Source organism: Actinomadura oligospora ATCC 43269 (assembly GCF_000518265.1).
GTDB classification, from domain to species: domain Bacteria; phylum Actinomycetota; class Actinomycetes; order Streptosporangiales; family Streptosporangiaceae; genus Spirillospora; species Spirillospora oligospora.
Genome location: NZ_JADG01000011.1, coordinates 226,138 through 283,397, shown reverse-complemented (window position 1 = coordinate 283,397; position 57,260 = coordinate 226,138). Strand labels below are relative to the sequence as shown.

Below are 57,260 nucleotides of genomic sequence, written 5' to 3'. Positions count from 1 at the left end.
CTTGTGGACGGTCACCGACGCGTTCGCGGAACCGTCGGCCGCGGACGTGGTGCTTCCAAGGGAGACGCACGCCGCCTCGTTCGCCGGCGTCAGCGTGCACTCGCCCAGGTTCTGGACGGAGTTGGGGGTGAGACCGGTCGCCGACACGGCGACGGACTGGCCGTCCGTCAGGCCCGTCGAAGGCGTGGCGGTCGCCGCGGGAGCCGCGGCCAGGGTCGTGGTCGCGCTCGCGGGAGCGCTCCCGTAAGCGGCCGCAAGACCGAGGGTCAGCGCGCCGACCAGGCCCAGCTTGGTGGCGATCCTCTTGCCGGCGGCGACTCGGTTCTGCTCGGACATGGGGTCCTCCTTCAACACGTGGGCGACGCCCTTGCGCGAAGCCTCGGTAGTTGAGACGGGCCCTGTCGGGGAAAGTCATCGAAACGGTCCAAAATATTTTCCGGGGACGGCCGCGACGGCCAGTCGAATTGCCGTACAAGCAGGGGAAACGCGCGCGAAGGTGGCCGGAGATCTCCGCAGAAACCTCCGGCCACCCTCGCGCGCGTGTGTGCCCGCGCGCGTATCGGCCGCCTGTCAGCCGGCCTGCTGGCGCACTGCCCGGAACGCCATCATGAGCGCGCCCAGGGCGAGCAGCGTCAGAACGGCGCGGCGCCGCCGCCTGGTCCTCTTGGGGCCGACCGCTTCAGCGTCAGAAGCCATGTCCGGTTTCCTTTCCTTGGCGAACGACCGCGTCGGGCCGCTCTTTGTGAATGGTTTTTCAGGCCCCGGACGGGGCGGCTTGGGCACTGGTCTCGGCGGCGGCCCTGCGGTTGCGCATCAGGTGCGCGACCCACCAGCCGAGGCCGCGGATCCCGCACACGATGGTGGTCGCGTAGAACAGCGTGTAGACCACGTTCCCGACCATCAGCAGGGCGTAGACCAGGGCGATCGAGCTGCCGAACATGAACTGGGCGCGGCCCTTGGACGGCGTGGTCCCGGGGTCGGTCACCATGTAGTTCGTGTAGAGCACGAACGCCACTCCGCTCATCGCGCCGAAGGCGGTGAAAAGCGCCACGTCCCAGATCCAGTGCCGGATGAGGGCCTGGATCGCGAAACCGCCGACCCAGCCCATGATGAGCAGGACCCGCTTGGTCAGGACGGCGTTGATGACGGTTCCCGCCATGAGGATGAGCATCGGCACGGTGATGCGGAAGAAGCTGTTGGCGTATTCGGTGAACTGGTAGGGCGGCGCGATGCTGACCCAGGTCCCGAACACGAGCAGGGTCACCGTGATGCCGAAGTTCGAGGGGTTCATGAAGTGCCGCCAGCGGCCGTTGACCGGCGCCTTGAGAAAGTGCTTCTGCGAGACGGCCACGATGACCCCGAACATGATGGGCCACCATTGGTTGTTCGCGTAGAGCAGCATGTTGACGGCCAGCGCGGTGATGTGCGACGGGAGCATGAACTCCATGAACCCGCGCGGTCCCCGCCCGCGGAAGCGCGGCGTGGTGCGGTGCGCCCAGGCGCTGACGATCTCGAAGACGATCTCCGTCGTGTAGCCGGTGGCGAGGGCCAGGAACGGCCACAGCCAGGGCTGCTCGAACCCGAGCACGGTGTACCCGAGGATGTTGAAGACCGACAGGGAGATCGCGAAGTTGCGCAGCGCCAGGTAACGGACGTCCGGCGCCTTCTTGGCGGGTTTCGCGGGGTCCGCCGGGACCGGCGCGTTGACTTGCTCGACGACTGTGGTCATTGGCCCGCCGCCTCCGTTGCGGTGCTGGTCAGGATGAGGTCGTGGTCCCCCGGCGTGAGCTGGAGGTCCTGCTTGTGGAGCTGGCCCTGCGTGTCGGACCACTGGACGGTGGCGGCCACGGGGCCGCTGTAGGAGCCGAGGCCGAAGTGGAGCCCGAAGCCGCGCTTGCCGCTGTGGCCACCGCCCCCGTCCAGCTGCTGGATCTGGGTGTGGCCGTCCGGCAGGCGGATCTGCACGGTCGCGCCGTAGGCCGGGACGCCGGGACCGGCGAGGCCGGTGCCGGGCTTGCCGCCGCCGTCCGCCGGACGGTAGAGCCGCAGGCTCAGGTGCTTGCCGAGGCCGGGCGAGTTGTTGGCGTAGAAGTTGGGGGCGCCCCACTGCCGGGCGATGGCGAAGTCCAGGGTGCCGGTGCCGCGCGTGTCGCCGATGGCGATGCCGCGCGAGGGGACCGGCTCGTCCAGGCCGAGCTCCTTGCTGAGGTTCGCGTAGCGGTCGCCGTTCTTCTTCCGGCCGTAGAACGCGATCGGCTGGCTGCCGTCGATGTCGTCACCCGGCTGCATGTGCGGCCACATGGCGGGGTTGGTGTAGATCATGTCGTTGGTCATGGCCATCTCCTGCAGCCACGGCCAGCGGTTGATCTTCCCCTTGACGAACCCCTCGGCCTGGACGATGTCCTGGCGGCCGCTGTTCAGGAAGTCGCCGGTCTTGACGTCCCAGCCCCAGCCGCGGAAGGCGATGCCGAGCTGGTGGGCCTCCTGCTCGAACGGCGCCTTGCCGTCGTCCATCTGTTTGGCCATGTCGGCGGTGTTCTTCGCCTTGTTCATGAAGGCGAAGTTGCTCTCCTCCAGGCCCCACGCGACGGTGATGTTGCTGACCAGGATGTCGAACCGGCCCTTGTTCTCCAGGTCGGTGAAGTCCACGCCCATGCCCTTGAAGGAGTCGTGGCCGAGGACGAACGACTTGGGCGTGGTGGAGTGGCGCTCACCGGTCGCCTCGGTGAAGCGGATCCGGTCGGCCGTGGACCGGTTGTAGAACAGGTGGTCCTTGCCGAAGTCGTTGGCGACGTAGGCCTCCGGCTTGCCGTCGCCGGTGAGGTCGGCGCTGGACATGGCCAGCGTCCAGCCGCTGCCGGAGTGGAACGGCACCGCGGCGCCGTCCTCGGTGTACCGGACGGTCGGCTGCGCCCCCGAGGACGCCCCGACCCACCGCAGCGCGTGCGTCCCGCCGGCGTTCCTGGCGTCGGACATCGAGGAGTTCATGACCACGTTCGGCTGCCCGTTCGGGTCCAGGACGTCGGAGTCCGGGAAGTAGTTCGCGAGCAGGATGTCCGGGTGCCCGGTGCCGCGCAGGTCCGCGATGTTCACGGCGTTGGTGTTCCAGCGCGGCCCGTGGTAGCGGCCGTCGTTGGCCGTCTGCGGGACGACCTCGACCGGCTGGTAGGCGGAGGCCGAGAGCGCCGTCGCCGTGGGCTTGGCGAGGAACGCGACCGGCGTGCGACCCCAGTAGTAGACGAGCAGGTCCATGCGCCCGTCACTGTTGAGGTCGCCCGGCACGCAGCCCATCGGCGCCATCTGCGCGTCCATGGGCAGCGGCGCCGCGTTCAGCGTGAACGGCGTGAACCTGTCGGACGCCGGGGCGGTCGGCGCGTAGGTGACCACGACCTGGTCGGACCGCGGGTCGACGATGCACAGCCCGTCGTCCCGGCCCTTGCCGGTCAGGTCGTTGAGCGCGATCCCCGCGCCGACCGAGGAGATCCACGAGCGGATGTGGTGGTACTTCGGATTGACCTTCCGCACGGTCTGCGTGGGCTGGTAGCCCGGCGGCATGGCGATCGGCATCTCGGTGAACCGGTAGCGGTCGGCGAGTTGCGTCCCCGAGGCCTCCGGGATTCTGGCGACGAAGAACATCACCAGGATCAGCGCGAGCGCCGCGACTCCCGGGATCGATCTTCTCTGCCAACTGGTGGAGGATGGCATGATCTCCGCTTCCCTGTGAGCTGGGTGGAACCCGTATCTGACGGCCGGAACCCGACCGGTGAAAACCGTCGTTCCGCCATGCCGGACCCGCGTTTCGAAACGTCGTCCGCCGGCATGTCCGCAGTTGTTCGGCAATCATTGTTGAAACTAGACAGGTGTTATGCCTCGGACTACTCCGATTGTGCGGAGGGGCGGCGGGGCGCCCCTTTCCCGCGCGATCAGGAGTTCGGGCGCAGCACGCGGTCCAGCGTCTCGGCGAACTCGTGGGGGTGGGTCACGTAGCCCAGGTGGCCGCCGGGGAAGTCGACGACCTCCAGGCCGAGCCGTTCGGCGAGGGCGAGGTTGGGCCGGTAGTTCACGTCGTCGCGGGACGCGGTCCCGCCCGCGAGGACGAGCCGGTCGGCGGCGGCCTTCAGCGCGTCCACGTCCAGCTCGTGGTTGGTGAACACGCGCAGCTCGTGCTCGAACCAGAACACCTGGTTCACCCTGAGCCGCTCCAGCATCGCGGCGAGCCGCTCGGGCGGCAGCTCGGCGCCCTTCGGCGGCCGTGTCTCGCCGAGGCCCATCGTGTCCTTGAAGATCTCCTTCGCGGGGTCGACGCCCTCGGTGCGGTAGACGTCGTACAGCCGGTCGTAGAAGGCGGCCCACTCGTCCGCGTCGGGAAGCAGGGAGGTCAGCGGCGGCTCGTGGGTGACGAGCGTGCGGATCCGCTCGGGCGACGCGGCGAGCAGCGCGAGCGCCGTGACGCCTCCCGAGCAGGTGCCCAGCACGTGCGCGGGACCGACCGTGAGGTGGTCGAGGAGGGCCACGGCGTCCGCCACGTCGGTGTCGACCCGCCGCTCGTCCGGCACCGCCTCGTGCTGCGGGCTGCGGGAGAAGCCGCGCCGGTCGTAGGTGATGACGGTGTAGCGGTCGGCGAGGAGGTCGGCCATGAAGCCGAACGGGTCGGCGTCGCCGTTGCCCGTGGCGATGACGAGCAGCGCCGGTCCGCTGCCGCGGACCTCGTAGTAGAGGTGGGCGCCGGGGACGCCCAGGATTCCGTTCGCAGGTGTGTGCCCAGGCACGTGGTCACCCTTTCCGTCGGCTCCTGCCGCCGGAGGGGACGGCAGTCGGATGATGCGACAGTCCAGCCGCAGGGTAGGACGCCGAACGCGCCCGCACATCCTCCTGAATGCCGCGTCGGGCACCGCCGTCAAGCGCATTTCCGAAGATGGGGGAATGGTCGTCCCGATCAAATACTGAGGTCGGGCGGGACACATTGAGAACCGCCGCGGGAATCAGTGGAGGAAGAATGTCCGACCGCCAGGGCCTGCCGGCCAGCGTTGACGTGGTGGTCATCGGCGCAGGACCGGGAGGAGCCGCCACCGCCAGCCGGCTCGCCCAGCTCGGCCGATCCGTGCTGGTGCTGGAGAGCAGGCCGCTGCCTCGCTTCCACATCGGCGAATCTCTGCTCCCCCCGACGATGGCCCTGTTCGAGAGGATCGGCCTGCTCGACACCGTGCGTGCTCAGGGCTTCGTGCCCAAGTACGGTGCCGAGTTCAGCGGCCCCTCGGGCAGGTTCGGCCGGGTGCCCTTCGACCTGCAGGGCCCCGGACGACATCCCTCGGCGTTCCAGGTGGAACGCGCGCGGTTCGACAAGATGCTCGCCGACTTCGCCCAGGCCGCCGGGGCGACCGTGATCGAGGAGGCGACCGTCCACGACATCCTCCAGGAGGAGGGACGCGTCGTGGGCGTCCGCTACGAGCACGCGGGGGCGTCGCACACCGTCCGCGCGAGGCACGTGGTGGACGCGGGCGGACGGGCCAGCAAGATCGCCAAGACCTTCGGGCTCCGCAACCACGTGGACCGGCTGCGCATGGTCGCGGTGTTCCAGCACTTCGCGAACCTGGACGAGGGCAGGAACCCGGGTCACGAGGGCGACATCCAGATCGGCCGCCACAAGGACGGCTGGATCTGGGCCATCCCCATCCGCAAGGACGTCATCAGCGTCGGCTCGGTGATGCGGCGGGAGGTGCTGCTCGAGGGGGATCCCGCCAAACTCCTCGACGAGCACATCCGGCGCGTGCCGCGGATCGTCACCCGGATCGAGGGCACGCAGCCGGGTGAGGTGCACGTCGAGACCGACTACTGCTACTACGCCGACACGGTGACCGGCCCCGGCTGGTCCCTGGTCGGCGACGCGGCCTGCTTCTTCGACCCGATCTTCTCCGGCGGCGTCCTGCTCGCGACGACCACCGGGGTGCACGCGGCCGAGGCCGTCGACGGCATCCTCTCCGACCCCGCCCGGACCGAGGAGCTGCAGAAGGCGTACAGCGACTTCCTCAAGACCGGGTACGACACGTACTCGCGCGTCATCCACGCCTACTACGAGCACGGCTACAACATCCGGCCGTACCTGGAGTCGGTCGGCATGGACCGCGAGGAGCTGCGCTGGTACGACAACCCGTGGGTGGTGCGCCTGCTCAGCGGCGACTTCTGGAGCCGGAGCGAGATCAACGAGCTGATGCGCAAGGAGTCCCGCTGGGACACCTTCGCGCCCTTCGACCACGTCCTGAAGTGCCCCTTCTACGCCGAGCTCAACGCGGCCGAAGGGGTCTGACCGTCCGCGACCGTCCGTCCGTGACCGACCCGACCCGACCGTGCGCGCGGGACCCCGCGCGCACGAGCACACCGCTCCGAACCACCGCACGGAAGGCAGATCATCCATGTCGATCGACCTGATGAAAGTGCAGCAGGTGCCCAACCGCATCGTCGCCGCGTGGGCCAAGAACGACGCCGAGAGCTTCGCCAAGGTCTTCACCGAGGACGGGACCCTGATCCTGCCCGGCGGCGTGTTCCTCAAGGGCCGCGAGGAGATCCGGGCCCACATGGCCGAGCTGTACCAGGACACCTACAAGGGGACGACCGTCACCGGCACCCCGCAGATGATCAAGCCGCTGTCCGACACCGCGGTCGTCCTCATCACCACGGGCGGCGTGGTCGCCGCGGGCGCGAAGGAGCCGTCGGCGGACGAGGCGATCCGGGCCACCTGGCTGCTGGTCGAGAAGGACGGCCAGTGGCTCATCACCGCCTACCAGAACACCCCCCTCGGGGACTGACGCGAGGCGCCGGGGCCCCGCCCGTCCCCACCCCGGTGGGGACTGGTGCCCGGCCACGCGGAGGACCGGCCGTCGAAATCCCAGCGGCGGCCGGTCCTCCGCATCCCGGGCCCTCCCGCGCGCCCCGTCCCTCCGCCGTCCCCTTCTCCGTTCGCCCTCATCCCCTTGCGAGGACTCCGTGGCACAAGCAGCACCGGCCGCCGGACGCGGTTACGACGTGGAGCGGCTGCGGGCCGACTTCCCGAACCTGCGGCGGCGGGTCAACGGACGCACGCTGGTCTACCTCGACTCGGCGAACACCTCCCACACGCCCGACCAGGTGGTGGCGGCGATGGGGAGGCACCACCGGCGGCACACCTCCAACGTGGGCCGGTCGGTCAACACGCTCGGCCTCGAGGCGACCGCGGCCTACGAGGAGGCCCGCTCCCGGGTGGCCGCCTTCGCCGGCGGCGGCCCGTCCGGGGAGGTGGTGTTCGCGAAGAACTCCACCGAGGCGATCAACCTGGTCGCGCACGCCTTCGGGACGAGCGGCGCCGACGGGTTCGACGACCCGCGCCTGCGGCTGGGCCCGGGCGACGAGGTCCTGGTCACGGAGATGGAGCACCACTCCAACCTCGTCCCGTGGCAGCTGCTCACCCGGCGGACGGGCGCCACGCTGCGCTGGATCCCGCTCACCGAGGACGGCCGGCTCGACCTGTCGGACCTGGACCGGCTCCTCAACGAACGCACGAAGCTGGTGTCCTTCGTGCACGTGTCGAACATCCTCGGCACGGTGAACCCGGTCGAGCCGATCGTCCGCCGCGCCCGCGAGGTGGGCGCGCTGGTGATGCTGGACGCGTCCCAGTCCGTCCCGCACATGCCGGTCGACCTGGCCGCCCTGGGCGTGGACCTCGCCGCGTTCACCGGGCACAAGATGTGCGGGCCGACGGGGATCGGGGTGCTGTGGGGCCGCCGCGAGCTGCTGCGGGCCATGCCGCCCTTCCTCGGCGGCGGCTCGATGATCGACGCGGTGTCGATGACCGGGGCGACCTACGCCCCGCCGCCCGCCCGGTTCGAGGCCGGAACCCCGCCGATCGTGCAGGCCGTGGGCCTCGGGACCGCGGCGGACTACCTGAGCGCGGCCGGGATGGACGCCGTCCGCGACCACGGGCGGGACCTGACCGAGCGGGCCCTCGCCGGACTGTCGGAGATCCCGGGCCTGCGCCTGTTCGGACCGGCCGGCGCCGAAAGCCGGGGCGGGCTGGTCTCCTTCGCGCTCGACGGGATCGGCCACGACGACGCGGGCAAGGTGCTGGACGCCGAGGGCGTGCAGGTCCGGGTGGGACGGCACTGCGCCACGCCCGTCTGCACCCGGTACGGCGTCCCGTCGATGATCCGCGCCTCGTTCCACCTCTACACGACCGCCGAGGAGATCGACGCGCTGGTGGCCGCGGTGCGGAAGGTCCGCCACGTGCTCGGCTGACCCCGGCGCGGAGTCGCGACGGCCGACCGGCCACGACGACCCGACGACGACCCCGACAAAGACCCCGACGACACGGACTCGCGGCGGGCGCCCCTCCTCTTACGGGGCGCCCGCCGCGAGTCGTCGTCCGGGCGAGGCCGTCCGTCAGGTGACGGTGACCGTCGGGACGTAGCGGATCCACTTCCCGCCCGCACGCCGGAAGTCCTCCTCCTTCGCCATGATCTCCTCGGCGTGGTTCCAGGCGAACAGCAGCGCGTAGTCGGGGTAGGGCCGCGCGAAGTCCTCGGGCGGACGGACCGGCAGGTGCGAACCGGGCACCAGCCTGCCCTGCTTGTCCGGCGTGGAGTCGCACACGAACGGCACCAGGTCGGTGTCGATCCCGCACAGGTTGGTGACGGTGGTGGCCTTGCCGGGCGCGCCGTACCCGACCACCCGCTTGCCGTCGTCCCGCAGCTTCCGCAGCAACGTCGTCAGGTCGTCCCGGACGCGCCGGACGTTGTCCCCGAAGCGCCGCAGCGCCTCCGGCGAGGACAGTCCCCGGGCCCGCTCCTCCTCGATCAGGCGGCCCACGGCCGGACGGACCGGGCGTTCCCCGATCCGCGCGAGCGTGTAGCGGATCTCGCCGCCGTGCAGCGGGATGCGCTCGGCGTCGACCAGGTCGAGGCCGAACCTGCGGGCCATCTCCCGCACCGAGGTCACGCTGAAGTAGAAGACGTGCTCGTCGTAGATCTGGTCGAACGCGCCCTGTTCCAGGACCGTGCCGAGGTAGGGCTCCTCGAACACGAACACCCCGCCGGGCCCGAGCAGCCCGTCCACGCCCCGCAGGACCGAGTCGATGTGGGCGATGTGGCAGATCGTGTTCGCGCCGAACACGACCCGGGCGGGACCGTGCTCGGCGCGGATCTCCGCCGCCGTCGTCTCGTCGAAGAAGTCCTCGCGGACGCTGACGCCCTTGGCCCTGGCCTCCTCCGCCACGTTCGCCGACGGCTCGACGCCGAGGTGCCGCACGCCCGCGTCCGCCACGGTCGAGAGCATGACGCCGTCGTTGCAGCCGATCTCGACGATGAACGCGTCGGGGCCGGTGAGCTCGTCCCGCAGGAACCGGCGGGCGTTCCCCTCGAAGTGCCTGCGGTGTCCCGCCGATCCGGAGGCCCGGTACCGGTACCCCTCGTGGTAGCGGACGGTCTGCGGCACCTCCTCCAGCAGCTGCACCATCGAGCACCGCTCGCAGGCGCCCGCGGCGAGCCGGAAGAAGAACTCCCCGTCCACCTCGGAGGGGAGGAGGAAGGCGTTCGCCGACGGCTGCCGTCCCAGGTCGATGAACTCCCTGACCGCGCCCCCGCACACCCTGCACTTACCGTTCATGATCCGCTCCTCTCGGCCGTCGCTGGGTCACGCCGGCCGTCAGTAGGTCACGACGGCGCGGAAGCGCGCCTCGCCCTTGGCCACGCGGTCGAAGGCGTCGGCGACGTTCGCGTGGCCGTACGCCTCGACGCGCGGGGTGACCTTCCCGGACGCGACGATCTCCAGGGCCTCGCGCAGGGCGTCCGGGCCCTCGTGGGTGGCGCCGAGCACCCGCTGCCCGCGGGCGAAGAAGGGCCTGGCCATGTCGGGGGCGAGGGTGAACGGCGACATTCCGTCGATCCCGGCGAGGACGATCCGCCCGCCGGTCCGCAGGCCGCGCATCGCGTCCGAGGCGGCGGTGTAGGACGGCCCGGTCACCAGGATGACGTCGGCGCCGCCCGCGGCCTCCAGCCCCTCGCCGTCCGCGACGACCGTCGCGGCCCCGAGCTCCTTGGCGGCCTTGTGCTTGTCGGGCGAACGGGTGATGGCGATGGTCTCGTGGCCCGCCGCCGCGGCGTACTGGAGCGCCATGTGGCCGAGGCCGCCGATGCCGAGCACCGCGACCCGCTCGTACGGCCGGGCCTCGGCCTTGCGCAGCGCGCCCCACGCGGTGTTGCCCGCGCAGAGGACGGGCGCGGCCAGCTCGTAGTCCAGCCCGGACGGCAGGAGCACGGTCCCCGAGGCCGCCGCCACCACGTACTCGGCCTGGCCGCCCGGCACGGTGATGCCGGTCATCCGCGGCATCGCGCACTCGAAGGCCGCCTGGCCGGACAGCGGCAGGTTCCGCGCGCAGTAGTCGCAGCGCCCGCAGGAGCCCTGCATCCAGGGCACGCCCACGCGGTCGCCCTCCTGCCGCGAGGTGACCCCCGCGCCGACGCCGACGACCTCGCCCGCCGCCTCGTGCCCCAGGACGGCGGGGGAGAACGGCGGGAACGGGATGATGCCCCGCGTGGTGAGGACGTCGTTGAAACAGATGCCCGAGGCGCGTACCCGGACCAGCACCTCGCCGGGCCCGGGCTCCGGCGTGGGCACCTCCTGGATCCGCCACGCGGCGTTGACCTCGGGAATGACGGCTGCCTTCATACGATCGACCACCTTGCTCGACTCGACGTTCTTCGACTCGACATGGACGGCTGGACGGAACGCCGGCGGGGACGGACCGGCGGGCGAGCGAAGCCCGTGACGGGCGGGACGGGAGTGTGCCGTCCGTCACGGGCGCGGAAGGGCGCTGAACAGCGCGGGGGAGACGCTCGACCAGGCGGGGGGGGACGCCCGCCCGGGGGGACGCCCGCCCGGGGGGACGCCCGCCCGGGGGGACGCCCGCCCGGGGGGACGCCCGCCCGGGGGCGTTCGCCCGGGGACGTTCGCCCGGGCGGGGGACGCCGCCCGGGCGCGGGGGCGTCAGCGCGGGGCGATCCGGCCGGACTCGACGTCCAGGCGGCCCAGCACGTCGACGATCGCGGAGGTCGTCCGCTCGGCCTCGGCGCGCTCGAACACCAGCGGCGGGGAGAGCACCAGCGTCGGCCCGTAGTTGCGGGTGATGACGCCGTGCGTCTCGTAGAGCTCGTCGGCCACGGCGAGGGCGAGCGTGTCGGTGAGCGGCTCGCGCGTCTCCTTGTTCGCCACCAGCTCGATCCCGGCCATCGCGCCCTCGACCCGGATGTCGCCGACCGGGGCCAGCGCGGCGGCCGGGGCGAGCCCGGCGCGGAACCACTCGGAGATCGCCATCGACCGGGCCAGCAGGCCCTCCTTCTCGATGATCTCGAGGTTGGCCAGCGCCACGGCCGCCGCGACCGGGTGCCCGGAGTAGGTGTGGCCGTGGAAGAAGTCGCGCTCGCCGCCCGCCACGGACGCGGCGATCTCGTCGCGCATGAGCACCGCGCCCATGGGGAGGTAGCCGCTGGTCAGGCCCTTGGCGGTGGTGATGATGTCGGCGTCCATGCCGCGCGGCGCGGAGTCGAACCAGCTGCCGATCCGGCCGTAGCCGGTGATGACCTCGTCGGCGATGAGCAGGATGCCGTGCGAGCGCAGCAACTCCCGCACCCGCGGCCAGTAGTCGGCCGGGGGCGCGATCACGCCGCCGCCGCCGAGCACCGGCTCGCCGATCATCGCGGCGATGTTCCCGGCGCCGAGCCGCTCGATGGTCTCCGACAGCTCGTTGATCAGGAACTCGGTGGTGTCCTGGCCGCCGTACATCTCCGGGCGGTACGGGTAGGGCGGCATGACCTTCTCGACGTGCGGAAGGTTCGGGCCGACGGCGACCTGCATGTTGGGGATGCCGGTCGCGGTGCCGCTGCCGTAGGTCGTGCCGTGGTAGCCGTAGTGCCGGGCGATGATCCAGTTGCGGTCGGGCTCGCCGCGGTGGTGGTGGTAGAGCCGGGCCAGCTTCATCGCCGTGTCGACGGCCTCCGAGCCGCTGCAGGTGAAGAAGACCCGCTCCATCGTCGCGGGCGCGAGCCCCACCAGCTTCTCGGCGAGCAGGGCGCCCTTGTCGGTGCCGTACTCGAAGAAGCTGGTGAAGTGGGCCAGCTCGGACAGCTGCCGGGACGCCGCGTCCGCCAGCTCCCGGCGGCCGTGGCCCACCTGGGCCACCCAGATGCCGCCGCCGAGGGCGTCCAGGAACTCGCGGCCCGACGCGTCCCAGACCGTGCTGCCCTCGCCGCGCACCATGACGCGGCGTTCGCTGCGGTGCCCGCGTTCGTGCGGGTGGAGGACATGACGCCGGTCCAGGTCTTCGAGCATGGCGGCCGAGCGTGTCGAGGGGGTCGAGGAGATCGTCACGTTCACTCCCGTCTCGGTGGGTTCCCCGAAACGATCGCATTCGCCCGTGGCGCGGACTTCTTCCAGCGTGCGCGGCCCTCGGCACGTGCGGCGTGGTGCCCGTGAGCATTCGGGAAGATGCCGGGCCCCGGCCCGCGGTGGGAGCGTCGGGCAGGTGAGGGTCCTGATCGGCTTCCGGAGGTGGACGCGATGGTGACGACCGACGTTCCGACGCACGAGGAACTGGTGGAGCGCGCGGCGCGCGCGGCGAAGGCCGCCCGCGACCACGTGGCGTGGTCCGAGCAGAACCGGCGGCTCGCCGACGAGCAGATCGAGGCGCTCGCCGACGCGGGCCTGTTCAGGCTGCGCACGCCGGTCCGTTACGGCGGCTACGAGGCCGACACCCGGACCCTGGTGCGGGTGGCGGCCGAGCTCGGCGCCGTGGACGGGTCGCTGGCCTGGACGACGCAGGTGTACTGGATCCCGACCTGGATGGCCGGCCTGTTCCCCGACGAGGTGCAGGACGAGGTGTTCTCGACGCCGGACGTCCGCGTCTGCGGGACGCTCAGCCCGTCCGGCATGGCGACCGAGGCGGACGGCGGCATCGTCGTCAACGGCAAGTGGGGCTTCATCACCGGCGCGCACCACGCGCACTGGCAGGAGATCATCGCGGTGGTGCTGAGCGCCGACAAGGAGCCGCAGCCGGTCATGGCCCTGGTCCCGATGTCGGACCTGACGGTCGTCGACGACTGGGACACCTCCGGCCTGCGCGGCACCGGCAGCATCAGCACGGTGGCGACGGACCTGTTCGTCCCGGCCGCCCGGGTGCTGCCGCTCGGCGCGGCCCTCAACGGCCAGGCCGTCTCGAAGGTCAGCGCCGAGCGTCCGATGTACCGCGCGCCGCTGGTGCCGGTGGCGTCGGCGTCGTCGGTGGGCGTCACCGTCGGGCTCGCCCGCGCCGCCCGTGACGTCTTCTACGACCGGCTGCCCAACCGGAAGATCACCTACACCGGGTACGACCGGCAGGAGGAGGCCCCGATCACCCACCTTCAGGCCGCGCAGGCCGCCCAGCTGGCGGACGAGGCGGAGTTCCACGCCGAGCGGCTCGCCGCGCTCGTCGACGGCAAGGCCGCCGAGGGCGAGGAGTGGTCGGTCGCCGACCGCGTGCTCGCGCGCGGCGAGCTGGGCGCCGCCTGCCGCCGCAGCCGGGAGGCCGTGGAGGTCTACGCCCGCGCGAGCGGCGGCTCCTCGATCTACCGGGACGTCCCGATCGCCCGGATCCTCGCCGACGTCCAGTCGGTGAACCTGCACGCGCTGATGAACCCCGACACCAACGCCGAGCTCTACGGCCGGATCCTCGCCGGTCAGGAGCCCGACTCGCTCTACATCTGACGGGCGAGAGGGAGACGACGAGCGAGAGGGAGACACCGTGAACGGCAGCACGCCACCCCCCACGGTCAAGCACGTCCCGGTGAGCGAGGCGATGGGCGCCTACCTCGTGCGGTCGTGCAGCCCGGCCGACCCCGTACTGGTCGATCTGGCCGAGCGGACGGCCGGGCTCGGCGCCGAGGCGGGCATGATGGTCCCGCTCGAGCAGGCCGCCCTGCTCACCCTGCTCGCCCGGACCGTCGGCGCCCGGACCGTCGTGGACGTCGGGACCTTCACCGGCCTGTCGGCGCTGGCGTTCGCCCGCGGCCTCGAGCCGGGCGGCACCGTCATCACCTGCGACGTGTCCGACGCCCACCTCGCCCTGGCGCGCGAGCACTGGGAGAAGGCGGGCGTGGCGGACCGCGTCGACTTCCGCCTCGGCGCGGCCGGGCGGACGCTGGCCGCCCTGCCCTCCGACCCGGCCCTCTCCGGAGGGGGCGCCGACATCGTCTTCATCGACGCCGACAAGATGAACTATCCCAACTACCTCCCCCTGGCCGTGCCGCTGCTGCGGCCGGGGGGCCTGCTGATCGCCGACAACGTCCTGCTCGACGGCTACGTCCTGGACCCGGACCTGGCGGGCGACGCCCTCATGCGCGCCAGCGCCCGCCAGGTACGCGACTTCAACGCGGCGCTCGCGGCGGACGAACGGCTCGACACGGTGATGCTCCCCATCGCCGACGGACTGACCATCGCGCGCAGGCGCTGACCCTATAGACGGCTGACCGTCATGGACGGCTGACCGCACGGACAGGCGCCCGCGCCGACCACCGGTCGCGCGCGGGCGCCCACCCCAGAGACACGGGCGGTCCGGATCCCCACCGCCAGCTCGGCACCGGCAAGACACCGGTACCCGGGATCCGGACCGCCCGTTTTTTCACGTCCAGGCTGTCTCCGCCACCTGGGACGCCCCGGTCAGGGACGCCGCTCGGTGGCCATCACCTCGCGGGCCAGCATGGCGACGTCGCAGTCGCGGAACAGGACGCCGATGTCCACCGCCACCCCGAACTCGTCCTCGATCCGGGCGATGATGCGGGCCGCGGAGATCGACTGCCCGTGCAGTTCGAAGAACGTGGCGTCCTCCTCGCCCTCTCCCGCGTTCAGCACGCCGGCCCAGATCTCCCTGACCCGATCCTCGATCTCCTGCGGACTCCAGTCGGCCATCATTCGGCTCCTCCGATTCCGGGGCCTGTTCGTCGGCGTCCATCGTCTGGTCCGGGGGAATGCGCGCGCATCCTGGTGATTGCGTTCCGGTGCCGCCACCACCCCGGTCACCTGCGGAATCGCCGCGCAATTCACGAGAAGCACCCGCGTTCGGTGCCGTGTGAGGATTCGAGCGTCGAAGGAGGTGTGAATGGCCGCATCGAATATTCCGGCGCCGCGGCGACCGGCCATTTCCCTCGCCCAGGAGGGGATCTGGTTCCTGGACCGGATCGGCCGCGACGCGTCCGCGCTGGTCTCGCGGCGGGGTTTCCGGGTGACCGGCGACCTCGACGCGGGCGGGCTGCGCGAGGCGTGGCGGCTCGTCCTCTCCCGGCACGAGATCCTCCGGACGCGCGTCGCGCCGGAGGAAGGCGTCCCGGCCGCGCGCGCCGTTCCAGACCTCGGCGACGGCCCGATCGACCTGTCCACCGGCCCGGTGGCCGCCCTCACCGTCACGCGGACCGGGGCACGCGACCACCGCGTCGAGCTGGCCGTCCATCGCGCCGTCGCCGACCGCGCCTCCCTGGCCCTGCTGACCGACGAGCTGTCCGAGACCTTCGGACGGTCCGCCGGAGGCGAGCGGAACGCGGCGAACGCGGCGAACGCGGCGCGGCCGTTCGCCGACTACCTCGACTGGGAACGCGACGCGCGGGACGCGTCGTGGTGGCGGGACGCCCGCCGGTACTGGAGCGGCGTGCTCACCGTGCCGCCGCCCGCGCCGCCCTTCGACCGCGACCCCGATCCGTCCCGGCCGCCGTCCTCCCTGGACTTCGACTGGGGCCCCGCGACCGCTGCCCGGGTCGCCTCGCTCGCCCGCGCGTGCGGGACGACGCCCGAGGTCGTGCTCCTCGCGGCGTTCCAGACCCTGCTGCACCGCTATGGCGGCGGCGTCGTCCCGGTGACCGTGCCGATGGACGCGCGTCCGGCGGGATTCGAGCGCACGGTCGGGCCGCTGGAGAACCCGGTGGTGGTGTGCGGCCGTCCCGAGGACGAGCCGACCTTCGCCGCGCTGGCCGCCGCGGTCGCCCGGTCCCTCGCCGAGGCCCGCGACCACCGCTTCCTGCCCTTCACCGAGGTCGTCCGGACGGTCGGCGGGGACCGCGACCGCGTCCCGTGGAGCGACGCCACGTTCGTCCCCCCGGCCCCGGAGGCGCGGCTCGTCCTCCCCGGGGCGCGGGTCGAGGCCGACCCGGTGGCCGACGCCGAGCTCTCCGACCTGTGCCTGAGGCTGGACGACCTGGACGCGTCGGTCCGGGGACGGCTGGGCTTCCGCGCGCACCCGGCCCACCCCGCGCCCACGGCGATCCTCGGCCACCTGCGGACCCTGCTGGACGCGGCGGCCGAACACCCGGGCGCCCCGCTCACCGACCTGCCCCTGGAGGACCGCGAGCGGATCGAGACCGGTCGGCGGGCGGGCGACGTCCACGACACGGACGCCCCGCACGAGCCCGTGCACGCGCTGCTCGGCAAGCACTCCGACGGCGACGCGATGACCTGGCCGGACGGACGGCTCACCTATCGCGACCTGCTCGCGGACGCCTCGGCGCTCGCCGTCCGGCTGCGGGACGCCGGAGCCGACGGAGCCCCCGTGGCCGTCCGGATGGCGCACGGTCCCGCGCAGCTCACCGCGTCCGTGGCCGCCCACCTCGCGGGCGCGCACGTGGTCTGGTTCGGATCTGGGGACGCGGGGGAGCGGGGCCGGTCGGTGCTCGCCGAGCTGAAACCGGCGTGCCTGGTCACCGGGACCCCCGACGGGGACTTGGAACGCTGGTACGCCGACAACCTCGGCGGCACGCTCATCGACCCCGGACACGACGGCCCCGGACACGACACCCCCGGCGACGAGGCCGCCCAGGCGTCGCCGCCCGCCCGGCCCCTGCCGGACCCGCCGCTCGACCTGGACCGGATCGCGTACGTCGCGTACACCTCCGGATCGACCGGCAAGCCCAAGGGCATCGCGCAGACCCATGGCGCGCTCGCCCAGTTCGCCGCCTGGATGAACGGCGCGTGGGGCATCGGACGCCGCTCACGCGTGGCCCTGTGGGTCACCCCCGAGCACGACCCGAGCCTGTGCGAGGTCTTCGCGACCCTCGTGGCGGGCGGCACCCTGTGCGTGGTCCCCGACCGGATCAGGCTGAACCCCGAGGCGTTGCTCGACTGGCTGGCGGACGAGGGCGTCACCTTCCTCCAGACCGTCCCCAGCTTCGCCGCCGAACTGCTGCGGGCGGCGCGGGACCGCGAGGACGGCTGGCCCCGGACGCTGGACCGCGTCGTCCTGATGGGCGAGGCGCTGTCCGGGGCGCTGGTGAACGACCTGCGCGAGGCCGCGCCCCACGCGCGGATCTTCAACGCCTACGGCCCGACCGAGACCATCGCGGCCACCTGGTACGAGGTCACCGGGCCGGTCCCGGCGACCGTCCCGGTCGGCCGTCCCATCCCCGGCCGCCGGATCCTGGTCCTCGACGGGCGGGGGCGTCCGTGCCCCGCCGGGGTCACCGGCGAGATCGTGATCCTCAGCCCGTACTCGGCCGGGGGATACGTCGGCGGCGACGACGCGAGCGCCTTCCGCCCGCTCCCGGGCCCGGACGGCGCGACCCCCTGCTACCGGACCGGCGACCTCGGCCGGTGGCGCTGGGACGGCGTGCTGGAGTTCCGCGGACGCCGCGACCACCAGGTGAAGGTCGGCGGCAACCGGGTCGAACTCGCCGACGTCGAGACCGAGCTGGCCGCGCACCCGTCGGTGCGCGAGTGCGCGGTCGTCCCCGTGACCGGCGACCACGGCCTGGTCACCCACCTGCTGGCCCACGTCGTTCCGGTGGACGCCACCGCGACCGACCCCGACACGTGGCGCGCGCACCTCCACCGGAGGTTCGGGGCCTCGATGCGGCTGATCGCCTTCCACCCCCTGGAGGCGGGCCTGCCGCGGAACATCGCGGGGAAGGTGGACCGCCTCCGCCTGCCGGACCCGGCCCGGGTGCTCGCCCGCCGGGGCCGCCCGCCGCGGACGGGCACCGAGCGCGAGCTGGCGGCGATCTGGCAGGACCTGCTGGGCGCCGCGCCCGCCACCGTCGAGGAGAGCTTCCTCGCCTCCGGCGGCCACTCGCTGCTCCTCCCCGTGCTCGCCGAGCGGATCCGTGACCGGCTCGGCGTGCCGGTCACCCTGCGGGACTGCCTGTCGCACCCCTCGCTCGCCGGGATGGCGGCTCTCTGCCGAGCCGGATCCGGCCACATCTCCCTACGGACGAGTGACCGGGCGAACGAGTGACCCGGGCGAAGTGACCCGAGCGAAGTGACCCGAACCACGAGTGACCCGAACAAACGAGTGAGAGGTTGAGCCGGTTGGACACCACAGCGACCGTCATCTTCGACGGCGACAGCTTGAGCATCCCGGACGTTCGGTCCGTGGCCGAGGACCGGACGCGGTGCGCGGTGGCCCCCGCCGCCCTGGAACGTGCCGCCAAGAGCCGCGCCCAGTTCGAGGACATGGTCAACGCCGGGACCCCCGTCTACGGGGTCACCACCGGCTACGGCGAGATGATCTACATGCTCGTCGACCCGTCGAACGAGGTCGAGCTGCAGACCAACCTGGTCCGCAGCCACAGCGCGGGCGTCGGGCCGCTGTTCGCCGAGGACGAGGCCAGGGCGATCGTCTCCGCCCGGCTGAACGCCCTGGCCAAGGGCCACTCGGCGGTGCGGCCGGAGCTCATCGAGCGGCTCGCCCTGTACCTGAACCTGGGCATCGTCCCGGCCATCCCCGAGCAGGGCTCCCTCGGCGCCAGCGGCGACCTCGCGCCGCTGTCCCACATCGCCACCACCGTCATCGGCGAGGGCTACGTCCTCCGCGACGGCGGCAAGGTCGCGACCGGGACCGTCCTGCGGGAGCACGGCATCGAGCCGATGCAGCTGCGGTTCAAGGAGGGCCTGGCGCTCATCAACGGCACGTCCGGCATGACGGGTCTCGGCGCCCTGGTCGTCGGGCGGGCGCTGGAGCAGGTCCGGCAGGCCGAGATCGCCACCGCCCTGGTCGTGGAGGCGCTGCGCGGCTCCATGAGCCCCTTCCAGCCGGAGGGGCACGACATCGCCCGCCCGCACCCGGGGCAGATCGACACCGCCGCGAACCTGCGGACGCTGATGTCCGACAGCGGGCTGACGGTGGAGCACTCCGAGCTGCGCACCCAGGTGCAGGCGACCAAGCAGGCGGGGACGAGCGTCCAGCGCACCGACGTCTACATGCAGAAGGCGTACTCGATGCGGGCCATCCCGCAGGTGCTCGGCGCGGTCCGCGACACCCTCTACCACGCCAAGAAGAAGGTCGAGATCGAGCTGAACTCGGCCAACGACAACCCGCTCTTCTTCGAGGGCATGGAGATCTTCCACGGGGCCAACTTCCACGGCCAGCCCGTCGCGTTCGCCATGGACTTCGCGACGATCGCCCTCACCCAGCTCGGCGTGCTGTCCGAGCGCCGCACCAACCGCATGCTGAACCGGCACCTCAGCTACGGGCTGCCCGAGTTCCTGGTCACCGGCGACCCCGGCCTGAACAGCGGGTTCGCGGGCGCCCAGTACCCGGCGACCGCGCTGGTGGCCGAGAACCGGACGATCGGCCCGGCCAGCACGCAGAGCATCCCGTCCAACGGCGACAACCAGGACATCGTCAGCATGGGCCTGATCGCCGCGCGGAACGCCCGCCGCGTGCTGAAGAACAACGAGACCATCCTCGCCGTGGAGCTGCTCGCCGCCGCGCAGGCGGTCGACATCTCCGGCCGCAAGGATGGGCTCGGCGCGGCGAGCCGCGCGGCCTACGAGCTGATCCGGGCCGCGGTGCCGACGCTCGACCACGACCGGTTCATGGCCGACGAGATCGAGGTGGTGTCCGGCATGGTCGCGCGCGGGGACTTCCTGACCGCCGTCGCGGACACCGGCGCCGTCCTGAGCTGAGGGAGGTCACGCATGACCGATGTCAACGAGTTCGACAGCGCCTACGACGTGGTCGTCGTCGGCGGCGGCCCGTGCGGGTCGACCGTCTCGACCCTCGTCGCCAAGCAGGGCCACCGCGTGCTGCTGCTGGAGCGCGAGCGCTTCCCCCGCTACCAGATCGGCGAGTCGCTGCTGCCGGCGACCGTCCACGGAGTCTGCCGCCTGCTGGGGGTGAGCGAGGAGCTGGAGAGGGCGGCGTTCATGGTCAAACGCGGTGGCACCTTCCGCTGGGGCAGCAATCCGGAGCCGTGGACGTTCGCCTTCTCCTCCTCGCCCCAGTTCGCCGGGCCGTCGTCCACCGCCTACCAGGTGGAGCGGATGCGGTTCGACAAGATCCTGCTCGACAACGCCCGCGCGAACGGCGTGGACGTCCGGGAGGAGTCGCCGGTCTCCGACGTCGTCGAGGACGCCGACGGCCGCGTGACCGGCGTGGTCTGGCAGGACGCCGAGGGCACGCGGCACCGCACGTCCGCCCGCATCGTCGTGGACGCCTCGGGCAACGGCAGCCGCATCCACACCCGGACCGGCGGCAGCCGCAAGTACTCGGAGTTCTTCCGCAACGTGGCGCTCTTCGGGTACTTCCGCGGCGGTAAGCGCCTGCCCGCGCCCAACCGGGGCAACATCCTGGCCGTCGCCTTCTCCGCCGGGTGGTTCTGGTACATCCCGCTCACCGACGAGCTGACCAGCGTCGGCGTGGTGCTGATGCCCGAGGCCCTGGACAAGGTGCGCGGCGACCGCGAGGCGGCGCTGCTGAGCCTCATCCAGGAGTGCCCGATGATCGCCGAGTTCCTCGCCGACGCCGAGCGCGTCACCGAGGGCCCGTACGGCCAGGTCCGGGTCCGCAAGGACTACTCCTACATCCAGGACGCCTTCCACAAGCCGGGCCTCGTCCTCGCCGGGGACGCGGCGTGCTTCATCGACCCGGTGTTCTCCTCGGGCGTCCACCTGGCCACGTACTCGGGGCTGCTGGCCGCCCGGTCGATCAACACGACGCTGTCGGGGGACGTTCCCGAGCAGCTCTGCTTCGAGGAGTTCGAGGCGCGGTACCGGCAGGAGTACAGCCGGTTCCACGACTTCCTCGTCGCCTTCTACGACATGCACCAGGACGAGCAGTCCTACTTCTGGCGGGCCAAGAAGGTCACCGACGGCCTCGGCACGGAGCTGGAGTCCTTCGTGGAGCTGGTCGGCGGCGGCTCGTCCCACGAGGGCGCGCTGGTCGGCGACCGGGCCGCGGCCCTCCAGGAGCTGGCGGACTTCGTGCACCGGCCGGTGGCCGAGTCCGGCGAGGACCGCGACCTGCTGAAGACCTCGCTCGCCCGCTCGGTGTCCCGGGAGGGCGTCCGCATCCAGGTCCAGGCGGAGCTCGGCGAGAACGCCGACGAGTACGTCCCCGTGCGCGAGGGCGGCCTGGTCCCCTCGGCCGACGGGATGCACTGGTCCTACCCGGCCCCCCGCCCCTCCTGACCCACCACGCGAGGCCGCACGTCCCCCGACGTGCGGCCTCGCCGTGCTGCCTGGGCGGCGTTCGTTCCGAGCGGCCGATCGTCCCGCCGGGCGCCGGTCGTCCCGGCCGCCGATGTGCTCTCGCGCCGTTCCGCCTGCGTGCGCAAGAGTGTCGCCCGGGTGCCTGGAGCTTGGCTCCGGGCGCCCGGGCGACGGCGCGACGCGGGGGTCAGAGGCCGTGCGGCCGGGGGAGGTGCTCCAGGTCGGGGACGGTCCAGCCGTCCAGGTCGTACTCGGCGAGGCACTGGTCGACGAGGTCCTTGTAGGACGCGAGCTGCCCGTCGAGGGTCTGGCCCGCGAGCAGTTCCACCCGGGTGTTCTCGTGGTTGCCCGCGTAGTTGCGCTCGTAGAGCTCGTGGCGTCCGCCGAACTCGGTGCCGACCGCGTCCCACAGCAGCTTCATCAGCTTGACGCGCTCGACGGAGTCCGCGCCGCCCGAGCCGCGCAGGTACCGGTCGAGGTACGGGCGGATCGCGGGGCTGGAGAAGTCGGCGGCGCTGGAGTTGACGAAGATCAGGCCGCTGGCCACGTCCTGCAGCACGATCTCGCGGATCCGCGGGTAGCCGATCTGCATGAACCAGCGGTAGGCCATGCCGTAGTCCGGGTTGGGCAGGACGGCCCCGTTCACCCACGGGACGGGGTTGCGGGCGGCGGCGTCCGACAGCCCCCAGAACAGGTTCCGCCAGGCGAGGACCTCGCCGAGCCGGGTCTGGACGCCGCGGAAGTCGGCGGTGCCGGTCAGTTCCAGCGCCTTGGCCAGCAGCCCGGCGATGAACTCCAGCTTGACCGCGAGGCGGGTGCAGCCGTGGAAGGTGAACCGCTCGACGAAGCCCGACCGGCCCGTGAAGGTCTGCGCCTTCCCGAGGTCGCCGTAGATGAACACGTTCTCCCAGGGGATGAGCACCTTGTCCAGGACGAGGATGGAGTCGTTCTCGTCCATCCTGGACGACAGCGGGTAGTCGAAGGGGCTGCCCGTGGCGGCGGCGGTCGCGGTGTAGGAGGGGCGGCAGATGAGCTTCACCCCGGGCGCGCCGGTCGGGATGGTGGCGACCAGGGCGAACTCCCGGCGCTTGACCGGGACGCCGTAGTGCGCGACGAAGGTGTGGTGGGTCAGCGCCGAGCCGGTCGCCACGACCTTGGCCCCGCTCACCACCAGGCCCGCGTCGGTCTCGCGCTCCACGTGGACGTAGACGTCGTTGACCTCGTCCGGCGGCCTGCTCCGGTCGACGGGCGGGTGCACGATCGCGTGGTTCCAGTACAGGACGCGTTCCTGGGCCCGCCGGTACCAGGCGCGGGCGTTGTCGGCGTACTCCCCGTAGAAGTCGGCGTTGGCCCCGAGGGTGCCGAGGAACGAGCCCTTGTAGTCGGGGCCGCGGCCCATCCACCCGTAGCTCATCCGTGCCCAGTGGGCGATGGCGGCCTGGTCGGCGACGAGGTCCTCGGCGCTGTGCGGGGTGGTGAAGAACCGGTGGGTGTAGCCCTCGCCGTCCTCGGTCGGGACGGTCAGCACCGGGCGGGACGCCTCGTCGTGCAGCGAGTCGTAGAGCCGCGCCGTCATGGCCACCGGGTTGCGGAAGGCGGGGTGGACGGTGACGTCCTTGATCCGCTCGCCGTCCAGGTAGACCTCGCGGTCGTCGCGCAGGCTCTCGGTGTACTCGGCCCCGGTGTAGGGCCTCTTCTCGTGCCTGTTCTCATGCCTGGTGTCGGGCGTGGCGTCGGGCATCGTCGGCGGTCCTCTTTCGCTCGGGTGGGCAAGGACGCGGGTGAGACGCGGGTGAACCGGACACGGCCAGAATTCAGCATGTCGTGATATCTGGACATCTCGCCAAGTGCTGAGCTTTTCGATGACAATCGTCGCTATGAGTGAAGATCAGTCCCTCGCCGTCGACGAGTCCGCGTTCACGGATCTGGCTGAGAAGCACCGTCGCGAGCTCCAGGTCCACTGCTACCGGATGCTCGGTTCCATCGAGGACTCCGAGGACCTGGTCCAGGAGACCTTCCTGCGCGCCTGGAAGAAGCGCGACACCTTCCAGGGACGGTCGACCTTCCGCGCCTGGCTCTACCGCATCGCCACCAACGCCTGCCTGGACTTCCTCTCCGCCAACCCGCGCCGTCCGGCCCCGCGCAGGATCGGCGGGACGAGCCGCCTCGACCTTCCCGACGAGATCCCCTGGCTCCAGCCCATCCCGGGCCACCTGCTGGAGCCCCTGACGGAGGGCTCCGCCGAGCCGGACGCCGTCGTCGTCGCCAAGGAGACCATCGAGCTGGCGTTCATCGCCGCCATCCAGTACCTGCCGCCCAAGCAGCGCTCGGTGCTGCTCCTGCGCGACGTGCTGGGATATCCCGCCAAGGAGACCTCCGAGATCCTCGGCACCAGCGTCATCTCGGTGAACAGCGCGCTCCAGCGGGCCCGCGCCACGCTGAAGCAGCGGCTGCCCCCGCGCCGCGCCGAGTGGCAGGCCGGGGAGGACCCGAGCGCCGCCGAGCGCCGCCTCGTCAAGCGCTACATCGACGTCATGGAGCGCGGCGACCTGAGCACGGTGGCGGCGGCCATGGCCGAGCTGATGTCGGAGGACATCCGGGTGTCCATGCCGCCGATCCCGCTGTTCTACGCCGACCGCCGGGAGTTCTACCTGGGCGTCAGCGGCTACCTCGACCCGGCCTCGCCGCTCTACGCCGGGCAGTGGCGCAGCGTGCCGACCCGCGCCAACCTCCAGCCCGCCGTCGCGCACTACGTCCGTCCACCGGGCGCCGCGGCGTTCGAGGCGCAGGTCCTGGACGTGCTGCGGGTCGAGGACGGCGTGATCGTGGAGATCACCGCGTTCGACCCCGCGCTGTTCCCGCGCTTCGGGCTGCCGACCGTCCTGCGGGAGGAGGCGTGAGGCGGGTCGTGCTGGCGATGGCCGTGTCGGTCGACGGCTTCGTCGCCGCCGAGGACGGCGCGCTCGACTGGATGTTCCCGTTCCTGGACGAGGAGGTGGAGCGATGGATCATCGACTACGTGTCGACGACCGACGTCCATCTCATCGGGCGGGTCAACTACCAGGAACAGGAGCGGTACTGGCCGACCGCGCCGGACGCCCAGGCGCCGCTGCTCAACCGGGTCGAGAAGGTCGTGTTCTCCTCGACCCTCACCGAGGCGGGCTGGGCCAACTCGCGGATCGCCGAGCACGACGTCCGGACCGAGATCGAGCGGCTGAAGGCCCTGCCGGGCCGGGACATCCTGGTCCCCGGCGGCGCGCGGTTCGCCCGCCACGTCGCCGAGCAGGGCCTGGTCGACCTCTACCGCCTGATGGTCTACCCGGTCGCGCTCGGCTCCGGGATCCCGCTGTTCACCTCGCGCGTCCCGCTGAGGCTCGTGTCCGCCAGGAGCTTCGCCTCCGGCGCCGTCTCCCTCATGTACGAACCGGGCGGCTGACCCCGCCGCGAGAGGGGCGGGGTCGGGAAGGGCAGGGTCGGGGAGGGCGGGTTCAGGAGGGGGCGGCCATGTCGTCCGCCCGCTCCTCCTCGATGCCCGCGGCGCGCAGGCGGGCGGCCGCGACCGACCGGGTCGCCCCGTCGCGGTCGTCGCCCTCGGCGACCATGAGGTTGACGAGCTGGGTCTCGAAGCAGGTGTCGGCGTCGTACGGCGGGATGAGGTAGTCGCCGAGTTCGAGGCTGACGATCCCGTGGACGGCGGTCCACATGTGGTGGGCGACCAGTTCGGGGTCGGCGACGGTGAAGCGCCCGGACGCGATGCAGCGGCCCGCGGTGCGGGTGACCCGGGAGAGCGTGTGGCGGCCGTACTGGCGGTCGGGCTCGCTCAGCCGGAACCCGGTGTGGGTCGTCGTGCCGAACATGATCGCGTAGAGGTGCGGGTTGCGGGCGCCGTTGCGCCGGTAGGCGTGGCCGAGCAGGGCCATGTCCGCGACGGGGTCGGGGGAGTCGGCGACCTCGGCGAAGTGGGTCTGGAGGCGGTCGAACCCCTCGTGGACCATCTCGCGGACCAGCCCGCTCATGCCGCCGAAATGGGTGTAGACGGCCTGGGTGGAGCAGCCCGCCTCGGCCGCCACGCGGCGCGTGGACAGGGCGCGCGGGCCGCCCTCCGCCAGCAGCCGCGCGCCGATGTCGATCAGCGCGAGGCGCAGTCCGGGATCAGCCCTCCGCGGCGACACTGCCACCGTCTCGTCGACACGCTTCCCCGGCCATGGGACCGCTTCCCCCCCAAGATCGCCGAAAAGGCAGGATTCCTCCCCGGAGGCTAGCCCCTTCCGCGCTGCGGACCCACCTCATCCCCGGGCGTGTCCCACGCTGGCCGGGACCGGCCGTTCCCGGCGGCGTCCCCGGGGGAGAACCGGTCGATGTCCCCGCCGCTCCCGCGGCCGATGTCCCCGCCGGTCCCCCGGCCGGTGTCCCGCCTGGTCTCCCTGCCTCCGGCACCGTGGGCGCCCCTCCCGCCGCGGGCGTCCCTGCCGGTGATCCGCGCCTGGTCACCGGCGGTAATCTGGGGCGTCCTGCCGGCGCGGTCCTCGGCGGCGACCTCGGCGGCGACCTCGTCCAGCAGCGCGACCAGCGCGTCCGGGTCCGACACCATCGGCCACAGGCCCGTGTCGAGCGTGCGGAACCGCCACGTCGGAGCGGACCGCATCCGCTCCACGTCCGCGGCGAGCCTGCCGTCGAAATGCTCCAGTTCGCACACGACGTAGGTCGCGCGCTGCTCCGCCAGGGGACGGGCCAGGCGGACGGGCTCGGTGAGCGGCCGTCCCGGGTGGTCGCGGAGGCGGCCCGTGAGCCACCTCGCCTCCTCGTAGGTCAGCCCCTGGGCGTCGGACACCACGTCCACGTCCGGGGCCGGCCACCGCCCGCCGTTCTCGTCGATCAGCCGCAGCTCGTCGCCGCGCAGCGGCTCGTCGAACGCGTCGATCGCCGACCTCCCGTCGTGCGGGAGCTGCGCCTCCACGTAGACCGTCCGGTCGACCCGGCACGGCTCGCGGTCGGCGACCGCCCCGGCGACGACCCCCGAGGTGCTGTGGCTCACCAGCACGACCCGCTCGGGGGCGAGGTCCCGGACGACCGCGTGCACGTCCTCGACGTGCGTGTCCAGGCCGACGTGGGAGACGTCGGCCCCGGGCCGGTCCAGTCCGGACAGCGTGACGAGGTGGACCGAGTGGCCGCGGCCTCGCAGGCCCTCGGCGACCTTCTTCCAAATCCAGGGACCCGTCCAGGTACCCGGAACCAACACGAACGCCTGCACGAGATCCCCGCCGTTTCCGTCGCCTCATTCCAGGGCGGACTGACTCACCCTGTCATCGTCCAGAAATGATCACATCCGTGGGGCGGGCCATGTCGCGCTTCGGGGTTTTCTCATTCGGCACTCACCTCCGCCCGGTCCCTCCCAAGCCATGAGACCGGTCAGGCGCCCGAAACTCACCGCTGTCACGCGGGGACGCGCCGCGACGGCGCGTCCCTTTCCCCGCCCCTTGTGTCCCTTTCGCCTTGCGGCGTCGCAGCGTTCGCGCACCGCGACGGCGCGCCGCCTCCGCAACGCCATCCGCACCGTTCCCGCACGGCAATTCCGAGGATGTGCGCCGCGACGACCGCCCCGGACGATGGGTCCGTGCGGCACCCGGTGCGCTGGACGACGGGGCCCGTGGACCGACGACGGAGGCGATGCGCATGGCAGGCCGGTCACCGGAGGCGACGATGACGCTCGAGGCGTTCGCGGACACCATTGTCCCCGGCGAGAAACGCTCTCCCGATGATCGCGCGGTCGCCGGGGCCGCGGAGGGCCCGGGCGCCGTCGCCGCGGGCGCGCTGGAACTCCTGGACTGGTCGGCGACCGGCGTCACCCCGATGCTCGGCGACCTCGTCCGGCGGCTCGGCGAGCACGCGGAGGCGTTCGCGGCCGGGGAGGGGCTGACGCTCGACGCGTCCGTCCCGCCCTTCGTCGCGCTCACGTTCGCGCAGCGGACGGCGCTGGTGCGGCGGCTGCTCGCGCCGGGCCACCCGGAGAAGGAGTTCTGGGTCCTGCTGACGCTGTTCAGCAACATGGCCTACGACTCGGCCGCCCACACCGAGACCGCGGACGCGATGGCGGCCGGGCATCCGGGGCTGCTCGCCATGGGGTTCTCCCAGCCGGACCCCGACGGCCTCTGGCGTTTCCCCCGCTATTCGTACGGCAGGCCGCTGGCCCGCCTCCACCCCGCCACGACGCCCTCGGGGAGCCCGGAATGAGCGCCATGGAACAGACCGACGTCCTGGTCATCGGCAGCGGCTTCGGCGGCGCCATCACCGCCTACCACCTGGCGGCCGGGGGCGCGAAGGTGACCGTGCTGGAGCGCGGCCCGTGGCTCGGCAGCGACGAGTTCGAGCACGATTTCAAGCTCGGCGCGTCCTACACCCGGATCTTCGACTTCGTCGTCGGCGACGGCATGAGCCTGCTGGGCGGCAACTGCGTCGGCGGCGGCAGCGTCGTCTACTTCGCGGCGATGCCCCGCGCCCCCCGCTTCATCTTCGAGCGGCACGGCAGCATCGGCCGCCGGATGTGGCCGGGCGCGATCAACCGCGACACCCTCGACCCCTGGTACGACCGGGTCGCCGAGGCGCTGCCCGTCCACACCCAGGACTGGAACGACGTGACCTACGCGGGCGGCCTGTGGGGCGCGATGTGCGCGCACTCGGGCCGCACCGCCAATCCCGTCCCGGTCGCCATCGACAACGAGAAGTGCACCAACTGCAACTGGATGATGGCGGGCTGCAAGTTCGACGCCAAGCGGTCGCTGCTGCTCAACTACCTGCCCGCCGCCCTCGCCCACGGCGCCGAGATCCGGCCGCTGCACGAGGTGCAGTACCTGACGCGCACCGACGACGGCGGCTACGTCGTCCACTACGAGCACGTCGACGAGGAGGACTACCGGATCCACCACGGCAGCGGGAAGATCGCCGCCAAGATGGTGATCCTCGCCGCGGGCGCGGGGGCCACCCCGGTGATCCTCCAGCGCAGCGAGCCGCACCTGGGCACGATGCCGCACGCCGTCGGACGGTACTTCTCCGGCAACGGCGAACGGCTCAACACCGCGATCCTCAACGAGGACCGCGTCCGCGAGGTGCTCGGTCTCGACCGTCCGGACGGCCTGCCCTACGGCTCCAACCAGATCGGCAAGGGCCCGTGCGTGGCCAACTGGGACCGGCTGGACGGCTCGCTCCCCGAGTACTCCCGCTACTCCCTGGAACAGCTCTACTTCCCGCCCGGCCTCGGGACGATCCTGGCGCAGGTCCCCGGCGGCGCGGACCCGACCTGGTTCGGCGCGGAGAAGAAGGAGCTGCTCGCCAAGTGGTCGTCCTGGCTGACCATCTTCCAGATGATCGAGGACGACAACGAGGGCGTCTTCGGCCCGCCGCCCCCGACCGGCAACGCCAACCGGATCTCCCAGCAGATGCTCGGCCGCGGCTCCCTCAGCTACCACCCCACGGCCAACACGCTGCGCGCCTGGGCCATGGCCGACGCCGAGGTCAAGGACATCGTGGAGCGTGACGGGCTGGCCGAGGTCGCGGCGTGGACCAACGACGTCGTCGGCGCCTACACCGTCCACCCGCTGGCGTCCTGCCGGATCGGCGACGACCCGTCCACCTCGGCCCTGGACGACCGCCACGAGCTCCGCGACCACCCGGGCATCTTCGTCACCGACGGGTCCGCGGTGCCGTGCGCCCTGACCGTCAACCCGGCCATGACCATCGCGGCGCTGGCCGAGCGGTCGGTCCCCGGCATCGTCGCCGCGGCGCGGGAGCGCGGGATCGACGTCCGCTACGGCGCGCCGTCGCCCGAGGGCGAGACCAGCGCGCGGCGCGGCACCGCCCGGCTCGCGCGCGACCTCGCGGGATAGCCGATGAAGAGGCTGCTTCGCCGGTCGCTGCGCCAGGTCAGGCACGTGCGGCCGGTCCCCGCCGGATCGGCGGGCGGGCTGGTCGCCGTCGTCTACGCGCAGCTCGAGGGGGACTTCGGGATGCTGGCCCCGCCCGTCGCGCTGCACTCCCCGGCGCCGGAGGTGCTCGCCGCCTCCTGGATGACGCTGCGCGAGAGCCTGCTCGTGGGCACCACCCGCCGGGTGGACCGGGAGGCCGTGGCCGCCGCGGTCTCGGAGGCCAACTCCTGCCCCTACTGCGTCGAGGTGCACACCTCGACCCTGCGCACGCTGTCCACCGGACGGAACGCGACCGCGGCGAACGGGGACGGGAACGGGCGGGCGGACGACTCGTCCCCGCGTCCGGCCCCGGGCCCGTCCCCGCGTCCGGCCGCCGCGTGGGCGCTCCAGGACGAGCCGATGCCGTGCACCGCCGAGGAGGCCGCCGAACTGGCCGGGGTCGCGGTGACCTTCCACTACCTCAACCGGATGGTCAACGTCTTCCTCGAGGACTCGGTGCTCCCGAGCGAGGTGCCCGCCGTCCTGCGCGGAGCACTGAGCGACCGGATCGGCCGGTTCCTGCGGCCGAACGCCGTCCTGCCTCCCGGACGGTCGCTGCGGCTGCTGCCCGAGGCCGTCCTGCCCGCGGACATGGCCTGGGCGGCGGGCAGCCCCCCGGTCGCCGACGCGTTCGCCCGCGCCGCCGCGGCGATCGACGCGGCGGGCCGCCGCGCGGTGCCCCGGCCCGTCCGCGACCTCGTCACCGGCGTTCTCGACGAGTGGGACGGACGGCCGCCTGGGCCGAGCCGCGCCTGGGCGCACGAGGCCGCCGCCGGGCTGGGCGACGACCTGGCGCCCGCCGCCGTCCTCACCCTGCTCACCGCGATGGCCTCCTACCAGGTCGTCCCGTCGGACGTCGCGGCCTTCCGCGCGACCCGCCCGGACGACCGGACGCTCGTCGAGGCCACGGCCTGGGCGAGTCTGACCGCGGCCCGCCGCCTCGGCGCGCGGCTGTGGGACTGGCACCTGTCCTCAACCGAAAGGCACCCCTCGTGAAGGCCCTGGTGCTGGCGGGCGGCTCCGGCTCCCGCCTCAGGCCCCTCAGCCACTCCATGCCCAAGCAGCTGATCCCGGTCGCGAACCGTCCGGTGCTGGAGTACGTGCTGGACGACATCAGGAACCTCGGCGTGACGGACGTCGCCGTCGTCGTGGGGACCTGGGCGTCGCAGATCCAGCGCGTCCTCGGCGACGGGTCCCGGCTCGGCGTGCGCCTCACCTACCTGCGCCAGGACCAGCCGCTCGGCCTCGCCCACGCGCTGCGCCTGGCCCGGTCCTTCCTGGGCGAGGACGACTTCGTGATGTACCTCGGCGACAACGTCCTGCGGGAGGGCGTCGCCGAGATCGCCGAGGAGTTCCGCCGGACCCGCGCGGCGGCGCAGCTCGTGGTGCGCAAGGTCGCCGACCCGCGCGCCTACGGGGTCGCCGAGGTGGACCCGGACGGCGCGGTCGTCCGGCTGGTGGAGAAGCCCGAGCATCCGGCGGGCGACCTCGCGGTGGTCGGGGTGTACTTCTTCACCGCGGCGATCCACGAGGCCGTCGCCGCCATCGCGCCGAGCGCCCGCGGCGAGCTGGAGATCACCGACGCCGTGCAGTGGCTCGTGGACGAGGGCGCGACGGTCCGGGCGCGGGAGTACGCGGGCTTCTGGCGGGACGTGGGCGAGATCGAGCACGTGCTGGACTGCAACCGCCGCCTGCTGGAGGACCTCGTCCCGCGCGTCGACGGCTCGGTGGACGAGGCCAGCGAGCTGCACGGCCCGGTCGTCGTGGAGGCGGGGGCCGCCGTGGTGCGCTCCCGGATCCACGGGCCCGCCGTCATCGGCGCGGGCACGCGGGTCGTCGACTGCCTGGTCGGTCCCGCCACGGCCGTGGGGGCGGACTGCCTGCTGCGTTCGGCCACGTTGGCGGACTCGATCGTCCTGGACGGCGCGACGATCGCGTTCACCGGCGCGTTCCGCCGCTCGGTGATCGGCCGGTCCGCGGTGATCGGTCCCGGCGCGCGCGGCAACGACGCGCACGAGATCGTCGTCGGCGACCACGCGCGCGTCGAACTGGGGTCCTGACGGGACGTCCGGACCCCGGTGCCGCAATCGGCGAGAAGCCCCGGTGAGTTTCGTCCCGCACCGTCGTCACATAACCAAGCCGTACGCCCAAGCCGTGAACGAGATCGGCCGTACGTGACCTGGCCGTGCCGCCGACGCGGCCCCGCCGACGACGAGAGGACGAGCATGACCGCAGAGGTGGAATCCGCGCCCCGGGCGGGGTGGCGGCAGTGGGTGGCACTGGCGATGCTCTGCCTGCCCACGATGCTGGCGACCGTCGACATCAACGTGACGATCCTGGCGCTTCCCCACATCGCGAAGGACCTGGGGTCCAGCAGCATCCAGCAGCTCTGGATCACCGACATCTACGGGTTCGTCATCGCGAGCTTCCTCATCACCATGGGGACCCTCGGCGACCGCATCGGACGGCGCACCGTCCTGTTCGCGGGGGCCGTGCTGTTCATCGTCGCGTCCGTGCTGGCGGCCACCGCCGACTCGACCGCCACGCTCATCGCGGCGCGCGCCGTCATCGGCCTCGCCGGGGCGACGATCATGCCGTCGGTGCTCGCGATCATCACCGGCATGTTCCGCAACCCCAAGGAGCTCGCCGCCGCCATGGGGGCGTGGGGCTCGTCGATCATGCTGGGCCTGATCGGCGGCCCGATCATCGGCGGCCTGCTGCTCGGGGCGTTCTACTGGGGGTCGGTGTTCCTCATCGCCATCCCGGTCATGGCGCTGCTGCTGATCACCGGGCCGTTCCTCATCCCCGAGTCGCGCAACCCGCAGGCGGGCTCGCTCGACCTGATCAGCGTGGTGCTGTCGCTCGGCGCCGTCATGCCGACCGTGTACGGCATCAAGGAGCTCGGCCGCGACGGCTGGGGCCTGTGGCCGATCCTCGCCGTCGTGGCGGGCCTGACGCTCGGCGCCCTGTTCATCCGGCGGCAGCGGACGATCGAGAACCCGCTGCTCGACCTCGGCCTGTTCCGCATCCGCTCGCTCAGCACCGGCGTCGCCCTGGGCCTGGTCGTCGCCATGGTGATGGGCGGCACCGGCCTCACGGTCACGCTGTACATGCAGCTCGTCCGGGGGATCAGCCCGACGCACGTGGCGCTGTGGCTGATCGCCCCGTCGGTGGCGATGGTCGTCTTCGGGAACATGTCCCTCGGCATCGCCCAGAAGGTCAAGCCCGTGATCATCCTGGTCATCGGCTCGGTCATCGCGATCGCCGGCCTGGCGGTCATCATGCAGGTGACGGTCACCAGCGGCATGGCCACGCTGATGACGGGCCTGATCCTGGTCTACATCGGCGGCAGCCCCGTCGGCATGATGAACAGCCTGCTGGTCATGTCGGCCGCCCCGCCGGAGAAGGCCGGGTCGGCGGGCTCGGTCTCCTCGACGTCCGGTGAGCTGGGCGCGGCGCTCGGCGTCGCCGTCCTCGGCGTCGTCGGCACCTCGGTCTACCGCAACGACCTGGTGATCCCGTCCGGGGTGCCCGGGCCGGTGGCGGACGCGTCGAAGAACGGCCTCGCCGGGGCCGTCTACGGCGCCCCCAACGTGCAGGGCCAGGCGGGGACCGACCTGCTGGCGAACGCCAAGGACGCGTTCACCAGCGGCCTGCACACCGTCGCCGTCGTCACGATGCTCCTGTACGTGGTGCTCGCCGTCATCGCGTTCGTGGGCCTGAAGAACCAGGCGCCGTTCGGCGCGCAGAAGGCCGAGGCCGAGGCCGACGCGAGCGAGGCCGTGGAGCAGCCGGCCACCTGAGGTTCGGGCGGCTGGGATCCGGACAGCTGAGAGGGGGCGGGCGCCGCGGCGCCCGCCCCCTCTGTCATGGAGTCCCGGCCGGGCCGTCCGAGTCGGCCCGCCCGGGACTCCGTCCGGGTCAGCTCGTCGTGCCGGACGGCCGTCCGCCGCCCTGCCAGGACGGCCCGGGCGCGGGCCGCCGGACCGCGTGCCGCAGGACGCGGGCCAGCATCGCGGGCTTCATGAGCGCCGTGGGCGGGTCGATGAGCCCCGCCACCCGCATGAAGCCCTCGGTGACCTTCGCGTCCTTGGTGGCCGCGTACTGGAGCCGGGACATGTAGGCGTTGCCCACCTTGACCTTCAGGGTGCGGGGGCCCTCGACGCCGGGGAAGTCGAGGTCCCCGCCCGCCGAGATCTCCCACGGCACGTCCACGACCCGGGCGACGGCGGCCTGGAACGCCCTCGGCTCGGGGACGCCCCGCCGCAGGTGCTCGCGCAGCGTCATCGCCTCCAGCGAGGCGACGCTCATCCCCTGGCCGTACACCGGGTTGAAGCTGCACACCGCGTCGCCCATGACCAGGAGCCGGTCGGGCAGCCGGGACAGCCGCTCGTAGCGGCGGCGCACGCTGGCCGGGAAGCGGAAGGAGACGGCGTCGTCGAGCGGCACCGCGTCGCGGACCGCCTCGTAGACGTCGGGCACCGGCAGCGAGCGGACGAACTCCAGGAACGCCTCGTCCTCGGTGGGCGGGTAGTCGCCGAGGAGGCCGGTCAGCGACAGGATGCAGGTGTCCGGACCCACCTGGCCGAAGAACGCCCCGCGCGGGTGGGCGGGCGAGGCCACCGGGTTGATCGACTGGACGCCGTCGAACCACTCGGGCTTGGTCCGGTAGTGCCGGGTGGTGTAGGCCAGCCCGACCTTGACCTTCTCCTCCGGCGGACGGTCGTAGCCCATCTCGGCGAGCCACGCGGGAGTGCGCGAGCCGCGTCCGGTGGCGTCCACCACCAGGTCGGCGTCGAGCAGCTCCTCCTCGGCCCCCTCGGCGCGCGACCGTACCCGCACCCCGACCACCCGGCCGCGGGCCGTGTCGGCCACCAGCCCGCCGATGTCGTGCTTCTGCAGGAACACGACGTTCGGCAGCGCCGCCACGCGTTCGCGCACGTGGTACTCCAGCACCGGACGGGGCCCGGTCACCGAGACGAGCCCGGTGTGCGCGGGCCGCAGCTTGCGTCCGTTGAAGAACCAGCGCATCTCGCCCAGGTCACCGGTCGGGATCCCGGCGTCGGTCAGCTCGCCCGTGAAGCCGGGGAACAGCTCCTCCATGATGAGGTGGCCCCGGGCGTGCAGCCCGTGCGCGTGGACGGTGTGCGGCGCCCCGCGCCGCGACTCCCGCACGCCGAGCACCTCGTCCCGGTCGACGACCACCACCTGTCCGTAGGACTCGGAGAGCACCCGGGCGGCCAGCAGGCCCGCCATGCTCCCCCCGAGGACGATCGCCCGTTCACCGAGATCGCCGCTCATCGGCCACCACCTCCGCGGAAGAAAGAAGGGTTTGCCTGGCCGTTCGGCCACAGCAGCAGGGTCACACCCGGGTGATCCGGCCACATCCTCCCGATTGCGAACTCCCGCCCCCGCGCCGCGCCGTTCCCGGACGGACGAAGATCGCACGTTCGCGGATGTGGCCCCGGCCCCGCGTCTTTAGCGTCGTGTGCGGATCAGCCACCACTCCCAGGAGGGAAGCTCCGTGGCCAACAAGCATCTGAGGCGGCGTCAGGCCGTCGCGGCGGCGATCGGCATCGCCGCGCTGGCCGTCCCCGCCGCCGCCAACGCGGCGACCGCGTCCGACGCCGGGAAGCGCCCGGACCAGACCACGCGCAACGGAACGTCCTGCTCCCCGATCGAGCGGTACACCACCCTCGCCGTGGAGCAGCGGCGCGTGCTGAAACTGATGAAGGGCTACACCGTCCTGCGGAACCAGGCGGACGTGGACCGCCTGGCCCAGAAGAACCCCGCGACGGGCACGCAGTTCGCGGCCCTGTCGCACATGTACAACAGCATGAAGGGCGTTGGGATGACCGTCGTCAACATCGGCATGCAGGGCGCGGGCATGCCGACGTTGCTGTTCTACCGCCCCGACCCGAAGGCGACGAACGTCACCCAGCCCTATGTGCCGAACTTCCCCTACCGCCTCGCCGGCTGGGGCTACGTCTGGCCGTACACGCCGGGCAAGGCCCCGTCCTACCCGGGTGAGGCGGGCCTGCGGTGCATCAAGCCGAGTGACTGGTTCGTCCACGAGCGCAGCGTGCACCCGTCCGACACCTGGCAGAACATCACGTTGCCGCCCGCCGAGGACTGGAAGGGCCAGGCCGCCGGCCAGGACCCGCCCACCGCCGCCGAGTGCGGCTGCGCCTTCGGTGAGGGCCACGGCCGTTTCTGGGACCTGCACATCTTCCTGAACCACATGTCGCCGTTCCCGAAGGTGTCGATGTACAACCCGGGCAAGCCCATCCCCGGTTTCGACGCCGTCACCGGCAAGGGGTTCTTCTACCCCGCCCAGCCGCCGGCCTGAGCCCGCGGCGAGCCTTCGCCGACCTGAGACGGACGCGGCGTCCGGCCGGTGCCCATCGGGGGCCACCGGCCGGACGCCGCGCTCACGCATGCCCGCACCCGAACGTGCCAAGGGCGCGCCCAGCGTGCGGAGGACGGCCCGGAGGCGCGAAGGCAGGACCCGGACGCACGGGAAGCAGGGCCCCGGACGTACGGGAGCAGGACGCGGCGAGCATGGCCCGGACGCGCGGAGGCCGGACCCGGGAACACCGGGTCCGGCCTCCTGCGGTGCGGCGGGGGAGGAGGACCCCGCCGCCCCGGATCACCCCTTGGCCGCCGCCATCACGCGGCTCGAGGTGCGGAGCACGCGCATCATGAAGCCGGGCTTCATGAGCGCCTGCGGCATGTCGACCAGGCCCGCGGACCGCATGAACGCCTCGGTGACGCTCGGGTCCGCGGTCGCGGCGATGATGACCCGCTGCATGTAGGCCTGCATCATCTTCAGCTTCGCGCCGCGGTGCCCCTCGACCCCCGGGAAGCTGAGGTCGATGGCGTGGGTCATCTCCCAGGCCGGGTCGATGATCTGCCCGACCTCGCGCTGGAAGTCCAGCGAGGACGGCAGCTTCCCGGCGCGGACGTGCGCCAGCAGCGCCTTGGCCTCCAGCACGGCCAGCGTCTGCGCCTGCGCGAAGACGGGGTTGGGCGTGCAGACCGCGTCGCCGATGATGAGGAAGCCCTCGGGGAAACGGCCGAGCTTCTCGTACCGGCGCCGCAGCGTGGTCGGGAACTTGTAGAGGACCGGGTCGTCGATCGGCTCGGCGTCCACGATGGCCTCGTAGACCTCCGGCGCGGCGAGGGTCTTGGCGAAGGCGGTGAAGCCCTCGGGGTCGGTCGGCGGGTGGTCGCCGAGGATGCCGTAGATGGTCAGCTCGACGGTGCCGTGGTCGGTCTTGGTGAAGATGCAGCCGCGCGGACGGTCCGGCGACGCCACGGCGATGATGGAGTGGTCCTTGCCGAACGGGTCGGACTTCAGGACGTAGTGGCGGCTCGCGTATCCGAGGCCGATCTTCGTCGCGTCCTCCTCGACCCGCCCGTACCCGAGCTCGGTGAGCCAGCCCGCGGCGCGCGAGCCGCGGCCGGTGACGTCGACGACGAGGTCGGCGTCCAGGACGATCTCCTCGCCGTCCCGCCCGTGCGGCTGGATCCGGGCGCCGACGATGCGGGAGTTGTCGTCGTTCGCCACCAGGCCCAGGACGTCGTACTTCTCCATGAAGGTGACGTTGTCGTACGCCTGGACCCGCTCCCGGACGTGGTACTCCATGAGCGGCCGGCGGGCCGCCACGTTGGTCAGCCCGGCGCGGGTCTGCGCGAGGGGGATCCCGTTGAAGTACCAGCGCACCGTGCCCGCGAGGTCGGTCAGCGGGCAGCCGTCCCGGACCATCTCCGCGGTGATCTCGGGGAACAACTCCTCCATGGTCCGGGAACCCGCGGCCAGCAGGCCGTTGATGTGGCGGCCCTGCGGAGCCCCGCGCCGGGCCTCCCGGACGCCGATCAACTCGTCCCGGTCGACGAGGACGACCTCTTCGTAACCCTCGGCCAGTGCCCGCGCCGCGAACAGGGCCGCGATGCTTCCACCGAGCAGTACCGCGCGCTTTCCGATCTTGGCGCCCACCCGATCATCTCCTTCAGTCGCTGTCCGCACTGGCATTCACCGTCGCAGCCCGCGCGGAGCCGGGCACCTTCTGGATTGCGGCCCGCCCCGCGCCCCGGCCCGCGTCCCCACCGGCGTCCGGATCGTGTGCGGGTGGCCGCCGGTGGACGTCCCGCCGGGACGGCAATCGTGAGGAAGCCCGCCGTGCGGCGCGTGTCCGACGATGGTCGCCGCCGGTTCGGAGCCGGTCCCCGCGCGGGACCGGGGGAGCCGCGGTGTTCTTTCGCAGGGGGGAGAGGCGGGAAGGTGACCGACACCCAGATCCTCAGGTTTCTGCTGGCGCTGGCGTTCGTCGTCGTGCTGGCCAGGGTCGCGGGCCGCGTGGCGCGCAGGCTGGGGCAGCCCGACGTCATCGGGGAGATGGCCGTCGGCATCCTCGTCGGGCCCACGCTGCTGAACGGCCGCGTCGCCGACCTGCTCTTCCCGGTGACCGTGCGCCCGTACCTCACCGCCGTCGCCAACCTCGGCCTCGTGGTGTTCATGTTCGTCGTCGGGCTGGAACTGGACCGCCGGACGGTCCGGGAGGTCGGCCGGGCCACGGTCGGCGCGGCGGTGGGCTCGACGCTGGTGCCGCTCGGCCTCGGCGCGCTGCTCGGCCTGTACCTCGCGCCCCGCCACGCGGCCGGGCACCAGACGGGCTTCGTCCTGTTCATGGCGGTGGCGACGTCGGTGACGGCGTTCCCGGTCCTCGCGCGGATCATCGGCGACCGGGGGATGGGCGGGACGCTGCTCGGCACGGTCGCGCTGAGCACCGCCGCGATCTGCGACGTGGTGGCCTGGACGCTGCTCGCCGCCGTCCAGGCCATGGTCGGCGACGCGACGGCCTGGCAGGTCGCGCTGACCGTGCCCTACGTCGCGGCGATGCTCCTCGTCGTGGGGCCGCTGCTGCGCCGGTCGCGCCTGGCGGACGCCCTGGCCGCGCGCTCGCCCTCGGCGCTCGCGGTCGTCCTGATCGGGCTGCTGCTGTCGGCGGCGGCCACCCAGGCGCTCGGCCTGCACTTCATCTTCGGCGCGTTCCTGTTCGGCCTGGTCATGCCGCGCGGCGAGGCGGGCCGGGCGCGCGCCACCCTGCTGGACGGCGTCCAGCTGAGCACGGTCCTGCTGCTGCCCGCCTACTTCGTCCTCGTCGGCCTGAAGGTGAACCTGGCGGAGACGAGCATGGCGGACCTGCTCGACTTCGGGCTGATCCTGGTCACCGCCGTCGTGGCCAAGTTCGGCGGCGCGTTCCTCGGCGCGCGGCTCCAGGGGCTGCCCACGCGGACGTCCGCGCTGCTGGCGGTGCTGATGAACACCCGCGGCCTGACCGAGCTGGTCGCCCTCGGCGTCGGCCTGAGCATGGGCGTCCTCGACCGGGACCTGTACGGCCTGATGGTCGTCATGGCGCTGGTGACGACCGCGATGACCGGTCCCGCGCTGAAGCTCATGGGCGCCGACCGCCCGGACCCCGCCCTCGCCCGGCGCTCGCCGGACCCCGCCCGTCCCGAGGTCGGGGACGGCCCCGGCGAGGTCCGCACTTTCACATAAGGCGCCCCTGGTCCCACCAGGTGATGCTGATGTCCGGTTCCCCCTACGAGGTTCCCTGAGAGAGGACGCGGCCCGTGACGGACTTGAAGACGGTCATCGCCGACCTGACCGCCGAGAGCGAGCAGATCGACCGCATGGTGGCGGATCTCGACGCCGCGGGCTGGAGCCTGCCGACGGCGGCCCCCGGCTGGACGATCGCCGACCAGGTGGCGCACCTGGCGTTCATCTACAAGCTCGCCGGGACGGCCGCGTCCGACGCCGCCGGGTTCCAGGCGCTCGTCGAGGGCGCGGCGGGCGATTTCGACGGCGCGGTCAACGCGGCGCTGAACCTGTACCCGCGCGAGTCGCCGCGCGACCTGTACGAGAGCTGGCGCGCCGACCGGACCATGGGCATCGACGCCCTCGCCGCGTTCCCCGAGGACGGCGCGGTGCCGTGGCTGGTCAACCCGCTGCCCCCGGCGATCCTCGCGTGCGCCGGGATCATGGAGACGTTCGCGCACGGCCAGGACATCGCCGACGCCCTCGGCATCCGGCTGGAGCGCACCGACCGGCTCGTCCACCTGGTCGGGTTCGCGATCCTGACCCGCGACTTCGGGTACCAGGCGCGCGGCCTGACGCCTCCGGCGGAGGAGTTCCGATACGAGATCACCCTGCCGTCCGGGCAGGCGTTCGACTTCGGCCCGGCGGACGCCGCGCAGCGGGTCAGCGGCCCGGCCGAGGACTTCTGCCTGCTGGTCACCCGGCGGCGGAACCGCGCCGACCTGGCCGTCACCGCGTCCGGCGCGGAGGCCGACCGCTGGCTCGACATCGCGCAGGCGTACCGGGGCCCGGCGGGAGAGGGCCGGGCGCCCGGGCAGTTCGCGTCGAACGGCGACGGCCGCCCGTGAGCGAGGCCGACCTCGTCCCGCCACCCGCCCCGCGCCCGGGCACCGGCATCGGCGAAGGAGCCGACGCCGGGACGGGCGCGGGTCGGCGGACGATCGGCCACCCGCCCACGACCGCCCCCGCGCCGCATCGCGAACACGGCAACATCCCCCTCTGAGAAACCTCCTGGAGATCCCCGCCCCACGACCTTGCTTCCGCCGCGGAACCGTGGTCATCTCACGTCATGGCCCACGAGAAGTGGCACGAGATCCGCGCCTCGCTCCAGGAGACGGGCGAGCGTTTCGCCGACCTTGTGTCCGCCGCCCCCGACCCGTCCGCCATGGCCACCGACGCCTGGACGATCGCCGACACGGTCGCCCACGTCGCCGCCATCTCCTGGCTCGACGCCGTCCTCATCGACCCGGACGCGCCGGAGCCGCCCGTCCCCGACCTGCTCGAACGCCTGCGCGCCATCAACGTGGACGGGGTGCACGCGTTCAACGTCGTCGTCCTGGACGCGTTCGCCGAGCGTGACGCCAAGGCCCTGCTCGACCGCCTGCGCGAATGCCTGGCCTTCATGCACGACCGCACCGCCGACCGGGACCCCTCCGAGACGGTCTCCTGGATCGGCGGCGCGCAACTCCCGCTCGCCGGGCTGTTCGGCCACATGATCAACGAGCTGCTGCTGCACGGGTACGACATCGCGGCGTCCCTCGGACGCCCGTGGGACATCCCGTCCCGCGACGCGTCCTACTTCTTCGGCGAGTTCATCGTCGGCATGAGCCGCAACGGGCTGGGCCACCTGCTCGACGGCGGCGGCAGGCCCCGCCCGCGTCCGATCTCGGTCGAGTTCCGCTCCGCCTACACCGACCCGGTCGTCCTGCGCCTCCACAACGGCGTGATCACCGCGCACGCGCCGGACGGGGCCCCCGACGTCCGCGTCACCTTCGACCCGGCCGCCTTCAACCTCATGATGTTCGGGCGCCTCTCCAAGCCCCGGGCCGCCCTCACCCGCAAGGTCACCGTCGGAGGCCGCCGCCCCTGGCTGCTCCCGACCTTCCTGAAGACCGTCCGCGTCCCCTCCTGACCCCCGGCACCACGAAGCCCCGGAGACCACAACCGGTCCCCGGGGCTTCGTCCTACCGCTCAGAGGCTCAGAAGAACTTCCGCTCCTGGCGGGGGAGGTGGACCTTGGACGGGCCGCGCCACGGGGCGGTCGGGACGGGGGCGACCTGCGAGGTCACGGTGTCCGGAGCCAGGACGACCGGGACGCCGACCGAGCTGCCCGCGAGGTCCACGGTCACGTTCGCGCCCGTGGGGGTCTCGGTGGTGTTGTCGTAGTCGGTGCCCGCGATGACCAGGCCGAGGCGGTGGCCCTGCTTGAGCACGTACTCCTGGCTGAGCGTCTTCCAGGCGATCGTGTAGTACTTCCCGGACGTCAGCGGCGTCGGGTCGCTCAGCGAGGTGCGGTTCTGGGCGTCGATCCAGCCGCGGGCCACGACGTTCAGCGGGGTCGTGGTCGTCTTGGTCTGGGTGTCCAGGTAGCAGGCGCTGTCGTCGGCGGTGCTCTCACCGAAGCAGCTGCGCGTGGTGAGCGTCCTGATGCCGGAACCGCTGCCCAGGTAGTCGATGCGCGTGTCGTCGCCGTAGTCGACCAGCAGGACGGTCAGGTTCGAGGTCGGCTTGTCCAGCTTGACGCGCAGCCTCGCCTCGGGCGTGCCGGAGATGCGGACGGACTTCGGCACCGGCCCGGAGACGTAGGCGGCCCGGTACGGCTTGGCGGTCGTCGGGTCGGACGCCAGGTCCGACTCGGTGTACCCGGCGTTGTCCGGCCCCGGCAGGTCCGTGAAGGACCCCGTGCCGCCGGCGGGCTTCAGGCCGAGCGAGCCGTCCGCCGCCGGACGCAGCGGGACGGATTCGGCGGCGGGCGCGGGCCAGTCGGACTGCGTGATCCACTGGTCCGGGCCGACCTCGACGTCCGCGCGCGGCTGGCTCATCACGTCGTTCGGGATCTTCTGCAGCTCGTGGTCGAACCACTTGTGCAGCGTGTTCACCCAGTCCTGGCGGCGGATGTCGAACGGGTCGACGTGGCCGCGCTGGTGCAGCCACACCTTCCGCGCGACGCCCTGCCTCTTCAGCCCCTGCCACCACTCGGAGAACTGGTTGTCCTTGACGTTGAAGTCGTTCACGCCATGGATCGCGAAGACGCTCGCGCGGACGTTCCGGACGTTGGTGATCGCGCCCGTCCGGTAGTTCGTGGTGTCCCAGTAGGCGTTGTAGTTGCCGGTCTCGTCGTCCTGCGCCTTGCCGAGGTAGGCGCGCTCGGCGACGCACTTGGTCTTCGCCTCGGTGTCGACCGTCTCGGCCAGGCCGTCCTGCTCGCCCGTCCAGTACTTGGTGCCGTTCATCCGGCTGTAGTCGTACCAGCCGCTGATCGCCGAGATCGGGACGATCGTGTCGAGGCCCTTCACGCCGGTCGCCGCGACGCCGTTGGCGAGCGTGCCGTCGTAGGACTTGCCGATCATGCCGGTGTGCCCGGTCGTCCAGGACGCCGTGACCGGCTCGCCGTCCGGCGTGAACGCCTTCGCCCGGCCGTTCAGCCAGTCGACGACGGCCTTGCCGCCGAGCACGTCGGTCGGCCCGCCGCTGGTCGGGCAGCCGTCGGAGCGGGTCGTCCCGACCATGTCCACGGCGAGGAACGCGTACCCGCGCGGCACGAAGTAGTTGTCGTAGAACAGCGGGAACGAGATCGGGTTCCCGTTCGCGTCGTACTTCTTGCGCTGGCCCTCGTTGCCGCGCCCGAGGTTGTCGTAGTACGGCGACTCGTCCATGACGACCGGCACCTTCAGGCCCCGCTCGGTCTCGCGCGGCCGGACGATGTCGACGTTCACCCGGTCGGGCTTGCCGTCATGGTCGGAGTCGAGGTTGGTCTGGACGTAGACGTGCTCGCGGATCGCGTCCTGGTAGGAGAAGACGGGCTGCGTCACGCCGTTCTTCACCACGATCCTCGGCGTGGCCGTCCGCGCCGCCGCGTTCGCGGCGGGCATCGCGCCCGCCGCCACGACGGCGAGTCCGGTCAGCGCCGCGAGCGTCGCGCTCCGGCGCGTCCTTGCGAGGGGCCGCCTGGGCAAACCGCACCTCCGTGATCAACGGTGATCTCTAGGTGCCACACGCTCCTCGCGGCGGACGCGCCGGTCATCGTCGCCGTCCGACGAACTCTCCCGGCTTTTGGGCACAAGTTGCCCTTGCGCCTTATTCGTTTGCCCTGGGCCAGGGGGCATCGCCTAGGGTGACGCGCATGGCAACGCCCCTCATGGACTAGCTGACGACACCGCCTCCACGCCACACGTGTGTCCTCAGCCAGTCTCGGAGCGTTCTTCCCATGATCACCCTTCGTGGTGTCGACGTGCGCGCCGCCGCGCGTCCCCTGCTCACCGGCGTCACCGCCCACATCTCTCCCGGCGACCGGATCGGCCTGGTCGGCCGCAACGGCGCGGGCAAGACCACCCTGCTCAGGACCCTCGCCGGGGTCGCCGTCCCCGCCGCCGGGACGATCACCCGCACCGGCCCGGTCGGCTACCTCCCGCAGGATCCGTCCGCCGCCGACCCGGCCCAGACCGTCACCGACCGTGTCCTGTCCGCGCGACGCCTGGACGAGGCCGTCCGGGCCCTGCGCGCCGCCGAGGACGCGCTGGCGTCCGGCGACCCGAAGGGGTTCGACCGGTACGCGCGCGCGGAGGCCGAGTTCGTCGCGCGCGGCGGCTATGCGGCCGAGGCCGAGGCGGCGCGCATCGCCGCCGGGCTGGGCCTGCCCGACCGGCTGATGCGGCAGCCGGTCGGGGCCCTCTCCGGAGGTCAGCGCCGCCGCGCCGAACTCGCCCGCGTCCTGTTCGGCGAGACCGGCGTCCTCCTGCTGGACGAGCCGACCAACCACCTCGACGCCGACTCGGTGGCGTGGCTGCGCGGGTTCCTGGCGTCCCACGCGGGCGGCCTGGTCGTGATCAGCCACGACACCGGCCTGCTCGCCGCGACGGTCAACCGCGTCTGGCACCTCGACCCGGACACCGCGTCCCTGGACGTCCACAACACCGGCTGGGACACCTACCTCGCCGACCGGGACGCCGAGGAGCGCCGCCGCGCCCGGCACCGCGCCGCCGCCGAGCGCAAGGCCGCGACCATGCACGCCCAGGCCGACCGGATGCGCGCCCGCGCGTCCACGGCCACCCGCGCGAAGGACATGGCCCGCCGCGCCGACCGGATGCTCGCCGCCACCGAGCCCGCCCGGCGCGCCGCGCGCGTCGCCCGGATCCGGCTGCCCGAGCCCGCGCCGTCCGGGCGGACGCCGCTCGGCGCGATCAGCCTGACCAAGTCCTACGGGGACCAGGACGTCCTCACCGGCGTCGACCTCGCCGTCGACCGGGGGAGCAGGCTGGTCGTCCTCGGCCTGAACGGCGCGGGCAAGACGACGCTGCTGAAGATCCTCGCGGGGGTGGAACGGCCCGACTCCGGACGCGTCGTCCACGGCCACGGCCTGCGGCTCGGCTACTTCGCGCAGGAGCACGACACCCTGGACCCGGAGCGTTCGGTCGCGGCCAACCTCGCCGCCGCCGCGCCGCACCTGCCCGAGGCCGAGGCGCGCGGCGTCCTCGGGTCGTTCCTGTTCGGCGGCGACGACGTCGACAAGCCGGCCGGGGTGCTGTCGGGCGGCGAGAAGACCCGGCTGGCGCTGGCCGGGCTGGTCGCCTCGTCCGCGAACGTGCTGCTGCTGGACGAGCCGACCAACAACCTCGACGCGGCGTCCCGGGCCGAGGTGCTCCGCGCCGTCGCCGGGTACCGGGGCGCGATCGTCATGGTGACCCACGACGAGGCGGCCGTCGAGGCCCTCCGCCCGGACCGCGTCCTGATCCTCCCGGACGCCGCCGAGGACCTCTGGAACCCCGGCTACACCGACCTGATCAGTCTCGCCTGACCCGTGGACGATCAGGTGAAGGCCCTGACCAGGCGCTCCTTGAGGGCGGTGAAGGGCGGGTAGACGACCCGCATCGTGTCGGGCGAGAGCGGCTTGTCGAGGACGGCCTTCGCGTGGCTGAACGTCTCGAACGAGCGGTGCCCGTGGTAGGCGCCCATGCCGCTCTCCCCGACGCCGCCGAACGGCAGCCCCGGGACGGTCAGGTGCGCGTTCGGCAGCCCGAACCCGACCGCGCCCGACGACGTCTCGATGAGCACCCGCCGCCTGGACGCGGGGTCGCCCGTGAAGGCGTAGAGCGCGAGCGGCTTGTCGCGCTCGTTGACGAAGTCGAGCGCCGCGTCCAGGTCCGGGACGCGCAGGACGGGCAGGATCGGCCCGAAGATCTCCTCGGCCATCACCGGCGCGTCCGCCTTCACGTCCCCGAGGACGGTCGGCGCGATGTACCGCGACGCCCGGTCGTGCCCGCCGCCCGTGACGACGCGTCCGCTGCCGAGGAGCGCGGTGAGCCGGTCGAAGTGCCGCTCGTTGACGATCCGCCCGTAGTCGGGACTGCGGGACGGGTCGTCCCCGTACATCGCGCGGATCGCGTCGGCGAGGTGCCGTTCGAGGTCGTCGGCCGTCCCGTCGCCCACGGCGAGGACGTAGTCCGGCGCGGTGCAGCTCTGCCCCGCGTTGAAGAACTTGCCCCACGCGAGCCGCCTCGCCGTCGCGGCCAGGTCGACGCCGGACTCCACCAGGGCCGGGCTCTTCCCGCCGAGTTCGAGCGTCACCGGCGTGAGGTGCTCGGCGGCGGCGCGCATGACGACGCGTCCGACGTGTCCGTTCCCGGTGTAGAAGACGTGGTCGAACCGCTGCTCCAGCAGCGCGGACGTCTCCTCCACCGCGCCCTCCACGACGGTGACGGCCTGGTCGTCCAGGTGCGAGGGGAGGAGCCGGGCCAGCGCGGACGACGTCGCGGGGGCCAGCTCGCTCGGCTTGAGCACGACGCAGTTCCCGGCGGCGAGGGCCCCGACCATCGGGGCCAGCGCCAGCATCACCGGGTAGTTCCAGGGGCTGATGACCAGCACGACCCCGAGGGGCTCGCGCACCGTCCGGGCCCGCGCGGGCATCAGCGAGCGGGGCACCGCGACCCGCTCCGGCCGCGTCCAGCGCTCCAGGTGCCTCAGCGCGTGGTCGATCTCGTTGACGACGAAGCCCAGCTCGGAGGCGTAGCTCTCCACCGCGCCCTTGCCGAGGTCGGCGCGCAGCGCGTCCGCGAGCTCCGCCTCCCGCTCGGTCAGCAGCGTCCGCAGTCCGCGAAGCTGCTCGCGCCGCCACGCGAGCCCCTTCGTCCGCCCGCTCCGGAACACACCGCGCAACCGCTCCACGACGTCCCGGGCCATGTCCGCGCTCATCCCCGATACCTCCTTCGAGACGCGACGCACATCGCGTCTCCTCTAGCGAAGGTAGCCCGCCGGACGAACGCAACGCAACGTTGCGTTGCATTATGCTGCCCCCATGAGCGGACCCCGGCGACGGCGCGAGATCTTCGACGCGGCCCTGCGCGACCTGGCCGGACGCGGCTTCGACGCCATGACGATCGAGGGCGTCGCCGAGCGGGCCGGGGTGAACAAGACCACGATCTACCGCTGGTGGCCGTCCAAGGCGGCGCTGCTCGGCGCGGCGCTCATGGACGCGCCGCTCCTCGACCTGCCGATGCCCGACACCGGCACGCTGCGCGGCGACCTCACCGCGCTCGTGGACGGCCTCGTCCGGCTCGTCACCGGGGACGAGGCGGGCGGCGCGGCCCGCGCGGCCCTCGCCGCCGCCGCGGGGAACCCCGAGCTGGCCGCGCACTTCCGCACGTTCTTCGCCGACCGGCTGGCCCGCGAGCAGGCCATCGTCGACCGTGCCGTCCGGCGCGGCGAACTGCCGCCCGGCGCCGACACGATGCTGCTGATGGACCTGCTCGCGGGCGCGGTCTGGATGCGCGCGGCCTTCCGCGACGAACCCCTCCCCCCGGACTTCGCCGCGCGCGCCGTCTCCGCCGTCCTGGACGGCCTGTCCTGACCGGTCAGAACTCGATCAGGCAGGCCTTCTCGCGCGTGTAGGCGAGGACGGAGTCGTGCCCGTACCCGCTGTCCTTGACGCCCTCCAGCGGGAACACGACCTTGCGGAACGTGTTGACCCAGACCGTCCCGGTCTCCAGGCGGCGGAACATGCGCTGCGCCGTGCCGAGGTCGGTCGTCCACACCCCGGCCGCGAGCCCGTAGGACGAGTCGTTGGCGAGCGCGACCGCCTCGTCCTCGGTGTCGAACGGCAGGACGACCGCGACCGGGCCGAAGATCTCCTCCTGGCAGATCCGCAGCCGGTTGTCCTCGGTCGCGAACAGCGTCGGCTCGACCCAGTAGCCGCCCGCGAACCGCTCTTCCCCGACGGCCTCGGGCCCGGACCGTCCGCCGAACACCAGCTCCGCGCCCTCCTTCCGCCCGATCTCCAGGTAGGACGTGACGCGCTCGAACTGCTCCCGGGACACGATCGGCCCCATCGTCGTCTCGGCCGACATCGGGTCGCCGAGCCGGATCGTCCCCGCGATCTCCTTCATCCGGTGCAGCATCTCGTCGTAGACGGGACGCTGGACCAGGATCCGCGACCCCCCGTAACAGATCTGCCCCGCGTTCGCCGTGAAGATCGCCTGCGTGGTGACGCCGACGGCGGCCTTGTCCAGGTCGGCGTCCGCGAACACGATGTTCGGCGACTTGCCGCCGAGTTCGAGCGCGAGCGGCTTCAGCGCGTCCGCCGACGCCCTGGTGATGATCTTCGCCGTCTCCACCGACCCGGTCAGGCTGATCTTGTTGACGCCGCGATGCCGGACGAGCGGATCACCGACCTCCTCGCCCAGCCCCGACACCACGTTCAGGACCCCCGCGGGCAGGACGTCCTTGAGCAGCTCGGCCAGCCGCAGCGACGACACGGTCGCCTGCTCGGCTGGCTTGATGATCACCGTGTTCCCCGCCGCCAGCGCGAACGCCGCCTTCGCCGAGAACGTCGAGATGGGGGAGTTCCACGGGATGATCCCGAGCGTCACCCCGTACGGCTCGCGCCGCGTCAGCCCGAGGTGCCCCGGGCCGAAGTCGACCGACCGGCCCTCGACGGCCGCGGCGCACTCGGCCGCCGCGTTCGTCCACAGGTACGCCATGCCCGGCAGGTCGCGCTTGGCGGTCTCGTTGATCGTCCGGCCGTTGTCCCGCGTCTCCAGCTCGGCCAGCTCCCGCGCGTTCGCGGCGAACACCCCGACGACCTTTTGCAGGTAGTGCGCGCGTCCGGGCGAGGGCATGGCCGACCATGCCGGAAACGCCGCGCGGGCCGCCGCGACGGCCGCGTCCGCGTCCGCCGCCCCGCTCCGCGGGATCCGCGCCCACACCTCACCGGTCGCCGGATCCACGCTGTCGAGCGTCCCTCCGCCCTCCGCCGCCCGCAGCTCCCCGCCGATCAGGTTCCGGTACTCGTGCATGCGCCGTCCCTCCGCCTCGTCCGACGAACAAGCGTACGCTTGGCGTCGCGCGGACGGAAGGCCGGTGCGGCGGAACCGCACCGGCCCCCGGGATCAGCTCGCGACGCAGAACGGATGCCCCGCGGGGTCGGTCAGCACGACCCACTCCCCGTCGCCGGGCTGGACGTCGGGCCGTCCGGCGCCCAGTGCGACCAGTTCCTCCGCCGCGGCCTCCATGTCCTCGACGGTGAAGTCCAGGTGCGCCTGCTTGGCGGGACCGGGCCACGCCGGGGCCTCGTACCCCTCGATCCGCTGGAACGCCAGCTGCGGCCCCGACCCGTCCCCGATGTAGATGACGTCGTCGTCGCTGTAGGTGACCTCCCAGCCGGTGGCCTTCCGGTAGAACTCGGCAAGGGCGGCGGGGTCGGCGCAGTCGAGAACGACCGTGCCGACCTTGGTGAGGACGGACATGATGAGAACCCCTAGAATCGAACACCAGAACGAGTGACGAGGCCGAACGCCCCGCACGCGAACCAGCCTGCCGCCCCCGGCGGTCGCCGTCTTGAACATCCTTGCGCGCCCGAAACGACCGAGATGCTCTCCATCGATTCCCTGGCCACCCGTCCCGACTTCACGGTCAGCGCCGTGACCTGCCGTGCCGACCACGCGCACTGGTCGCCCGCCGAGGTGCACGACGTCCACCGCCTCGTCCTCGTCCGCACGGGCCGCTTCCGCCGCCGCGCGTCCGGCGACCACACCGACCTCGACCGGACCCACGCCTACCTCGGCGCCCCGGGCGACGAGGAGCAGTTCGCGCACCCGTCCGGCGGCGACGTCTGCACGTCCATCACCGTGACCCCGCGCCTCTGGCGGACCCTCGCCGGCGACACCACGACCCCGGACCGCCGCACCCTCCACGTCGACGCCCGCGCCGACCTGACCCACCGCCGCGTCCTCGCCTCCGCCCGCGCCGGGGACATCGACTACGCCCTCTGCGAGGACCTCCTCGCCCTCCTCGCGACCGCCCTCCGCGACACCACCGACCACCCCACCCCGTCCGGCGCCCCGTCCCGCCCCGCCGACCGCCACCTGGTGGCCGCCGCCCGCGACGCCATCCTCGAAGGCCACCCGGCGTCCGGCACCCTCATCTCCCTGGCCGCCCTCCTGGACGCGTCCCCCTACCGCCTCAGCCGGGCCTTCCCCCGCGAACTGGGCGTGACGGTCACCCGCTTCCGCCACCGCGTCCGCATGGCCCAGGCCCTGGACCGCCTCGAAGCGGGCGAGACCAACCTCAGCACCTTGGCCACCGACCTCGGCTACGCCGACCAGTCCCACCTCACCCGAACCGTCCGCCAATACCTAGGCCAAACCCCCACAACCCTCCGCCGCCTCCTCACGCCCCCGTCCCCGGAAACGGGCCGTGCCGCGGCCCTGGATCGCTGAGGGCGCGGCACGGCGGTCTGGGGTGGCTAGTGCTGGAGGCGGGAGAGGCTCTCTGGGAGGTCGTCGTCGTGGACGACGGTCAGGCTGCGCGTGGCGCGGGTGACGGCTACGTACAGGTCGTGGCCGCCTCGGGGGCGTTCGGTGGTGATGCCGGACGGGTCGACCACGATCACCGCGTCGAACTCCAGGCCCTTGGACTCCTCGGCGGTGAGGACGACGACGGGCGCGTCCAGCGCCTCGGGCGTCGCGCCCGCCGGGGCCTCCGGAAGGGCCGCGCGCACCTCGTCGTGCCGCGCCAGCGACGAGATCACCGCGAGACGCCCCTCGCCGTCGCGGCCCGTGGCGACCGCCGCGAACTCCTCCGCGACCAGGTCCGCCAGGCCCGTCAACGAGCCGGAGAGGTCGAGCCGGACGGCCCGGGGCGGGGGCCCGTCGTCGCGGACGGGCACCGGTGGCGTCTGGGACGGGTCGACGGCCGCAAGGACGTCCTCGGCGACCTTCATGATGGCGGCCGGGGTGCGGTAGTTGACCATCAGGCGCTGTTCACGCCAGCGCCCGGGGACGTACCGGTCGAGCATCTCGCCCCAGCCGCGCGCCCCGGCGGGGCTGCCGGTCTGCGCGGTGTCGCCGACGACCGTCATCGACCGCGTCGGGACGCGCCGCATCACCATCCGCCACGCCATCTCCGACAGCTCCTGCGCCTCGTCCACGATGACGTGGCCGTAGGCCCACTCACGGTCGGCGGCGGCGCGGTCGGCGGTGGTGCGGGCCGGGCCGTCGTCGTGGTGGCGGCCCGCGATGTCGGACGCGTCCATCAGGGACGTCCACCAGCCCTCGGTCATCCTGATGACCTCGGCCGCGTACCGCTCCTCCTCGGCGCGCTCGGCCGCGGCGGCGCGCTGCCGGGCCCGCGCGGACGGGTCGTCGTGCCCGAGCCACTCGGCGGCCTCGTCCAGGAGCGGGACGTCCTCGACCGTCCAGTCCGCGCCGGGCTCGCGGTGCAGGACCGACGCCTCGTCGGCGGTGAGACCGACCGCCGCGCCCAGCCGGACGAGCGCCTCGGCGTCGGCGAGCAGCTCGGTGAGCAGGGCCTGCGGGGTCAGCTCCGGCCACAGTTCGTCGAGCGCCTTGCGGACGGGCGGCAGCTGCCACAGCTCCGCCTTCGCGAGCCGCATGTCCGTCTCGTCCAGGAGCGGCGTCTCCTCCGCGTCCTCCTCCAGCTCCTGCAGCCACTTGGGGACGCCGCCGCTGTCGGCGATCAGCGCCTCCAGCGGCTCCTCGATCATCCGCTCGTACTGCTCGGCGCGGTCGGTCGCGAGCGCCTCCAGCATCTCGTGGACGAACACCCGCCGCTGGACGTTGTGCGGCGCGCGCAGTGTCGTCGCCCGCTGCCGCGCCTGGTCACAGGTCTCGGCGTCCACGTTCAGGGTCAGGTCGTCCAGCGGGACCGACAGGCCGCCCTCCGGCACCCGCTCCCGGTCCTGGACGGCCGCCTCGACGAGATCGGCCATGCGGTGACCGCCCTTGACGACCGCGACGTCCGGGACGTCGTGCGCCGTCGCGCGGACGCCCGGGTACAGGTCGCCGGCCGTGGTCAGCACGACGTCGGTCTCGCCGAGCCCCGGCAGCACCTGCTCGATGTACCGCAGGAACGTCGGGTTCGGCCCGACCACCAGGATGCCGCGGCGTTCCAGCACGTCACGGTGGGTGTAGAGGAGGTAGGCCGCGCGGTGCAGCGCCGCGACCGTCTTGCCGGTGCCCGGCCCGCCCTGCACGACCAGGACGCCGTGCAGCCCGGAGCGGATCACCTCGTCCTGCTCCTGCTGGATGGTGGAGACCACGTCGCTCATCCGGCCCGTCCGGCCGCGCCGGAGGGTCGCGAGCAGCGCGGCCTCGCCGACGACCGAGCGGCGCGCGTCCTCGCCGAGGCCGTCCAGGTCGAACACCTCGTCGTCCACGCGGACCACCTCGCGGCGGCGCGTGTGCAGGTGGCGGCGTCGCGCGAGCGATCCGGGGGAGGACGGCGTGGCCGTGTAGAACGGGCGCGCCGCCGCGGCCCGCCAGTCGATCAGCAGGGGTTCGCGGTCCTCGTCGCGCAGGCCGATCCGCCCGATGTAGAAGGTGTCGCCCTGCTCGCCCGGGACGTCAGGACGGTGGTCGACGCGTCCGAAGCACAGTCCGTGCTCGACCCCGAGCAGCCGGGACAGCGTGCGCGCCGCCTCGTCCGTCGCGACCGACTTCTCCAGCTGCGCCTGCATCTCGCCGCCGCCCCCGGCCAGCGGCCCCTCGCGCAGCGACCGCTCGGCCCCGTCGCGCTCCGCGTCGAGCCGCGCGTACATGTACCCGACCCGCGCGCCCTCCTCGCGCAACGCAGCCCGGACGGCGTCCTCGGCCCCGCCCCGCTCAGCCTGCCCGGCCGCCGCCTGCCCGACGTCCATGGTTCCCGTCACCTCGACGTCCCCCGTCACCTCGACGCCCTCAGCTCCCACGCTCGCCGTCCCCTCGCTCTCCATGTCCGCGCCCGCCGCGGGGCCGCCGTTCACCGCGTCCAACGACCCACGCCTCGCCGTCGTCCCCGTGCCCTCCGCCGCCCCGAACCGGCAACGACACACCGGGCGGTGTTGACAGGGTGGGGTTGACGTGACTCTCTCTCGCTTGCTATCCTCGTTCTCAAGCTGGGTTAATTGTCTTCAGTTGGGCCAAGGTTTCCGAGTTTAACACTCCCGTCGGCTCCCCGCGCCCCGCTTCGCGTCCCTATCAAGATCGTTTCTCGTTCCCTGCCGTACCTCCGCACGTCACGTGCCCGGCACGGCGCGGACACGACCGCTCGGGACGCTGTCCGACGATCACCCGTCGGACACCCGAGAGGTCTCCATGCACGAAGCTCCTCACACCCCCGCCGCGGCTTCGCACCCCACCCCCGTCATCGGACGCCGGTCCGTGCTCGCCGGTTCGCTCGCGCTCGGCGCGGCCGGGGCGCTGACCGTGTCGGGCGCCTCGTCCGCCACGGCCGCCACCCCCGCCGGGAGGCCCGGACGCGGCCTGCCCGGCGACCCGTTCACGCTGGGCGTCGCGTCCGGCGACCCCGACCACAACGGCTTCGTCATCTGGACGCGCCTGGCCGTCGACCCGCACGCCGAGGACGGCCTCGGCGGCATGCCCGCGCAGGCCTACCAGGTCGAATGGCAGATCGCTGCGGACGAGCGGTTCCGCCGGATCGTCCGGCACGGGACGGCGCAGGCGCGCCCCGCGTCCGCGCACAGCGTCCACGTCGAGCTGAACGGCCTGGCCGCCGGAAGCGAGTACTGGTACCGCTTCCGCGTCGACGGCCACGTGTCGCCCGCCGGACGCGCCCGCACCGCGCCGCACCCGCACAGCTTCGGCGGCCCGCTCGCGATGGCCTTCGTCTCGTGCTCCCAGTTCGAGCACGGCCTGTTCACGGCGTACCGACGCCTCGCCGAGGACGAGCCGGACCTCGTCCTCCACCTCGGCGACTACCAGTACGAGTACAAGAAGGGCGACTACACGATCCCGGGCGGCAACGTCCGCGACCACGACGGCCCCGAGACCGTCTCCCTCGCCGGATACCGGCAGCGGTACGCGCAGTACAAGAGCGACCTCGACCTCCAGGCCGCGCACGCCGCCGCGCCCTGGCTCGTCGTCTTCGACGACCACGAGATCGAGAACAACTGGGCCGGGGACGTCCCCGAGGAGGGTTCGAACACCCCGAACACGGCCGACTTCCTCCAGCGCCGCGCCGCCGCGTTCCAGGCGTACTACGAGAACATGCCGCTGCGCCGCAGCTCCCTCCCGCAGGGGCCGGGCATGCAGCTCTACCGGCGGGTCCGCTGGGGCCGCCTCGCCAACTTCCACATGCTCGACACCCGCCAGTTCCGCGACGACCAGGCCTGCGGCGACGGCTACAAGAACTGCGCCGCCGCGGACGACCCGTCCCGGACGATCACCGGCGGCGACCAGGAGAGGTGGCTGCTGGAAGGGTTCCGCCGCTCCGCCGCGCGCTGGGACGTCCTCGGCCAGCAGGTGTTCTTCGGCCAGCGCGACCGCGACGCCGGACCGCTCAAGGTCACCAGCATGGACTCCTGGGACGGCTACACCGCGTCCCGCGACCGCATCACCCGCGGCTGGGTGGACGCGAGGGTCCGCAACGCCGTCGTCCTGACCGGCGACGTCCACGCGCACTGGGCGGGCGACCTCAAGCTCGACTACTCCGACCCGTCCGCCCCGACGGTCGGCAGCGAGCTGGTCTGCTCGTCCATCACCTCCGGCGGCGACGGCACGGACGGCGACGGCACGCACCCCTGGTTCAAGAACAACCCGGCGCTGAGGTTCTACTCCAACCAGCGCGGCTACGTCCTGACCCGCGTCGACCGCGAGCAGATGAAGGCCGACTTCAAGACCGTCCCGACCGTCCGCACCCCGGGCGCGGCGGCGTCCGTCAAGGCCACCTACGTCATCGAGGACCGCGTCCCCGGCCTCAAGCAGACCTACCTGCGTCCCTACACCCCGCCCAAGGGCTTCGCCCGCACGGCCCCCGACCTCGACCGCCAGACCGTCGAGGCCGAGACCGCCCGGCCCTGACCCGACGACCCCGGCGTCCGCCCTCACCGGCGGACGCCGGTCCGGTCACCCGTGCCGCTCCCGGACGGCGTCGAGCACCGCGCCGAGCTGCCCCCGGGCCCGCGCGGACCGCAGGTGGTCCAGGTAGTCCCGCGACTCGACGATCTTCCCGTCCCGCACCCGCAGCACGAAGATCCCCGGGACGGAGAACGCCTCGCCCGTCTCCACCACCGTCCCCTCGTACCGGAACTCGCCCACGACGACCTCGGGATCCGCGGTCTCGTGAACGACGATCCCGACCGGCCGCCGCCGCAACGTGCGCCCCGCGGGCACGCCAGGCGTCGGTCCCTCGAAGTGCGCCCGCAACTCCTCAAGAGACCGCAGCGGAGGAGCCTCAAGCGGATGGAACGGATGCTCGACGTGAGTCTCCTCGGCATACAGCGCGAGCACCTCCTCCCCGCGCCCCTCGCACACACCGTGCACGAGCTCAAGGAACACCTCACGCGGACTCGGAACCTCGGACATGGCGCGGACTATAGTTCGCCAAAGAATTATTCGTCAACGAACTACCTGGAGTCGGGTCACGACCCCGTCGCGGTTCCGCAGGTGCCCGTGGTGCCCGTCCTCGGGTTGTGGTTGCAGGCCCGGAAGTGGACGTCGGCGTAGTAGAAGCCGTCGTCCTGCAAGAGCGACTGCGTGCCGTTGTCGGGATTCGTGGGCCATTCGGTGCCCCAGCCGAAGGTGATGTAGCTCGCGCCGATCACGACATGGCCCTCCCACTGGAACTCGCCGCCGTAGCCGTCGTCGCTGCACAGGTCGTTGAGAGCGCCCTCCAGGTGGATCTTCCAGAACGTCTTGCCCTGGACGGTCTTCGGCGTGTCGTAGGTGTACTTGAACGACGCACCCGTGCAGTGGTTGCCGCTCTCGACGTAGAAGAACGAGGCCACCCCGGCGTTCGCGGCGGGCACGAACAGTGCGGTGCCGGCCAGCCCCGCGACGGCGGCGGCCACGAACCTCGAACGGATCAGCTTCATACGTCCTCACCTCAGGACCGTCATGCCGCTTCCGCGACGGCGTGATCACTACAGGCATTTCCGGATCGGCGCCGCGTGCGGTCGCCGGTCTCGCGCACCCACATGTTCACCTGGCCTCCAGGTCCTGCCTGGGAATCGCGTGCACGACCGCTGGGCATAGCGTGCACGCTTTTCCGCACGCTTGATGGGCACGTTTTTCTACGCGCCCGGCATTCGCTCGCCCCTGCGGCGGTCGAGGCGGTGGCGGCCGGGTGGATGGCGCAGGGCGAGGCGGTGGAGGGCGGCCCCGCAGAGACACGCTCCGGACAGCGCGCACGCGGCGGCGAGGAGCGGGACGAGCAGGGCGTTCGCCGTCACAGCGCGCCCGTGAGGTCGACGCGCAGGGTTCGGGCGAGCACCGTCGCCTTGTCTGCGAGGGTGTCGCCGGGGATCTCGCCGTAGCAGTCGGTGAAGAAGATGACCCCCCGCCCGCCGCCGTCGTGGCTCACGCGGACGGTCCGGCGGATCTCCGGGACGCGGCGGTTCACCAGCTCCAGGAAGGCGTGCCCGTTGACGCTCAGCAGCAGCTTCCCGAGATGGTCATGCCACGGACGCATCTCCTGGTAGAGCATTTCCAGATAATCGCGCTCGGTGTGCCTGGAAGCGGAGAAGTCCGGCATGTTTGGACCTTTCGAATTTCGCCTGACCTGACCTTGACTACGTCTTAGAATCCCTGGCAAGAGCTCGACGCGCTACGAGTTCTGGACGGTCTACTACATGCGAGGAGAGGCTCATGTCCGTGGCCGAGTCGCTGGACCCGTACGACTCCCTCTGGCACGCCACCGCCGTCTACCTGCGGAAAGAGCGCAAGCGGCGGAAGCTCACCCTGGAGCAGGTCGCCCAGATCATCGGGGCGGATCGGCAGCGCGTAGGAAACTATGAGGCTAACCGTCTCCAGATCACCAAGGAGCACGCCGAGATGCTCGACGGGACGTGGGATACGGACTTCTCTGTCATGCGCCATTTCGCCGTCCTGTTCGGTAATGAGCAGGACTGGGTGAAGGAGCTCTGGGACTACGAGAGGGGGGCTCTGGTGATCAAGGCGTACGTCGCGCACTTCATCCCCGTCCCTCTCCAGACCGAGGCGTACGCGCGGGCCGTCATCGAGAAGATCCGAATCGCGGACAACGTCGAGGCCGCGGTGCGCAACCGCATGACTCGGACCAAGAACCTTCTGGAGCAGAACACCTCGCTCTGGGTGCTGATCGACGAAGAGGCGCTGGAGATGGAGTGGATCGAGTCGGATGAGGTGAAGAAGGAGCAGCTCCAGGCTCTCCTCGATCTGAGTGAGCGCTTCAGCGTCCGCGTCGTGGAGCACCGCCAACGGACCCACGTCGGCACGGACGGCAACTTTGAACTGATCGTCACGGATACCGGCCGGGATGTGGCCTATGTCTGGGCCCAGATCGGTGGCAAAGTGGTCCATGTATCCGATCAGGTACGGGACCTGTCACTGCGATGGGACCGAATGGGCGCGAAAGCCCTGACCGAGGACAGCACGCGAGAGTTGATCCGACAGAAGTTGGAGCGTCTGAAATGAAGATCGTCTGGCGCAAGAGCAGTTACTCCGGCGGCGGGACCGGTGGTGGCGGCGGGGACTGCGTGGAAGTCGCCGACCTCGGGGGTGCTGTGGGCGTTCGGGACAGTAAGGCTCCGGACGGCGGTCACCTTTCGATCGACCGCGCTTCGCTGCTGGCTCTCGTTCAAGAGTTCAAGGGGAGCTAGTCGCCCGGCGGAGGGCTGTCGGGTCGTCCGACAGGGCTTGGAGGCGTGGTGATGGAAGTCGTCTGGCGCAAGAGCAGCTACTTCGGTGCCGGGAGCAGCGGTGGAGACTGCGTGGAAGTTGCCGAACTGGGTGCGTGCGTGGGCGTCCGCGACA

The 57,260-nt window shown here is 72.2% G+C and carries 49 protein-coding genes (2 of these 49 only partly in view); 27 read left to right on the top strand and 22 right to left on the bottom strand.

Annotation, left to right across the window (positions count from 1 at the left end):
• The 5 genes from P696_RS0119465 to P696_RS0119445 all read right to left on the bottom strand — a co-directional run.
• Window positions 1–336, bottom strand: the 5' portion of a protein-coding gene (locus P696_RS0119465) for an enediyne antibiotic chromoprotein (protein WP_051467889.1). The gene continues 132 nt to the left of window position 1, outside the view; only the first 336 of its 468 coding nucleotides appear in the window; the start codon lies at window positions 334–336; its stop codon lies off the left edge, out of view.
• 234 nt (window positions 337–570) lie between these two features.
• Window positions 571–696 (bottom strand): hypothetical protein, encoded by a 126-nt coding sequence (locus tag P696_RS58805; protein ID WP_281174964.1) that lies wholly within the window; start codon window positions 694–696, stop codon window positions 571–573.
• Window positions 697–754: 58 nt separating this feature from the next.
• Window positions 755–1,729 (bottom strand): hypothetical protein, encoded by a 975-nt coding sequence (locus P696_RS0119455; RefSeq protein ID WP_026413629.1) that lies wholly within the window; start codon window positions 1,727–1,729, stop codon window positions 755–757.
• Window positions 1,726–3,705, bottom strand: a complete 1,980-nt coding sequence (locus tag P696_RS0119450) for an ASPIC/UnbV domain-containing protein (protein ID WP_084337791.1) — start codon at window positions 3,703–3,705, stop codon at window positions 1,726–1,728. The genes P696_RS0119455 and P696_RS0119450 overlap by 4 nt, the downstream gene beginning before the upstream one ends.
• A 218-nt stretch (window positions 3,706–3,923) precedes the next feature.
• The gene (locus tag P696_RS0119445; RefSeq protein WP_034485750.1) at window positions 3,924–4,769 is read right to left on the bottom strand and encodes an alpha/beta fold hydrolase; all 846 of its coding nucleotides are present in this window, start codon (window positions 4,767–4,769) and stop codon (window positions 3,924–3,926) included.
• Between the two features lie 227 nt (window positions 4,770–4,996).
• Between P696_RS0119445 and P696_RS0119440 the strand changes: the two genes are divergently transcribed.
• The 3 genes from P696_RS0119440 to P696_RS0119430 all read left to right on the top strand — a co-directional run bounded on the left by P696_RS0119440 (window position 4,997) and on the right by P696_RS0119430 (window position 8,265).
• A complete protein-coding gene (locus P696_RS0119440) occupies window positions 4,997–6,304 on the top strand; it encodes an NAD(P)/FAD-dependent oxidoreductase (protein ID WP_026413626.1) in 1,308 nt (435 codons plus the stop codon).
• A 106-nt stretch (window positions 6,305–6,410) separates the two neighbouring features.
• Window positions 6,411–6,803 (top strand): SgcJ/EcaC family oxidoreductase, encoded by a 393-nt coding sequence (locus tag P696_RS0119435; RefSeq protein WP_026413625.1) that lies wholly within the window; start codon window positions 6,411–6,413, stop codon window positions 6,801–6,803.
• Window positions 6,804–6,981: 178 nt separating this feature from the next.
• Window positions 6,982–8,265: an aminotransferase class V-fold PLP-dependent enzyme gene (locus tag P696_RS0119430; protein WP_026413624.1), complete on the top strand. Its 1,284-nt coding sequence runs from the start codon at window positions 6,982–6,984 to the stop codon at window positions 8,263–8,265.
• A 144-nt stretch (window positions 8,266–8,409) separates the two neighbouring features.
• Here the strand turns inward: P696_RS0119430 and P696_RS0119425 are convergent, their stop codons facing one another.
• The 3 genes from P696_RS0119425 to P696_RS0119415 form a co-directional block, all read right to left on the bottom strand.
• On the bottom strand, window positions 8,410–9,630 hold the full coding sequence (locus tag P696_RS0119425; RefSeq protein ID WP_026413623.1) for a class I SAM-dependent methyltransferase: 1,221 nt from the start codon (window positions 9,628–9,630) through the stop codon (window positions 8,410–8,412).
• Between the two features lie 39 nt (window positions 9,631–9,669).
• Window positions 9,670–10,692: an alcohol dehydrogenase catalytic domain-containing protein gene (locus P696_RS0119420; protein WP_026413622.1), complete on the bottom strand. Its 1,023-nt coding sequence runs from the start codon at window positions 10,690–10,692 to the stop codon at window positions 9,670–9,672.
• A 318-nt stretch (window positions 10,693–11,010) separates the two neighbouring features.
• On the bottom strand, window positions 11,011–12,390 hold the full coding sequence (locus P696_RS0119415; protein ID WP_026413621.1) for an aminotransferase family protein: 1,380 nt from the start codon (window positions 12,388–12,390) through the stop codon (window positions 11,011–11,013).
• A gap of 189 nt (window positions 12,391–12,579) precedes the next feature.
• Here P696_RS0119415 and P696_RS0119410 point away from each other — a divergent pair, with 189 nt between their 5' ends.
• Both P696_RS0119410 and P696_RS0119405 read left to right on the top strand, forming a co-directional pair.
• Window positions 12,580–13,761: an acyl-CoA dehydrogenase family protein gene (locus P696_RS0119410; RefSeq protein WP_026413620.1), complete on the top strand. Its 1,182-nt coding sequence runs from the start codon at window positions 12,580–12,582 to the stop codon at window positions 13,759–13,761.
• A gap of 37 nt (window positions 13,762–13,798) precedes the next feature.
• Window positions 13,799–14,506, top strand: coding sequence for an O-methyltransferase (locus tag P696_RS0119405; protein WP_026413619.1), 708 nt, complete (start codon window positions 13,799–13,801; stop codon window positions 14,504–14,506).
• A 206-nt stretch (window positions 14,507–14,712) separates the two neighbouring features.
• Here P696_RS0119405 and P696_RS56975 read toward each other — a convergent pair whose 3' ends face one another.
• The gene (locus tag P696_RS56975; protein ID WP_026413618.1) at window positions 14,713–14,961 is read right to left on the bottom strand and encodes an acyl carrier protein; all 249 of its coding nucleotides are present in this window, start codon (window positions 14,959–14,961) and stop codon (window positions 14,713–14,715) included.
• A 190-nt stretch (window positions 14,962–15,151) separates the two neighbouring features.
• On the opposite strand from P696_RS56975, the gene P696_RS46740 reads away from it, so the two are divergent.
• From P696_RS46740 to P696_RS0119385, 3 genes are all read left to right on the top strand, one after another.
• Window positions 15,152–18,265 carry an AMP-binding protein gene (locus P696_RS46740; protein ID WP_051467887.1) on the top strand — a complete coding sequence of 1,038 codons (3,114 nt, stop codon included), beginning with the start codon at window positions 15,152–15,154 and terminating at the stop codon, window positions 18,263–18,265.
• 74 nt (window positions 18,266–18,339) lie between these two features.
• A complete protein-coding gene (gene cmdF, locus P696_RS0119390) occupies window positions 18,340–19,938 on the top strand; it encodes a tyrosine 2,3-aminomutase (protein WP_211245799.1) in 1,599 nt (532 codons plus the stop codon).
• Window positions 19,939–19,950: 12 nt separating this feature from the next.
• Entirely contained in the window at window positions 19,951–21,441 is a 1,491-nt protein-coding gene (locus P696_RS0119385; RefSeq protein WP_026413616.1) for a tryptophan 7-halogenase, read from the top strand.
• A 208-nt stretch (window positions 21,442–21,649) separates the two neighbouring features.
• Here the strand turns inward: P696_RS0119385 and P696_RS0119380 are convergent, their stop codons facing one another.
• On the bottom strand, window positions 21,650–23,203 hold the full coding sequence (locus P696_RS0119380) for a 4-hydroxyphenylacetate 3-hydroxylase family protein (RefSeq protein WP_026413615.1): 1,554 nt from the start codon (window positions 23,201–23,203) through the stop codon (window positions 21,650–21,652).
• 136 nt (window positions 23,204–23,339) lie between these two features.
• Between P696_RS0119380 and P696_RS0119375 the strand changes: the two genes are divergently transcribed.
• Both P696_RS0119375 and P696_RS0119370 read left to right on the top strand, forming a co-directional pair.
• Window positions 23,340–24,362 (top strand): sigma-70 family RNA polymerase sigma factor, encoded by a 1,023-nt coding sequence (locus tag P696_RS0119375; RefSeq protein WP_084337787.1) that lies wholly within the window; start codon window positions 23,340–23,342, stop codon window positions 24,360–24,362.
• A complete protein-coding gene (locus P696_RS0119370; protein WP_026413613.1) occupies window positions 24,359–24,898 on the top strand; it encodes a dihydrofolate reductase family protein in 540 nt (179 codons plus the stop codon). Before P696_RS0119375 ends, P696_RS0119370 begins: the two co-directional genes overlap by 4 nt.
• Before the next feature lie 52 nt (window positions 24,899–24,950).
• Here the strand turns inward: P696_RS0119370 and P696_RS0119365 are convergent, their stop codons facing one another.
• Both P696_RS0119365 and P696_RS46735 read right to left on the bottom strand, forming a co-directional pair.
• Window positions 24,951–25,640, bottom strand: a complete 690-nt coding sequence (locus P696_RS0119365; RefSeq protein ID WP_245627724.1) for a TetR/AcrR family transcriptional regulator — start codon at window positions 25,638–25,640, stop codon at window positions 24,951–24,953.
• 80 nt (window positions 25,641–25,720) lie between these two features.
• Window positions 25,721–26,701, bottom strand: coding sequence for an alpha/beta fold hydrolase (locus P696_RS46735; protein ID WP_170026518.1), 981 nt, complete (start codon window positions 26,699–26,701; stop codon window positions 25,721–25,723).
• Between the two features lie 434 nt (window positions 26,702–27,135).
• Here P696_RS46735 and P696_RS0119355 point away from each other — a divergent pair, with 434 nt between their 5' ends.
• From P696_RS0119355 to P696_RS0119335, 5 genes are all read left to right on the top strand, one after another.
• Window positions 27,136–27,693 carry a DUF5987 family protein gene (locus tag P696_RS0119355; protein WP_026413611.1) on the top strand — a complete coding sequence of 186 codons (558 nt, stop codon included), beginning with the start codon at window positions 27,136–27,138 and terminating at the stop codon, window positions 27,691–27,693.
• Window positions 27,690–29,342: an FAD-dependent oxidoreductase gene (locus P696_RS0119350; RefSeq protein WP_026413610.1), complete on the top strand. Its 1,653-nt coding sequence runs from the start codon at window positions 27,690–27,692 to the stop codon at window positions 29,340–29,342. Before P696_RS0119355 ends, P696_RS0119350 begins: the two co-directional genes overlap by 4 nt.
• Window positions 29,343–29,345: 3 nt before the next feature.
• A complete protein-coding gene (locus tag P696_RS46730) occupies window positions 29,346–30,416 on the top strand; it encodes a carboxymuconolactone decarboxylase family protein (protein WP_051467884.1) in 1,071 nt (356 codons plus the stop codon).
• Window positions 30,413–31,480 carry a glucose-1-phosphate thymidylyltransferase gene (locus P696_RS0119340; RefSeq protein ID WP_026413609.1) on the top strand — a complete coding sequence of 356 codons (1,068 nt, stop codon included), beginning with the start codon at window positions 30,413–30,415 and terminating at the stop codon, window positions 31,478–31,480. Before P696_RS46730 ends, P696_RS0119340 begins: the two co-directional genes overlap by 4 nt.
• Window positions 31,481–31,645: 165 nt before the next feature.
• On the top strand, window positions 31,646–33,223 hold the full coding sequence (locus P696_RS0119335; RefSeq protein ID WP_026413608.1) for an MFS transporter: 1,578 nt from the start codon (window positions 31,646–31,648) through the stop codon (window positions 33,221–33,223).
• A gap of 118 nt (window positions 33,224–33,341) precedes the next feature.
• Here P696_RS0119335 and P696_RS46725 read toward each other — a convergent pair whose 3' ends face one another.
• Window positions 33,342–34,721 (bottom strand): FAD-dependent oxidoreductase, encoded by a 1,380-nt coding sequence (locus tag P696_RS46725; protein ID WP_051467883.1) that lies wholly within the window; start codon window positions 34,719–34,721, stop codon window positions 33,342–33,344.
• Window positions 34,722–34,944: 223 nt separating this feature from the next.
• Between P696_RS46725 and P696_RS0119325 the strand changes: the two genes are divergently transcribed.
• A complete protein-coding gene (locus P696_RS0119325) occupies window positions 34,945–35,769 on the top strand; it encodes a hypothetical protein (protein ID WP_026413607.1) in 825 nt (274 codons plus the stop codon).
• Between the two features lie 300 nt (window positions 35,770–36,069).
• Here P696_RS0119325 and P696_RS0119320 read toward each other — a convergent pair whose 3' ends face one another.
• Window positions 36,070–37,419, bottom strand: a complete 1,350-nt coding sequence (locus P696_RS0119320) for a hypothetical protein (protein ID WP_026413606.1) — start codon at window positions 37,417–37,419, stop codon at window positions 36,070–36,072.
• Window positions 37,420–37,704: 285 nt separating this feature from the next.
• On the opposite strand from P696_RS0119320, the gene P696_RS46720 reads away from it, so the two are divergent.
• The 4 genes from P696_RS46720 (at window position 37,705) to P696_RS0119300 (ending at window position 40,933) form a co-directional block, all read left to right on the top strand.
• Window positions 37,705–38,982, top strand: a complete 1,278-nt coding sequence (locus P696_RS46720; RefSeq protein WP_064744064.1) for a cation:proton antiporter domain-containing protein — start codon at window positions 37,705–37,707, stop codon at window positions 38,980–38,982.
• 74 nt (window positions 38,983–39,056) lie between these two features.
• Window positions 39,057–39,869, top strand: coding sequence for a TIGR03084 family metal-binding protein (locus P696_RS0119310; protein WP_026413605.1), 813 nt, complete (start codon window positions 39,057–39,059; stop codon window positions 39,867–39,869).
• Complete coding sequence (locus tag P696_RS56055; RefSeq protein ID WP_157429808.1) at window positions 39,866–40,024, top strand: hypothetical protein; 159 nt, start codon at window positions 39,866–39,868, stop codon at window positions 40,022–40,024. Before P696_RS0119310 ends, P696_RS56055 begins: the two co-directional genes overlap by 4 nt.
• A 66-nt stretch (window positions 40,025–40,090) precedes the next feature.
• Window positions 40,091–40,933: a maleylpyruvate isomerase N-terminal domain-containing protein gene (locus tag P696_RS0119300; RefSeq protein WP_026413604.1), complete on the top strand. Its 843-nt coding sequence runs from the start codon at window positions 40,091–40,093 to the stop codon at window positions 40,931–40,933.
• 67 nt (window positions 40,934–41,000) lie between these two features.
• Here the strand turns inward: P696_RS0119300 and P696_RS46715 are convergent, their stop codons facing one another.
• Window positions 41,001–42,977: a Xaa-Pro dipeptidyl-peptidase gene (locus tag P696_RS46715; protein WP_084337785.1), complete on the bottom strand. Its 1,977-nt coding sequence runs from the start codon at window positions 42,975–42,977 to the stop codon at window positions 41,001–41,003.
• Between the two features lie 251 nt (window positions 42,978–43,228).
• On the opposite strand from P696_RS46715, the gene P696_RS0119290 reads away from it, so the two are divergent.
• Window positions 43,229–44,815, top strand: coding sequence for an ABC-F family ATP-binding cassette domain-containing protein (locus P696_RS0119290; protein WP_026413603.1), 1,587 nt, complete (start codon window positions 43,229–43,231; stop codon window positions 44,813–44,815).
• A gap of 11 nt (window positions 44,816–44,826) precedes the next feature.
• Here the strand turns inward: P696_RS0119290 and P696_RS0119285 are convergent, their stop codons facing one another.
• A complete protein-coding gene (locus P696_RS0119285; RefSeq protein WP_281174961.1) occupies window positions 44,827–46,239 on the bottom strand; it encodes an aldehyde dehydrogenase family protein in 1,413 nt (470 codons plus the stop codon).
• A gap of 73 nt (window positions 46,240–46,312) precedes the next feature.
• Here P696_RS0119285 and P696_RS0119280 point away from each other — a divergent pair, with 73 nt between their 5' ends.
• Window positions 46,313–46,864 carry a TetR/AcrR family transcriptional regulator gene (locus P696_RS0119280; RefSeq protein ID WP_034485745.1) on the top strand — a complete coding sequence of 184 codons (552 nt, stop codon included), beginning with the start codon at window positions 46,313–46,315 and terminating at the stop codon, window positions 46,862–46,864.
• 4 nt (window positions 46,865–46,868) lie between these two features.
• Here the strand turns inward: P696_RS0119280 and P696_RS0119275 are convergent, their stop codons facing one another.
• On the bottom strand, window positions 46,869–48,308 hold the full coding sequence (locus P696_RS0119275) for an aldehyde dehydrogenase family protein (RefSeq protein ID WP_026413600.1): 1,440 nt from the start codon (window positions 48,306–48,308) through the stop codon (window positions 46,869–46,871).
• 93 nt (window positions 48,309–48,401) lie between these two features.
• On the bottom strand, window positions 48,402–48,758 hold the full coding sequence (locus tag P696_RS0119270; RefSeq protein WP_026413599.1) for a VOC family protein: 357 nt from the start codon (window positions 48,756–48,758) through the stop codon (window positions 48,402–48,404).
• Between the two features lie 123 nt (window positions 48,759–48,881).
• Between P696_RS0119270 and P696_RS0119265 the strand changes: the two genes are divergently transcribed.
• On the top strand, window positions 48,882–49,730 hold the full coding sequence (locus P696_RS0119265) for a helix-turn-helix transcriptional regulator (protein WP_026413598.1): 849 nt from the start codon (window positions 48,882–48,884) through the stop codon (window positions 49,728–49,730).
• A gap of 26 nt (window positions 49,731–49,756) precedes the next feature.
• Here P696_RS0119265 and P696_RS0119260 read toward each other — a convergent pair whose 3' ends face one another.
• Window positions 49,757–52,069 carry a HelD family protein gene (locus P696_RS0119260; protein WP_051467918.1) on the bottom strand — a complete coding sequence of 771 codons (2,313 nt, stop codon included), beginning with the start codon at window positions 52,067–52,069 and terminating at the stop codon, window positions 49,757–49,759.
• A gap of 535 nt (window positions 52,070–52,604) precedes the next feature.
• Here P696_RS0119260 and P696_RS0119255 point away from each other — a divergent pair.
• A complete protein-coding gene (locus P696_RS0119255) occupies window positions 52,605–54,329 on the top strand; it encodes an alkaline phosphatase D family protein (RefSeq protein ID WP_051467917.1) in 1,725 nt (574 codons plus the stop codon).
• A 45-nt stretch (window positions 54,330–54,374) separates the two neighbouring features.
• On the opposite strand, the gene P696_RS0119250 is transcribed toward P696_RS0119255, so the two are convergent.
• The 3 genes from P696_RS0119250 to P696_RS0119240 all read right to left on the bottom strand — a co-directional run bounded on the left by P696_RS0119250 (window position 54,375) and on the right by P696_RS0119240 (window position 56,001).
• Window positions 54,375–54,833, bottom strand: a complete 459-nt coding sequence (locus P696_RS0119250; RefSeq protein ID WP_026413595.1) for a nuclear transport factor 2 family protein — start codon at window positions 54,831–54,833, stop codon at window positions 54,375–54,377.
• Between the two features lie 56 nt (window positions 54,834–54,889).
• Window positions 54,890–55,342 (bottom strand): hypothetical protein, encoded by a 453-nt coding sequence (locus P696_RS0119245; RefSeq protein ID WP_026413594.1) that lies wholly within the window; start codon window positions 55,340–55,342, stop codon window positions 54,890–54,892.
• A gap of 353 nt (window positions 55,343–55,695) precedes the next feature.
• Entirely contained in the window at window positions 55,696–56,001 is a 306-nt protein-coding gene (locus P696_RS0119240) for a hypothetical protein (protein WP_034485741.1), read from the bottom strand.
• Between the two features lie 113 nt (window positions 56,002–56,114).
• On the opposite strand from P696_RS0119240, the gene P696_RS0119235 reads away from it, so the two are divergent.
• The 3 genes in view from P696_RS0119235 to P696_RS0119225 are tightly spaced (at most 51 nt apart) and all read left to right on the top strand, a layout consistent with a single transcriptional unit that may run on beyond the window.
• Window positions 56,115–56,921, top strand: a complete 807-nt coding sequence (locus P696_RS0119235; protein WP_026413592.1) for a helix-turn-helix domain-containing protein — start codon at window positions 56,115–56,117, stop codon at window positions 56,919–56,921.
• Entirely contained in the window at window positions 56,840–57,106 is a 267-nt protein-coding gene (locus P696_RS0119230; protein ID WP_342669024.1) for a DUF397 domain-containing protein, read from the top strand. The genes P696_RS0119235 and P696_RS0119230 overlap by 82 nt, the downstream gene beginning before the upstream one ends.
• A gap of 51 nt (window positions 57,107–57,157) precedes the next feature.
• A protein-coding gene (locus P696_RS0119225) for a DUF397 domain-containing protein (RefSeq protein WP_026413590.1) crosses the window boundary here: on the top strand, window positions 57,158–57,260 show its 5' portion. It continues 80 nt past the right edge of the window; the window shows 103 of its 183 coding nt (coding positions 1–103); its start codon is at window positions 57,158–57,160; the stop codon falls past the right edge of the window.

Bases quoted from the DNA above. Each gene is read 5' to 3' on its own strand.
- P696_RS46730 (WP_051467884.1), top strand. From the start codon at position 29,346: ATGAAGAGGCTGCTTCGCCGGTCGCTGCGCCAGGTCAGGCACGTGCGG.
- P696_RS0119280 (WP_034485745.1), top strand. From the start codon at position 46,313: ATGAGCGGACCCCGGCGACGGCGCGAGATCTTCGACGCGGCCCTGCGC.
- P696_RS0119435 (WP_026413625.1), top strand. From the start codon at position 6,411: ATGTCGATCGACCTGATGAAAGTGCAGCAGGTGCCCAACCGCATCGTC.
- P696_RS0119425 (WP_026413623.1), bottom strand. From the start codon at position 9,630: ATGAACGGTAAGTGCAGGGTGTGCGGGGGCGCGGTCAGGGAGTTCATC.
- P696_RS46725 (WP_051467883.1), bottom strand. From the start codon at position 34,721: ATGAGCGGCGATCTCGGTGAACGGGCGATCGTCCTCGGGGGGAGCATG.
- P696_RS0119440 (WP_026413626.1), top strand. From the start codon at position 4,997: ATGTCCGACCGCCAGGGCCTGCCGGCCAGCGTTGACGTGGTGGTCATC.
- P696_RS0119260 (WP_051467918.1), bottom strand. From the start codon at position 52,069: ATGTACGCGCGGCTCGACGCGGAGCGCGACGGGGCCGAGCGGTCGCTG.
- P696_RS0119250 (WP_026413595.1), bottom strand. From the start codon at position 54,833: ATGTCCGAGGTTCCGAGTCCGCGTGAGGTGTTCCTTGAGCTCGTGCAC.
- P696_RS46740 (WP_051467887.1), top strand. From the start codon at position 15,152: ATGGCCGCATCGAATATTCCGGCGCCGCGGCGACCGGCCATTTCCCTC.
- P696_RS58805 (WP_281174964.1), bottom strand. From the start codon at position 696: ATGGCTTCTGACGCTGAAGCGGTCGGCCCCAAGAGGACCAGGCGGCGG.
- P696_RS0119300 (WP_026413604.1), top strand. From the start codon at position 40,091: ATGGCCCACGAGAAGTGGCACGAGATCCGCGCCTCGCTCCAGGAGACG.
- P696_RS0119385 (WP_026413616.1), top strand. From the start codon at position 19,951: ATGACCGATGTCAACGAGTTCGACAGCGCCTACGACGTGGTCGTCGTC.
- P696_RS0119255 (WP_051467917.1), top strand. From the start codon at position 52,605: ATGCACGAAGCTCCTCACACCCCCGCCGCGGCTTCGCACCCCACCCCC.
- P696_RS0119420 (WP_026413622.1), bottom strand. From the start codon at position 10,692: ATGAAGGCAGCCGTCATTCCCGAGGTCAACGCCGCGTGGCGGATCCAG.
- P696_RS0119265 (WP_026413598.1), top strand. From the start codon at position 48,882: ATGCTCTCCATCGATTCCCTGGCCACCCGTCCCGACTTCACGGTCAGC.
- P696_RS0119380 (WP_026413615.1), bottom strand. From the start codon at position 23,203: ATGCCCGACGCCACGCCCGACACCAGGCATGAGAACAGGCACGAGAAG.
- P696_RS0119235 (WP_026413592.1), top strand. From the start codon at position 56,115: ATGTCCGTGGCCGAGTCGCTGGACCCGTACGACTCCCTCTGGCACGCC.
- P696_RS0119350 (WP_026413610.1), top strand. From the start codon at position 27,690: ATGAGCGCCATGGAACAGACCGACGTCCTGGTCATCGGCAGCGGCTTC.
- P696_RS0119335 (WP_026413608.1), top strand. From the start codon at position 31,646: ATGACCGCAGAGGTGGAATCCGCGCCCCGGGCGGGGTGGCGGCAGTGG.
- P696_RS0119240 (WP_034485741.1), bottom strand. From the start codon at position 56,001: ATGCCGGACTTCTCCGCTTCCAGGCACACCGAGCGCGATTATCTGGAA.
- P696_RS0119275 (WP_026413600.1), bottom strand. From the start codon at position 48,308: ATGCACGAGTACCGGAACCTGATCGGCGGGGAGCTGCGGGCGGCGGAG.
- P696_RS56975 (WP_026413618.1), bottom strand. From the start codon at position 14,961: ATGGCCGACTGGAGTCCGCAGGAGATCGAGGATCGGGTCAGGGAGATC.
- P696_RS0119230 (WP_342669024.1), top strand. From the start codon at position 56,840: ATGGGACCGAATGGGCGCGAAAGCCCTGACCGAGGACAGCACGCGAGA.
- P696_RS0119290 (WP_026413603.1), top strand. From the start codon at position 43,229: ATGATCACCCTTCGTGGTGTCGACGTGCGCGCCGCCGCGCGTCCCCTG.
- P696_RS0119455 (WP_026413629.1), bottom strand. From the start codon at position 1,729: ATGACCACAGTCGTCGAGCAAGTCAACGCGCCGGTCCCGGCGGACCCC.
- P696_RS0119450 (WP_084337791.1), bottom strand. From the start codon at position 3,705: ATGCCATCCTCCACCAGTTGGCAGAGAAGATCGATCCCGGGAGTCGCG.
- P696_RS0119245 (WP_026413594.1), bottom strand. From the start codon at position 55,342: ATGAAGCTGATCCGTTCGAGGTTCGTGGCCGCCGCCGTCGCGGGGCTG.
- P696_RS0119410 (WP_026413620.1), top strand. From the start codon at position 12,580: ATGGTGACGACCGACGTTCCGACGCACGAGGAACTGGTGGAGCGCGCG.
- P696_RS0119270 (WP_026413599.1), bottom strand. From the start codon at position 48,758: ATGTCCGTCCTCACCAAGGTCGGCACGGTCGTTCTCGACTGCGCCGAC.
- P696_RS0119375 (WP_084337787.1), top strand. From the start codon at position 23,340: ATGAGTGAAGATCAGTCCCTCGCCGTCGACGAGTCCGCGTTCACGGAT.
- P696_RS0119355 (WP_026413611.1), top strand. From the start codon at position 27,136: ATGGCAGGCCGGTCACCGGAGGCGACGATGACGCTCGAGGCGTTCGCG.